Genomic DNA, 54,493 nt, shown 5'->3' with positions numbered 1-54,493 from the left:
ACGGAGCCGGCGCCCTGGTAGACCGACTCGATGATCGCTTCGCGGTTGACGGCCTTGGCGAGTGCCGTGCGCACGCGCACGTCGCCGAGCGGCTGGTGTTCGACATTGAAGCCGACAACGCCGATGTTCTGGCCCTCAAGATTGTGGACGGTGATGTTGGGATCACCTTTGAGCGCTGCTGCGGCGGCTGCCGGCGGAGGGGCCGCAACCTGGCATTCATTGGCCTTGATGCGCTCGACGCGGATCGTCGGTTCGGGCGTGATGGCGAAGACCAGCGTGTCGATCTTCGGCGCGCCGTTCCAGTAGTCCTTGTTGGCGGCGTAGCGGATCTGGGCATCCTGCTGGTAGGCCTGCAACATGAAGGGACCGGTGCCGACGGGCATCTGGTCGATCAGTCCGGGCGTTCCCGCCGCGACCATCTTTTCGGTCTGCTCGGCTGACAGGATTGACAGATAGTCGAGCGCTATGCCGGGCAGGAAAGTGACGTTCGGTGCGTTCAGCGTGAAGCGTACGGTGTAGTCGTCGATCTTTTCGATCTTTTCGATCATCGAGCCGAGGCCGAGCGCGTTGAAGTACTCGTAAGCCGCGTTAGCCAGTTTGTGGTAGGGATTGTCGGCATCGCGCTGGCGATCGAACGTGTAGAGCACGTCGTCGGCGTTGAACTCGCGCGTCGGCGTGAAGGTCTCGTTTGCGTGGAACTTCACGCCGTGCCGGAGGTGGAAGGTATAGACCTTGCCATCTTCGGAAACGTCCCATTTCTCGGCAAGCCCGGGACCGACTTCGGTGCTGCCCGGCTTGAACTCGACCAGACGGTTGAAGATCGTCTTGGCCGCAGCGTCCATGGTCGAGTCGGCGGTGCCGATCATCGGGTTGAAGGTCTCGGGGCTCGCTTCCGAACAGTAGACCAGCGTCTTGGCATAGGCCTGGCCGCTGAGAAGGATTGTCGAGGCGACGAGCGCCGTACGCAGAATACCCAAGGATTTCATCGCAAAGCTTCCTGCTTTCATGTTGACGTAACCGCGCGGCGGGTCTCCTCCCCGCGCCAACCGATTTGCGGAATGGTCGTGTCGAGCCTCAGCGCGTTTCCGCAGCGCGCGAGGTGTCCAAGAATCGTTCCGGCGACAGCGCGGCGTAGCTGACGCCGAGATCGGCCAGGTCGGCGGGAATGGGATCGCCGCGCATCAGCGCCGAGGAAAGCCGCGCCAGCGTCAACGACACCTGGAAGCCGTAGCCGCCCTGGCCGGCGAGCCAGAAGAAGCCGGGCAGGCGCGGGTCGAAGCCGGCGACCGGACTGCGGTCGGGCGAGAAGGTGCGCAGGCCGGCCCATGGCGTCTGCGGGCGGCCGACGGCAAGGCCGGTCGCTTCCTCGATGTTGTAGGCGGCGGTGGCGACGTCGATGTCCTCGGGATAGGCATCGCAGGGCTCGCTGTCGGTCTCGTCGGCGAGTGATCCGATCAGGCGCCCGGCGTCGGGCTTGAAATAGAAGCGCTCGTGCAGGTCGACCACCAGCGGCCAGTTGCGTGGATCAATGCCCTCTGGGGCGTCGAACAGGAAGGCCGTGCGGCGCTTGGGCCTGAAGCCAAGGCCGGAAAGCCCGGCGCGTTCGGCGATGACGTCCACCCAGGCGCCGGCGGCATTGACGACGATGTCGGCGTCGTGGACGCCTGAACTGGTGGTAACCCGGAAGCGCTCGGGCCCGCGCGAGATCTTCAGCACTTCGGCTCCGCTGATGACGGTGCCGCCGGCGGCCTTGAGCAGGGATGCCTGTGTCTGGACCATCTTGCCGGTGTCGATGTCCTTGGCGTCGGGTTCATGGACGCCGCCGCAGGTCCTGTCCGGTGCGATGGCCGGTACGAGCGCACTCACCTCGGCGGCGGACAGGCGGCGGACGCTCGGTACCAGTGCCTTCTGCTCTTCGGCCATGCGGTCGATGGCGTCGGCGTCGTCGGGGCCGCCGAAATGCAAGGCGCCGCGCGTGTGCTCGACAAAGCCGCCGTCGATGATCGCCTGCCGGCTCGCCACCGACAGCGCGCGCACCAGGGCATTGCCATAGGTCTCGGAAAACAGCGCCGCCGAACGCCCGCTGGCGTGGTAGCCAAGCTGGCTTTCGCGCTCGATCACGGTCACCTCCGCCCATTGCTGGACGCTGGCTGCGAGCGAGAGGCCGGCAATGCCTCCGCCGATGACGATCACTTTCTGGGGACGGGAATTTTCGTGCATAGCTATCCGTAAAATCATTTTCGTATGCGGTCAATATTTAGCGCATAGGAAAAATTTTGGCGAATCTTGCGATGCCGGAGGAGTTCGATTAGCTACTGAGGACGGGTGATGGAGATGGCCATGTCGGAACAGCCGAATCTCGGCGACTGCCTGCGAAGCCTCAGGAAGCAGCATGGATGGACGCTGCAGGATGTCAGCCACCTGACCGGCGTGGCGGTGTCGACGCTGTCGAAGGTCGAAAACGACCAGATGTCGCTGACCTACGACAAGCTGCTGCAGGTGTGCGGCGGGCTCGGCATCCACGTCACCGAACTGCTCAGCGGCGACAGCAAGCAGCCTTCGGCACGCACCCGCCGTTCGGTCGCCTCACCAGTGAATACGCTGCGCCAGCTGACGCGCAACTACGACTATTTTTACCTCGCCACCGACCTGGTGAAGAAGCGCATGGTGCCGATCCTCGCCCACGCCAGGGCGCGGACGCTCGAGGAGTTCGGCCCGCTGACCAGGCATGCCGGCGAGGAGTTCTTGATCGTGCTGAAAGGCGAGATCGAACTCCATACCGACCAATATGCGCCGGTGCGGCTGAGGGCGGGCGAAAGCGTCTATATCGACTCGACCATGGGCCACGCCTATCTCTCGATAGGCGAGGGCGATGCCGAGATGCTGTGCGTCTGCTCGGGCGAGGAGCCCGACATGGAAAAGACGCTGTTCAGCCTCAACGACAACGAGGCACGGTAACGGCTTAAGCCACCCGGCGACCTTCGCGCCAGACGGTGCGGACGACGGGCACATGCTCGTCGACACGTACGCGCACGAGGTCGCCGCGGCGGCCGGCTTCGATGACGCCGCGGTCGGTGAGGCCGACGGCGTCCGCCGGATTCTTCGACACCATCGCCATCGCCTGCGGCAGCGAGATGCCGTCGACGACCTCGCCGAGGAAGAACGCCGACTGGATCAGGCTGAAGGGGATGTAGTCCGACGATAGGATGTCGAGCAGGCCGTGTTCAGCAAGGGCGCGGGCCGAGACATTGCCCGAATGCGAGGCGCCGCGCATGACGTTGGGCGCACCCATGAGCACGCCGAGGCCGGCGCCCTTGGAGGCATTGGCGGCTTCGAGCGTGGTCGGGAATTCGGCGACGCGAATGCCTTGTGCGATCGCCTCGTCGACATGGGCCGTGGTCGCATCGTCATGGCTCGCCAACACGATGCCGCGGGCGTGGCACGCGGCCGATATGACGTCGCGGTTCGGCCTGGAATTGCGGGCGGATTCGCCCATGCGCTTGTCGCAGAAGGCCTTGAACTCGACGTCGTTGAGCTTCAGCTTGCGTTGGTAGTAGTAGGCATAGGTCTCGAAGTCGACGAACTGGCGCTGCCCAGGGGCATGGTCCATCAGCGAGGCCAGCTTGACGCGGTCGTCGCCATCGAAGACGGCGAAACCCTCCTGGCAATCGCCGGCCGAAACTTCGCACCGCAAGTGGATGAAGTGGTCGGCGCGGACACGGTCGGTGCGGACGCTGTCCTCGATGGCGTTGGCAAGCAGCCGCATGTCGGCCGCGGTCAAGTCGGCATCCTCGTCCATGCCGACGCGAAGCGCGTCGAAGACGGTGGTGATTCCGGCGGAAGCCACCTGCGCGTCATGGGCCAGCACGGCGGCAATCGGGTTCCAGCGTACCCGCGGGCGCGGGGCGTAGTGGCCTTCGAGATGGTCGGTGTGGAGCTCGACGAGACCAGGGATGACGAAGTCCCCGGCCATGTCCTCGCCGATGGCGCTGGGGCCGGTGGAGATTTCGGCGATCTTGCCGTCGCGCACGACGATGGAGCCGTCGACCACCTCGTCGGCAAGAACGATGCGGGCGTTTTTCAGAACAAGGTCGGTCATCTCAGGCGGTCTTTCTTTCAGCTTGCTTGCCCAGCGCATGGTAGGAGCGGACCTCGAACGGCGCGCCCGACGTGGGCTCGACGAACAGCGCCAGCCCATCGACCGGCACCGGCTTGTCGAGCACGTTGCCCAGGCATTGTTCGATGGCAGTGCGCACGCGCGCCACTTCCTCGGCGGCGACCCGGCCGGTCAGCGTCATGTGGAAACGGAACGTGTCGAAGACGTAAGGATAGCCCCAGAGGCTGAGGTGGCGGTACTCCTGCGGCGACAGCGCTTCGGGGTTGCGGCGGGCGATCTCGGCATCGCTGAGCGGTGCGCGGAACGGCTCGAAGGCCCTGACGACATCGCCGGCGAAGCGGTCGAGTTCAGGCAGCGGTTCAGCCGGAATCAGCGCGAAGAAGCCGTCGATCTGGGCGAGTTTCAGGCGCGGGATGGCGAAGGGCGTCGCCTCGCTGGCGAAGGTGGCAACCGCCTCGATCAGCGAGGCCTCGGAAGCGGCGTCGGCGAGGCGGAACGGCGCCTTGAGCGTGGCGTGAAAGCCGTAGCGGCGCGCCGCGGCGGCATGGAACGCGACCTCGGCCGCCGACAATTCGCCAAAGGCCTTGGCGGGGGTCACGTGACCGCCGAACGCATCGCGCCCGAGCCAGCCGGCCGCGATGCGGCACAGCGGATCATCGTGCTCTGGCGTGAAATAGACGGCGTAGCGCATGGCGCGGTTCCTTAGGCGTTCGCCCGATAGATGATTTGCGTGACAGTTTGACGAAGTAGTGGCCGACTTCATCAGATTTGCAATGGCCAGCAACAGATGTTCAGTGGCTGGCCTTGTTGCCGATCAGCCGTTGGCGCAATGCGGTGGAAATATTGTCGAAGATGAACACCACGATCAGGATCAGCAGCACCATGTAGGCGACGTTCTCCCAGTCGGAATTGGTGCGCATCGCTTCCCATAGCTTGAGGCCGATGCCGCCGGCGCCGACCGCACCGATGATGGTGGCGGAGCGGGTGTTCGATTCCCAGAAGTAGAGCGACTGGCTGATCAGCACCGGCAGCACTTGCGGCACCACGCCGTAGCGCTGGACCGAAGCCGGCGAGGCGCCGACCGAGCGCATGCCTTCGCGCTGCTTGTCGTCGATGTTTTCCAGCGCCTCGGAGTAGAGCTTGCCGAAGGTACCGGTGTCGGTGACGAAGATCGCCGAGATGCCGGCGATGGGGCCTGGGCCGAAGGCGCGGGTGAAGAACAGTGCCCAGATCAGCATGTCGACCGAGCGCAGGAAGTCGAAGAAGCGCTTGGCAACCTGGTTGACGAGGCCGTTGCGCGTGATGTTGCGTGCCGCAAGGAAAGCCAGCGGGAAGGCAAGCAGGCTGGCAAACAGCGTGCCGACGAAGGCCATAACGATGGTCTGCAGCATCTTGGTCCAGACGTCGCCATGCTGCCATTCGGAATTGTTGACGATATTGTCCCAGGCAAGGGCGGCGTTCGAAACGCCCGGATCGAGGCGTTCGCCGGAGACGATCAGCGAGAACACCTCGCTCGTCGACTTGCCCCAGAACGGCGAGTTGGCGTCGAAGACGAAGTTCTCCCAGCCCAGGAAGCGGTGGCGGATCTTGACGTCGTCAGCGTCGATCTGGGCGCTGCCGGCAAAGCCGAAATCGACAGTGATCTTTTCGCCCGGAGCCTTTTGCGTCGCCCAGGACGGCAGGGTCCCGGCAACGGTGATGCTCTTTTCCGGCACGATGGCGATGTCGAGCGTCTCTTCGCCACGCGACACGCGCACGCTGGTCGGCGTGATCTCGATACGGTTGCGGCCGTCGATCTCGACCGTGACGAGGCTGGCAGCTGCCTTGTTGGCCGCAGGCGCGGCTGCGGTCGCCGCCGGCGGGTCGAAGCTCAGCCACGCGGGATGCCGATCGGCGCGATAGGAGGCAAAGCGCGGATAGCTGATGTCGAGACGGTCATCCCTGAAGTCGATCTGCGGGCGCACCTCGTAGGACACCCAATCGGCGAGATAGGTGCCGGCGATGCCCCAGTTGCCGCCGGCGAGCACTGCGCCGACGGCGAAGAACCACCAGGCGAAACCGAGATAGGCGACGAGGCCGGCGGCCACGGCCCAGCCGGACAGGCTCTTGCGCCACGAGCCGGTGAAGACGTCGGGGTGACGGTCGGCGATCGACTGCATATCGGACATGGAAAGGCTGGTCATGATCTTATTCCCCGCGACCGAAGGCCTGCTCGCCGACCAGCCTCTTGCGCAGCCAGGCGGAAAGCTGGTCGACGGCGACGATGGTGCAGAACAGGAGGAGGATGATGGCGATGGTCTTGGCTTCGTGGGTCCGGCTGATCGACAGGCGCAGCGCCTCGCCGATGCCGCCGCCTCCAACCGCGCCGATGATGGTCGAAGCGCGCACGTTGATCTCGAGCCGTAGCAAGGCGTAGCTCAGGAAATTGGGCATGACCTGCGGAACGATGCCGAACCAGACGCGCTCGGGCCAGTTGCCGCCGACGGCGCGAAGGCCTTCGTCGGCCTTCATGTCGGCGTTCTCGACAACCTCGAAGAACAGCTTTCCGAGCGCGCCGATGGTGTGCAGCGAGACGGCGATGATCGCGGGTATCGCGCCCATCGACAGGATGGCGAGGAAAAAGCCGGCAATGACGATTTCGGGAAAGGCGCGCAGGATTTCGAGGAAGCGGCGGACGAAGAAGCGTAGCCAGCGTTGCGTCACCAGGTTGGAAGCGGCGAGGAAACAGAGCAGGAAGCCGAAGGCGAAGCCGATCAGTGTCGAGACCAGCGCGATGTTGATCGTCTCGAGCATCTTGTAGACGTATTCGGGCAGGTAGAACGAGCCGAAGATGTACATCCGGCCATCGGGGTAGTCGAACTTCAGGCTGCCGTCGTCGTAGGGCGAGGGCAGGTCGAACAAGGCGCGCCAAACCTCGAAGCCGTCGCGCGGGATCATCTGGTCGACGAAGTCGAAGAAATGCGGCAGCCGGTCGAAGAACTTGCCGGCATTGCTCTCGTTGGCGAACCAGAGCGAACCGGACAAGGCGATGAACAGGAAGATCAATCCGCCGGCGGTGTACAGGCGGCGGCGGCCGGCGAGTTCGCGCCAGTGGCGCTCGACCGCGAGGCCGGCTTCCGAGAGTGGCATGGTCATGAAAAGTTCCGTCCGATCCCGGATCAAAGAAAGACGCGCCGCGGGCAAGCCGCGACGCGTCGATGTCGGCTGCGGGCTTAGCTGCCGATCTGCGCCTTACGGGCGTCGATGACCGGCTGGTAGAAGTCCGGGGTGACTTCGGTGTAGCCCTTGAAGTCGCCGCCCTGGATGGCCGAGAAGCAGGCCGGGTCGGTTTCCGGCAGCTTGACCATGTAGTCCTTGAACTTGGTCTTGGTGTCGGCGTCGAGCGAGCTGCGCACGACGATCGGGCCGTTCGGGATCAGCGGCGACTTCCAGACCTCGACCAGGTCGTCCATGTCGAGGATGCCCTTGTCGACCATCTTCTTGAGATTGCCCGAGGTGTAGCCGTCCTTGAATTCGCCGACGCCCGAGCCGAAGGTCGTGCCGGCGTCGAAGGTGCCCTTGAGCACTTCGAGGACGAGGTTTTCATGGCCGCCGCCGAAGCCGGTCTCGGCAACGAAGTCCTTGACGGCAACGCCACCGAGGTCCTTCGGCAGGGCGGTGACGGGGATCAGGTAGCCCGAGGTCGAGTCCGGATCGGCGAAGCCGAGCTTCTTGCCCTTGAGGTCCTCGAGCTTGGTGATGCCGGAATCCTTCTTGGCGACCATGATGGTGTAGTAGCCGGTTGCGCCGTCGGTCTGGACGGTGGTCAGGATAGGCTCGACCGCTTCCTTGTTCTCGAGATAGATCTTGGCGTAGCCCGAAGCGCCGAGTTCGGCGTAGTCGAGCGTGCCGCCGAGCAGGCCCTGGATGGTGCCGTCGTAGTCGGCAGCCGGGAACAGCGATACCTTCTCGACGCCGAGGACGGACGGCAACTGGTCGACGAGGCACTGGAAGTTGCGCAGGCGGTCGGCTTCATTTTCGCCGCCGATCACGCCGATGCGGAATTCCTTGAGGTCTGCGGCATGGGCCTGGCCGATCGCCAGGACGGCGAGCGAAACGGCACCCAGAAGTGCTTTCTTGAACATGGCATGTCTCCAGTTTGGCCCGGCACCTTGCCGGGTCATTTCCGTTGCTGATTGCGGGCCCTTGACGCGGGCGAGACGACCGCGAACGGCCTCAAGCCGGGGCGTAGGCCGGTTCCAGAGGTGCGGCGGATGCAGGAACCACGACCTTGACCGGGCGGATGCTGGTCGAGGTGATGGCTTCGGAAATCTCGGCGCCGTCGCTGTCGGCGCCATAGACCTTGCGCACGGCCTCGCGGGTCAACTCTTCTGGCGCGCCGTCGAAGACGACCGCGCCGCCCGACATGCCGATGATGCGGTTGCAATAAGTGCGGGCGGTGTCGAGCGTGTGCAGGTTGGTGATGACGGTGATGCCCTCGCGCAGGTTGATGTCGCGCAGCGCGTCCATCACCACCTTGGCGTTGAGCGGGTCGAGCGAGGCGATTGGCTCGTCGGCGAGGATCAGCTTGGGCTCCTGCATCAGGGCACGCGCAATGGCGACGCGCTGCTGCTGGCCGCCCGACAGCGTGCCGGCGGGCTGGAGCGCGGTGCGGGCAATGTCCAGGCGTTCGAGCGCGGCGATGGCGCGGATGCGGTCTTCACGCGAGAAGATGCCGAGCAGGTTGAGGCTGGTCGAGCGATGGTTGAGGCGGCCGAGCAGGACGTTGGTGAGCACGTCGAGGCGCGGCACCAGGTTGAATTGCTGGAAGATCATTGCGCAATCGCGCTGCCAGCGGCGAAGGGCCGGGCCGCGCAGCGACGACACTTCGGTGTTGTCGAAGACGATCGAGCCCTGGCTCGGATCGATGAGCCGGTTGATGGTTTTCAGCAGCGTCGACTTGCCGGCGCCGGAGCGTCCGATGATGCCGACCATCTGGCCCGGCTGGATCTGGAGATTGACGCCGTTGACGGCGACGTTCTTGCCGAAGCGGCGGCTGACGTTGCGGATTTCGAGCATCGTAGCTTCCCTGTCCCTTTGGGGCTTTGCGCCCCCTTTTTCAGGCTTGGGCCTAGACCCGGGACGTGAAGCTGCAATGTCGGGACCATGTCAGTTTTGTTACGATGCACAGGCAGGCATGCGAAAAATGCGGCCCGAATGCGATGCGCGCGCAGGCAGCGAGCCGACAGGGCCAGTTCTTACCGACCAGAATCGGATTGGCGTTCCATCTATTTGATCGGCAACGGTCTTTTGGGACCGTGTTTGGCCAAGATTCATGTTCAGGCCACTGGCGTCGATTCGAGGCAGTGCGGGTAAAACCAAATCTATTCAATGCCTTGGAGGCGGCCGGAAAGATTCTGCAAAAACTTGGCCCCCAAACCCTGACACTACACTTGTTAGTCATTATATGAGGGCGGACTTCACTTTGAGGAACCGCCGATGCAACTGTCCCGAACGACCCGCCTTGCCACGCTTTTCGCGGGCCTGTTCCTTGCCTTCTCCATGGTCGCCGTCGACCAGGCCGACGCGCGACGCGGCGGCAGCTTCGGCAGCCGGGGAGCGCGCACCTTCCAGTCGGCGCCGCCGACCCGTACCGCGCCGCAGCCGTCGGCACCTGTCGAGCGCTCGATGACGCCGAACACCGGCCAGGCGGCAAGCCCGGCCACCAATGCCGCGCGTCCAGGTGCGGCCGCGCAGCAGCGCCCCGGCTTCATGGGCGGCTTCGGCGGCGCGATGATCGGCGGCCTGCTGATGGGCGGCCTGTTCGGCATGCTGATGGGCCAGGGCTTCGGCGGTCTCGCCGGCATGTTCGGCATGCTGATGCAGGTGCTCTTGATCGGCGGCGCCATCTGGCTCGCCCTGCGCTTCTTCCGCTCGCGGCAGGCGTCCGGCCCGGCGATGGCCGGCGCGGGTGCCGGTGGCGGCAACTTCAACTACCGCGATGCCGCACCGGCTGACACCGGCAAGGCCAATGGCGGCAGCCGTTCGTTCAGCATACCGAGCATCGGCGGCAGCCGCGCCGACGCTGCTCCGCAGCAGCCAGTGAGCAAGGACATCACCGTATCCGGCGAAGACCTCGACACGTTCCAGCGCATGCTGACCGAGGTGCAGGAAGCCTTCGGCCGCGAGGACCACAAGGCGTTGCGCCGACTGGTGACGCCCGAGATGGTGTCCTACCTCTCGGAAGAACTGGCCGACAACGCGCAGAACGGCGTGCGCAACGACGTGACCGATGTCCAACTGCTTCAGGCCGACATCGCCGAAAGCTGGAGCGAAGGCGATCGCGACTATGCGACCGCCGCGGTCAACTACTCGTCCATCGACGTGACCCGCAACCGCACCACGGGTGAGATCGTCGAAGGCGACGCCAATGAGCCGACCGAGACGACGGAGCTCTGGACGTTCGTTCGCCAGAACGGCGGCGACTGGCAGCTGTCGGCGATCCAGGAAGCCTGATCTACCTCCGCAATTTACTTTTCAGCGCCCGCAGTCGCCCTTTCGAGGTGTCGATTGCGGGCGTTGTCGTTTCAACAATCGCCTGTGGCCGCGTCACGATTTGCCGATTGCTCTGGTGCCCATTCTAGGCAAGGTTGCAAGCTGGATAGGCTGGGGTCTGCCGATCCAGGATTTCCAGTTCCCTTGACCAAACAAGGCTCGGATGACGACGGCAGCCAACTCTCTCGTTTCGCCCGATTTCCTCACCCTTACGCTTGGATTGGTTGTCTATTTCGTCGGCGTGATCCTGACCCGCCGCATTGCTTTCCTGCGCAACTACAACATCCCCGAGCCGGTCACCGGCGGTTTTCTGGCGGCTGCCGCCATATGGGCGTTCTACAAGCTGTCGGGCATGGAAATCGTCTTCGAGATGACCACGCGCGACAGGCTGCTGGTCATCTTCTTTGCCACCGTTGGCGTCAATGCGCGGCTGTCCGACCTGCTGGTCGGCGGGCGGGCACTGGCCGTGCTGTGCGTGCTGACCGTGCTTTTCGTCTTCTTGCAAAATGGCGTCGGCACGCTCGGGGCCTGGCTGTTCGGCTTGCCGTCTGCCGCAGGCGTCATCATGGGATCGATCGCCTTTGTCGGCGGCCATGGCACTACGATTGCGTGGGCGCCTGCGATCGCGGCCGAGCACGGCTTTCCTGCGGCTGTAGAAGTCGGTACCGCCGCAGCGACGCTCGGCCTCATCGTGGCAAGTGTCCTGGGTGGGCCGGTGGCGAAGTTCCTCATCGAGCGCGGCAAGCTGACCACCGACGCGACAGTTTCAGAGAACGAAGGGGCTCTCGCCAAGGCGGAGGCGGCACCGATCGACAAGTCGAGCTTCATGCAGGCGCTTTTGCTGGTCAACGTCGCCGTGGTGCTCGGCTACCTGGTTCACGGACCGCTCTTGGCGATGGGCGTGAAGCTGCCGTTGTTCGTGCCTTGCCTGATCATGGGGATCGTCTTGTCCAATACGATCCCCTTCATCTTTCCACGTTTGCCCTGGCCGGCGCGCTCGCCGTCGATGTCGCTGATCTCCGATTATTCGCTGTCAGTGTTTCTTGCCATGTCGCTGATGAGCATGCAGCTTTGGACACTTGCCGGGGTGGCTGGTCCGTTGCTGGTGGTCGTTGCCCTGCAGGCGCTTCTCGCGGTCGCATTCATCGTGATCGTGCTCTTTCCGCTGCTCGGAAGGGACTATCAGGCTGCGGTACTGAGCGCCGGCTTTACCGGCCTTTCGCTGGGTGCCACTCCCACCGCCATTGCGTCGATGACGGCGGTGACCAAGCACTATGGACCGTCACCGAACGCCTTCATCATCCTGCCGCTGGTCTCAGCGTTTTTCGTCGACCTGGTCAACGTGGTCGCGATCCAGTTCTTCCTGGCGCGCTGAGGCAGTCTTAGCCGCCATGCTTCTCCAGAAACTCTTCCGCCGAGAGGTTGCGGAAGTCGTCGAGGGCGACACGCAGCCTGGCGTGGTCCCAGTCCCACCAGGCGAGCGCCTGGAAGCGCTCAGCCGTCTTGCGGTCGAAGCGCTCGCGTAGCGGCTTGGCCGGCACGCCGGCGACGATGGCGTAGGGCGCGACGTCCTTGGTGACGACAGCGCCGGAGCCGACGGCGGCGCCGTCGCCGACGGTGACGCCGGGCAGTACCGTCGAGCCATGGCCGAGCCAGGTGTCATGGCCGATGGTCACCGCGTTCGAACGGCGCCACTCAAAGAACTCGGTCTCGTGGGCGGCGTCGTCCCAATAGTCCGAAGCGCGGTAGGTGAAGTGGTGCAGCGTTGGTCGCCAGGTCGGGTGGTTGGTGGCGTTGCAGCGCACGGCGGCTGCGATGTTTGAAAACTTGCCGACCGTGGTGCACCACAGGCTGCAGTCCTGCATGACGTAGGAATAGTCGCCAAGTTCGCTCTCGCTGATGCGGGTGCGTTCGGAGACCTCGGTCCAGCGGCCGAGGGTCGACTGCGTCACCTCGGCGGTCGGGTGGACCCAGGGCTGTTCGGAAAGCTTGCGGCTCATGCCGCGGCCTTTCCGGCTGCGAATTCCGTCACGTCGACGATGCGGTCGGCGACCGCCTCGCGCACGTCGGCATCATGGAAGATGCCGAGCAGGGCCACGCCCTTCAGCTTCTTCTCCTCGATCAGGCTGATCACCACCTCGCGGTTGGTGGCGTCGAGCGAGGCCGTCGGCTCGTCGAGCAGCAGCACCGGATGGTCGGTGATGAAGCCGCGGGCGATGTTGACGCGCTGCTGCTCGCCGCCCGAGAAGGTGGCGGGCGGCAGGCTCCACAGCCGTTCCGGCAGGTTGAGCCTGTCGAGCAGTTCGGCGGCGCGCTCCTGAGCTTGCTTGCGGTCAGTGCCGCGTGCCACCAACGGTTCGGCGACGACGTCGAGGGCCGAGACGCGCGGCACGGTGCGTAGGAACTGGCTGACATAACCGATGGTGTCGCGGCGCACCGACAGCACCGTGCGCGGGTTGGCGGTGGCGAGGTCGACCAGCTGGCCGTGGTGGTCGACGATGATCTGGCCCTGGTCGACGCCGTAATTGCCGTAGACCATCTTCAAAATCGAACTCTTGCCGGCGCCCGAGGGGCCGCCGAGCACGGCGCATTCGCCAGCCCTGACCGAGAACGAGACATTGGCGACGACCGGCAGGCGGATGCCGTCGCGTAGGTGCATGGTGAAGGCCTTGGCGACCTCGGAGACGATGAGTGGGGTGGCCATGGCTTACACCTGCAAAATGGAGGAGACGAGGAGCTGGGTGTAGGGCGCGCGCGGGTCGTCGAGCACGCGGTCGGTGAGGCCCGCTTCGACGACGTGGCCGTCCTTCATCACCATCATGCGCTGCGACAGGAGCCGGGCGACGGCGAGGTCGTGGGTGACGACTATGGCCGCGAGCCCGAGATCGGTGACCAGCCCGCGCAGGAGATCGAGCAGGCGCGCCTGCACCGACACGTCGAGGCCGCCGGTCGGTTCGTCCATGAACACCAGACGCGGGCCGGTGACGAGGTTACGGGCGATCTGCAGGCGCTGGCGCATGCCGCCGGAAAAGGCGCGGGGCTCGTCATCGATGCGCTCCTCATCGATCTCGACGCGGCCGAGCCAGTCGACTGCGGTGGCGCGGATGTTGCCATAGTGCCGGTCGCCGATGGCCATCAGTCGCTCGCCGACATTGGCGCCGGCCGACACCGTCATGCGTAGCCCGTCGGCCGGGTTCTGGTGAACAAAACCCCAGTCGGTGCGCATCAGGAAGCGGCGTTCGGCTTCGCTCATGCGGTAGAGGTCGCGCCACTGGTTGTCGCGCATGCGGTAGCTGGCGGTGCCCGATGTCGGCAGCAGACGCGTCGACAGGCAGTTGAGCAGGGTGGTCTTGCCCGAGCCGGACTCGCCGACGATGGCCAGCACTTCGCCCGGCCAGAGGTCGAAGGAGATGTCCTCGCAGCCGATGCGCGAGCCGTAATATTTGGACAGAGCCGTGACGCGCAGAAGCGGTTCGTCGGTCATTGGGCAGGCTCCAGAATATCGGGCGAGAGATGGCCACGGTGGCCGCAGGCCTGGCGCGTCTCGCAATGGTCGGTGTCGGAACAGACGAACATGTGCCCGCCCTTGTCATCGAGGATGACCTCGTCGAGATAGACCTGCTCGGCCCCGCACAGCGCGCAGGGCTGGTCGAAGGCCTGGATCTCGAAGGGATGGTCCTCGAAGTCGAGGCTGACGACCTTGGTGAAGGGCGGTACGGCATAGATGCGCTTTTCGCGCCCGGCACCGAACAGCTGGAGCGCGGGCGACATGTGCATCTTGGGATTGTCGAACTTCGGCGTGGGCGAGGGGTCCATGACGTAGCGGCCCTCGACCTTGACCGGATAGGCGTAGGTCGTGGCGATGCGGCCGTGCCTGGCGATGTCCTCGTAGAGCTTGACGTGCATCAGACCGTATTCCTCGAGCGCGTGCATCTTCCGCGTTTCGGTCTCGCGCGGCTCGAGGAAGCGCAGCGGCTCGGGGATCGGCACCTGGTAGACCAGCGTCTGGCCCTCGGTCAGCGGGTGCTCGGGGATGCGGTGACGGGTCTGGATGATCGTCGCCTTCGCAGTCTCGGTGGTCACGGCCACATCGGCGACCTTCTGGAAGAAGGCGCGGATCGACACCGCGTTGGTGGTGTCGTCGGCGCCTTGGTCGATGACCTTGAGCACATCGTCGGGGCCGATGATCGCAGCGGTCACCTGCACGCCGCCGGTGCCCCAGCCATAGGGCATCGGCATTTCGCGGGATGCGAACGGCACCTGGTAGCCGGGGATGGCGATGCCCTTGAGGATCGCCCGGCGGATCATCCGCTTGGTCTGCTCGTCGAGATAGGCGAAGTTGTAGGTTGCGATGTCTGTTGCAGGCGTGCTCATTCCGCCGCCTCCCGCTGTTCGGTGTCGTTAGTCTGGTTGCGTTTTTCGTGCTCTGAGCGCATGCGGCGGACGAGGTCGAGTTCGGCCTGGAAGTCGACATAGTGCGGCAGCTTCAGGTGCTCGACGAAGCCGGTGGCCTGGACGTTGTCGGAGTGCGAAATCACGAACTCCTCGTCCTGGGCGGGTGCGGTTATGTCCTCGCCGAGTTCGCCGGCGCGCAGCGCGCGGTCACACAGCGACATCGCCATGGCCTTGCGCTCGGATTGGCCGAAGACCAGTCCGTAGCCGCGGGTGAACTGCGGCGGCGCCTTGGCCGAACCCTTGAACTGGTTGACCATCTGGCACTCGGTGACGCGGATTCGCCCGAGCGTGACGGGGAAAGGCAGCTCCGGCACGTCGAGTTCGAGCTCGACCTCGCCGATGCGGACCTCGCCGACGAAGGGATGGCTGCGGCCATAGCCGCGCTGGGTCGAATAGCCGAGCGCCAGCAGGAAACCCTCGTCGCCGCGCGACAGCGCCTGCAGGCGGCTGTCGCGCGCCAGCGGAAATTCCAGTGGCTCGCGGGTGATGTCGCCGGTGACATGATCCTCGGGCAGCTCGCCGTCGGCCTCAATCAGGCCTTCATGGGCGAGGATCTCGGACACGCGCGACATGAGCTGGCCGTCGCCGTCGCGCTGCTCCGGCGTGGCGACCTCGGGATCGTTGGCGAGTTCGGGGTCGAGCAGGCGGTGGGTGTAGTCGAAGGTCGGGCCGAGCAGCTGGCCGCCCGGCAGGTCCTTGTAGGTGGCCGAGACGCGGCGTTCGACCTGCATGGCGGCGGTGTCGATCGGCCTCGTGTAGCCGAAGCGTGGCAGGGTCGTTCGATAGGCGCGGACGAGAAAGATCGCCTCGATCAGATCGCCGCGCGACTGCATGATGGCAAGTGCCGCAAGCTCGCGGTCGTAGAGCGAGCCTTCCGACATGACGCGGTCGATGCCGAGCGCCAGCTGCTCGACGATCTGGTCGAGGCGGAGCGCGGGCACCGAGCGGTCGCCGCGGCGACGGTCGGCAAGCAGGCGATGGGCATTGGCGATGGCGGCTTCGCCGCCTTTGACAGCCACATACATGTCAGGCCTCCATCGTCTTGATGCGGGTGGTGCGGGGCAGGCAGGCGACCGCTCCGGGCGCTGCCAGGATGACGTCTGTGCCGCGCGGGAACCGGGCGCCGTTCTGCTTCCACTGCTCGACGAAGTGGCGCGGCAGCGGCGTCGGCGCGATGGTAGCCGAGGTCTCGATGCCGGGACCTTCGAGATGCAGCGGCGCGCCATCAGTCAGGCTTTCGACTTGCAGGATCAGCGTGGTCGAGCGGTCGGGATATTCCTGCGTTCCTTGCGCGAAGTTCTCGAGCGAGATCAGGCTGGCCGGGTTGGCGACGAGCGCGAAATGCGCGTCTGCCGGTGTCGCGGCCAGCGGCGCGCCGGTGTGAAAGCCGAGCCAGGATCTTGCCGCCGAGACCTGAAGCGCGGCATCGAGCCAGAGCGGGCTGTCGTGGTCGCATAAGGTCAGCGCCACCGCACCCGCGGTTGCCGCCAGCGGTGCAGGCGGCTGAGCCAGGACAGCTACATGTTGGACTGTCCCAGGACGCGCCATGGCGTCCATGACAGCGCGGAAAACCGTCTGCGCGTCGAAAACCGGGGCGGCGAAACCGCCGTCGATGACATCCATCTGTTCCATCAATCCTCTCCGCGAACCATGGTGAAGAAGTCGACCTTGGTCGCCGCCGTCTCGGCGCGGCTGGTCGCGTCGGCTTCAGCTTGTGCAGCGCGCAGTGGGGCAAGGATCTTGTCCTCGACCTCGGCGCGGCGGGTGGGGTCCTGCCACAGCGCATCGGCAATGGCCGCAAGGCGGGCCTTTTCCTTGTCGCGGCCAAGCGCATAGGCGTGGCCGATCTCGCCGCCGGGCAGGCGGACCGTCGCGCGGGTCACTGTCGCCTCGCCGAAGTTGAAGGGCGCGCCGCCGCCGCCGATGCGGCCGCGTACCGATACCAGGCCGGTCTCGGGGCCGCGCAGCATCTCGGCTTCGCCTGAAATCCCTGCCGCCGTGCACAGCCGCTTCAACTCTTCCGCCGGCGCCAGGGCAAGCGCTGCCATGGCCGCCTTGCGCTGCGTCTCCGTTTCTCTTTCCTGCCGTCGGTCCATCTCGATTGCCGCTCCACTTCGTATTTGTCTATTGTTCTATACAATCGAACAACATACAACGGGCTTGTAGCGAGGCTGCGTGACGGTCGCATGACAAATCGCGAAACAGGGGGCGGTGGATTTGAGCGGGCAGGGACCGAAACAGGCGGTGACGCGAAAAAGCGGTGTGGCGCTGTGGCGCCAGATCGCCGACCAGATCAGGCAGGCGGTTTCAGCCGGCACGCTTGGAGCCGACGGCCGGTTGCCGCCGGAGATGGTGCTGTCGGAGAGATTCGGCGTTAATCGCCACACGCTGCGCAGCGCCATCGCCGCGCTGGTGCAGGAAGGCGTTCTCAGGGCGGAGCAGGGCAGGGGCACCTTCGTCGAAAGCCGCCAGAAGCTGTCCTACCCGATCTCGGCGCGGACGCGTTTTTCGACCGGCCTGCGCAGCCAGACCCGCGACCGCCGCAGCATCCTTCTCGCCCATGCGGTGGAGCAGGCGTCACAGCGTGTGGCCGAAGGGCTTGGCCTTGCGGAGGGTGCGCCCGTGGTCAGGCTGGAGACGCTGAGCGAGGCCGACGAACGGCCGGTGTCGCGCGCGACCAGCTGGTTCGATGCGGAGCGGTTTCCCGGTTATGCCGAGGCCTATGCCGAGACGGGCTCGATCACGCTCGGCTTCCAGAGCTACGGCATCGAGGACTATTTCCGCAAGTCGACTCTGGTCTCGGCGCGCCATGCCGATGCCGCCGACCTTGCCGACTTGAAGCTTTCAGCCGGTGCCATCGTGCTGGTCGCGGTCGCCGTTAATGTCGATACCCAGGGCTTGCCGATCCAATATGCCGAAACGCGCTTCGTTGCCGACAGGGTCGAACTCAGCGTTTCGACCGAGGCTCAGTGATTGTACTGGCCGGCGATGCCGTCGCTGCGCCCGAACGTCATTTGCCGAGGCGGCGAAGCTGGCACGGTTTGCCGTGTCGCCGGCTCCTTGGCGCGTGCCCAGCAGTAGTAGAGCAGGAACGAGCCGATGACGTAGGGCTGCAGGATGTCGACTTCGAAGAACGAGCGGATGACCAGCAAAGCGAGCAGGCCCGTCTGCAGCAGCGGCTCGGTCCAGTCGCCCTCGCTCAGAAGACGCGAGATGCACAGCCGGAGGATGGCGAGCAGCGGCAGTACGATCATCGACGCGCCGACATAGCCGAGTTCCACCAGCGCCTCGATGTAGGTGTTGTGGAAATGGAAGCCGGTGCGGGAGGTGATGTAGAACTCGTTCCACAGCCGCTCCGCTTCGGAGAAGCCCTGCACCCAATAGGCGGCATAACCGATGCCGAGCAGTGGCGTATTTGCCGATGCGGCGATGCCTTGCTGCCAGAGATATGTGCGGCCGGTCAGTGTCGAGTCCTTGCCGAACGCGCCCAGAACCATGTCGATCGCGCCGACATTGAGAGCCGCCAGAACGGCCGTGCCGGCAAGCACCAGGCCGGCAGCGAAGAAGATACGGCGGTGGGTCGGCGAGAACGCCTCCAACGCGGCGATGGCGACGATCATGGCAATTGCCGCAGGGGTGGCGAGCATTGAGGTTGCCGACTGCGACATGACAAGCGATGCGGCCGAGAGCAGGACGACGCCGAGGGCAAGAAGGCGGGCGATGCGCCCGCGCGTCAGAAACAGTGCGAAGTAGCAGCCGAACAGCACGCCCAGCGACGCGTAGAAGCCGAGCTGGTTCTTGGAGCCGAACGCGCCGACGAAACTGTAGGTGCCGTCGAGCGCGTCATAGACGTAGCCGCCGACAAGCATCGAATAGGCGAGAATGACCGCGATGCCGGCCATGGCGCCGATGGACAGGGTTCGTGCGTCGATCACCCTGGCGGCGATCACGGCGCAGACCACATGCGACAGATATTGAAGTGCCGCCCGGCTGGTCACGTCAGGCGCGTCGGACCAGAAGTAGGACAGGCAGGCGAGCAGCGCGAAGGCCAGGAACTGCGGCGATGCGCCGAGGCGGCCGAGCGTGAAGCGGTAATCGACCAGGACCAACGGCAGCCAGACCGCGTAGTACATCAGGATCGAGATCTGGCCGATGCGGAACGAGTAGGCGAACACAAAAAATGATACGGCGACCGCGAAGGCGCCGTAGAGCGTGTTGCGGCCGGGTTCGACCAGCGCCGATTTTCTGATCCGCATCGCGTCTGACCGCCGGGCTACTGGATGAGCGGGCCGTCTGTCCGCTCCACCTTAAGCACGTCGCCGGGCAGAACGGGCATGTCCTCGGCGGCCGCGATTTCCTTGCTCTTGCCGTCGCTGCCCTTGCGCACGAGGACATAGGAAATCGCCTGTTCGGTGCCAGCAGCCGTTGGTGCCGTGCCTCCGGCCTCGGCGATCAGGCCCTTTTGCATTCCGAGCTTGAGCGTGACAACGTTGAGTTCTCCGACGGTCTTCTGCCGCTCGACCGCCAGTTCGGACTCGCCGTCGTTCTTGAGGTCGATCGCCTCCTGCTCGGCCTTGCTGATGTCCTGCTTGGCCCGCAGCATGGCGGTCTCCAGATCGAGGATCTTGCCCTCCATCTCGGCGATGGAGCGCTCGGTCGACAGCACGCGCGTATTCACCACGAGACCCTTCTGGGCCAGCGTGTCGATGCCGCTGAGCTCTTTCCTGGCGAGTTCGACCTGGCGCTTCTGTGTCTCGGATTTCTGGCCCAGCGATACGATCTCCTGCTCGAGTAAGCCCTTGAGCTCTTCAAGTGCCTGCAGCCTCAGGGTGAGCTTCTTCTGGCGCGAGGCCATGATGGCGGTTTCGTTGGCGATCATGCCTGATACCGCCGGCAGGGACGCGATCTCCTTCGGCGCTTCGACTTCAGTCTTGCCGGCAAGCTCGGCATCGATCCGCGCCAGGGTGACCATCATGCGGAGCTGCTCGTCGGAGAGCACGGCATGGCTGCCTTCTGCGGTGATGAGGTCGCGTTCGGTACGGGCGCCGTCGGCACCGCGGCGCATGCCGCCGGCGATGCTGATTGCCTTGAGCACGGTGAGATCCGGGGCATAAGCATACTGGCCCGGGGTCTGGATGTCGCCGGAGATGTAGAAGGGACGAAACTGCGCCACCTCGACCGACGCTTCCGGACGGTCGGAAAGGCCGAACTTGTCCTGCAGGGTCTTGCCGATCGTCTCGGCGATCTCGGCCGTCGTCTTGCCCGCGGCCTGCGTTTCACCGACGAATGGCAGCGAAAGATTGCCGGATGGTCCGATCGTGTAGTCGCCGCTTACCGATGACCAGTCGCGGAAGGCGCCCTCGACGGTCTGCCATTCGACGACGCGGATGGTCAGCTTGTCCTGGGTTCCGAGCTGGTAGTCTTCAGCAAACACTGCGGATGCCGAAATGGCCAGCGTGAGACAGAGCGCGCCGCCCAGCTTGAGCAGGCGTCGGGTGCGGGGATGGGAGCCGAGAATTGGGTTCAAGTTCATCGTCCGTTCGTGGGCCGCGGGGATCTCTTGGAGCCCGCGGGCGGGAGAAGCTGCGCGCCCCCACATGGGCGCAGCCTCGTTTGCGGCAGGCTCAGTAGCTGCCGCGCGACATGCAAACGGCCGGAACCGTCTTCAGGATGATGCGGATGTCTTCGACCAGCGACCAGTTCTCGACATAGTGACGGTCGAACGCCACGCGGCTGTCGTAGGAGACGTCGTTGCGACCGCTGACCTGCCACAGTCCGGTGAGACCGGGCCGCGACTTGAGATAGAAGACGACCGCCTTGCCGTAATAATCGAGCTCGTCGCGTACCACCGGGCGTGGGCCGACGATGCTCATGTCGCCGAGAAGGATGTTGAGGATCTGCGGCAGCTCGTCGAGGCTGAGCTTGCGCAGCACCGTGCCGACACGCGTGACCCGAGGGTCGTCCTTGAGCTTGCGCGTTGCCTCCCACTCGGCCCTGGCTTCCGGGTCATTGCGAAAATGCGCCGCAAGTACCGCGTCCCCGTCGGGGACCATCGTGCGGAACTTGAGGCACTGGAAGATACGGCCGCCACGGCCTATCCGGCGATGGCCATAGAAGACCGAGCCGCCGTCCGAGGCCTTTACCAGCAAGGCAATGAGCAGGAACAACGGGCTTAATGCGATAATCCCGAGACCCGCACCGATGATGTCGAATCCGCGCTTGGCCACGCCACCCAGAGGGGGGAGGTCGGTGGCGACGTGTGGAAACTCCAAGCTCGTCGACTTGGCAAGATCCCTCATGCTGCAACTCCAATTGGTCGATGAATCGCCCCAGAATCGCCCTGTGTCAGGATACGGCCGACATGCTGCGCTGCAACACACGTTTTTTTGACGCGTGAAATATTTATACCAGTAGATGACCAAAATCCGTGCATGGCGTGCACAAGAAAATCTCAATGCGACAGTTTTATGTCCAATGGCCGCATGCATGAGCAGAATCGAATGTGTCAATACAGGTGAAATGTCAAAAATTGTATCTGCAACATGTTGGTAAACGTTCCAGCAATGCGCGCCAAAATATAAAACATATTATGCATCACGTGGGTATTCGCCAAAATATTCTGAAATAATGGCATCCTGAATGAAAATGTTATCGACTTTCGACCAGCTGTGAAAGTGCAATGCAGCATCTGGCGTCGGCGGCAAGACTCTCGGCGAAAGAGGGCTCCGCTTGCTGACTGCTGGGCGGACCAATATAATGAAACGACGTTCTTCCGGTCGACCGCCAGCCAGCATGTCGGCATCAAAATATAACGAAGGAACGATGCGGGTGGAGCTTTCAGGGCTAGGGGAGTTGCAAGCAACATGGCGACAAAATCAGTGCCGATTCCTCGGGCCTGACGGTCAACGGCTATGACCTTGCCAAAATTCGTGTTCGGCATGGCGATGGTAATCGCCGTCGTGGCGCTGTGGTCCTATCTGGATGCTGCCGGCTGGGGCACGATCTTGCTGCGCGTGCTGGCCTGCGCCGTCATTCTTCAGGTCGGATACTTTCTTGTCATCCTGGCCATGGTGCTGCGTACGAGCCCCAAAGCGGCAGAAATCAAGAACACAAAGACCGTGGCCGAAGGCGCACCGGCAGTTCCGGCCGACGACCTGACGCCAAAGGGCAGCGCGCACTAGGCCGCTGCGGTGGGCTCAAGGCCCCGCACGGACTGGGTTTCCGCAGGAATCGGTTCTGCTTCTCCGACCATTTGCGCGGCCATTTTCATGCCCAGGCTTGCTGCCCTCAGGTGATGCCGCGTTGCCGTCGCCGCGGATTATGGAGGCATCCGGCGTGATCGCGGCAACGCGCCTGCAGGCCTTGGAAAGCCGCATGTCGCGGCGGTCGACACCGGGTCTTCACGACCCCAACGGTGAAGCGCCGTAACAAAAGTTGGGGTTTCCTTGTTCGCAGGTGCAATATAGCTCTGGCGTCGGCGGGCTATGACGGAAAGGCAACCGACGTGAGCGGAACTGACGTCTGTGTCATCATTGCTGCGCGTAACGCGGCGGAAACGATCACGACGGCCATCACCTCGGCGCTGCGGCAGCCTGAAGTGGCCGAGGTCGTGGTCGTGGACGATGCCTCGACCGATGCAACCGAAGCCATGGCGCGCGCCGCCGACGATGGCAGCGGTCGGCTTCTGGTGCTGCGGCTGGACGTCAACCGCGGCCCCTCATTCGCCCGCAACATGGCGATACGCAACTCCAGATCGGCACTGATCAGCATCCTCGATGCCGACGATTTTTTCCTGCCTGCACGGTTTGCGAACCTTGTCGGTGGCGACGACTGGGATCTTGTCGCCGACAACATCGTGTTCGTCGAGCACGCTTCGGTGCGTGATGTACTGTCGGGCAGCGTCGCGCAGTTCGACGCCGATCCGGCGCTGCTCGGATTCGCGCAGTTCATCGCCGGCAACATTTCCAGCCGTGGCGCCAGGCGCGGCGAACTCGGATTCCTCAAGCCGGTGATGCGCCGAGCCATGCTCCAGCGGCACGGGTTGAGCTACGACGAGCAACTGCGGCTCGGCGAAGATTATGCCCTTTATGCGCGGGCCATGCTGATGGGCGCCCGCTTCAAAGTCGTCAGGTCCTGCGGCTATTGCGCCGTGGTGCGGCCCAATTCGCTGAGCGGCCAGCACCGCACGGAGGATCTGCAGCGTCTGGCCGATGCCGATCTCGGGCTGCTGGCACAGCCGGGGCTGGCGGCAGAGGACAAACGCATCCTTCGCCGCCACGAGCGGCATGTGCGCGACAAGTACCGTTTGCGGCGCTTCCTCGACCTCAAGGCGGCCGGCGGCATGGCCGCGGCGGCGAAATTCGCAGTCGCATCTCCTGCCAGTTTTATGGCCGTCGTTCGCGGGGTGGCCATGGACAAGTTCGATGCGCTCGCGAAATCCGGGTCGGTGCCGTCGGTTCCTGAACCGCGCCTGCGCTACCTGATTGCGGCCGAGAACGCAGGTGCCCAGAAGTGAGGCCACAAGACATGCAAGACATTCTGGTCGTCGGCGGCGGCGGCTATATCGGCTCCCACACCTGCCTCTATCTGGCGCGAAAGGGTTTTCGCCCGGTCGTCTACGACAATTTCAGCAACGGCCATCCCGAGTTCGTCAAATGGGGACCGCTCGAGCAAGGCGACATCCGCGACCGCGCCCGACTCGATGAGGTTTTTGCCAAGTACCGTCCGGCGGCAGTCATCCATTTCGCCGCCCTGATCGAGGTCGGGGAATCGGTCAGGAATCCGATGGCGTTCTTCGAGAACAATGTCGCGGGTTCGTTGAACCTGTTCGCCGCAGCCAGTGCTGCGGGCTGCAAGCGGCTGGTGTTTTCCTCGACCTGCGCCACTTATGGCGAGCCGGAAGAGACGCCGATGCGCGAGACGCACCGGCAGCAGCCGATCAATCCCTACGGCCGCAGCAAGCTGATCGTCGAGGACATGCTGCGCGATCTCGACCGTTACGAGGGTTTCCGCTCGGTGCTGCTGCGCTATTTCAATGCCGCCGGCGCCGACCCCGAGGGTCGCATCGGCGAGCGCCATGAGCCCGAGACGCATGCCATCCCGCTGGCGATCGACGCAGCGCTCGGCCGCCGCGCCGGCTTCAGCGTGTTCGGCGACGATTACGACACCCGCGACGGCTCCTGCGTCCGCGACTTCATCCACGTCATGGACCTTGCCGACGCGCATAGCCGCGCCGTGCAGTATCTGATCGACGGAGGCGACAGCGTCGCGCTCAACCTCGGTACGGGGCAGGGCACGACGGTCAACGAATTGCTGTCGATGGTGAAGGAGGTCTCTGGCCGGACATTCCCGGTCGAATTGGCACCGCGGCGCGAAGGCGATGCGCCGTCGCTCGTCGCCGACAATTCGAAGGCGCGCGACGTTCTCGGCTGGGCGCCGCGCCATGACCTCGCCGCGATTGTGTCGAGCGCCTGGAACTGGCACGCTCGGGCAAACGTGGAGTAGCAGAGCATGGCATCGATCTTCGCTTTCCGCACACGCAGCCCGGACCGCGACCGGGAAACCGACGTGACCCGCTTCGAACAGCTGGCGCGTTCGCTCGATCAGCTGACCTCGGAGATCGATGCCGAGAGGACCGGCATCCGGAACCGATACGAGGCCGTCTCGGCCAACGCGGCCTTCCTGGTCGAGGCGATGGACAATTCCGAAGCCTCGTCGCGACGGGCCGATGACATGGACCGATGGACGGAGTCGCTGAAGACCTGTCTGCGCCGCATCGAGGCACTGGGGCGGCAGACCGAATTGATCGCCGGGCTTCGTCATGCGCTGGACACGTTTGTCGACGAGGGTCGCAAGGCCGATGAGAGATCGTCGGCAGCTTCGGCGCCGGAGGAGGTCCGGCACCGGCCCTGACGGGCCAGCATTTTCGGGAGGATGGGAGGTTGTTTTCCGGTCGGGGCGAAACCCCTGGCCGGCGGTTGCAATGCGGTTCTCGGGCGGGAGGCGCGAAGGCACAAGGATGACTTGGCTATGAACGCAAACGTCACACATCACGCAGCCGGCCGGATCGGTCGCCGCTCATGGGGCTTGCGCCTGTCGGTCGCGCTGGCCGGCCTGCTTGCCGCTTCGGGCGGCGCATTGGCACAGGATGCCACCGGCAAGTCCTTCGTGGAAACGTTCGACACGCTGAGCGGTTCGCGCTGGTTCGTCTCCGACGGATGGGACAACGGCAAGCACCAAAACTGCACCTGGTCGAAGGAACAGGTCAAGGTCGCCGATGGCAACCTGACGCTGAGCTTCGAGAAGAAGCCGTTGAAAGACCGCGACTATTCCTGCGGCGAAGTGCAGACCAAGCAGCGCTTCAGCTATGGCACCTACGAGGCGCGCATGAAGAGCGGCACCGGCTCGGGGCTGAATGCAGCCTTCTTCACCTATATCGGCCCGGTGCACAAACAGCCGCATGACGAGATCGATTTCGAGGTGCTGACCAAGGATCCTTCCAAGGTGCAGGTCAATGCCTATGTCGGCGGCAAGTCCAACGACGAGAAGCTCGTCGACGTGTCCGGCGGCGCTGACCAGGCCTTCAACGATTATGCCTTCGTCTGGGAGAAGGAGCGGCTGCGCTGGTACGTCAACGGCCAGCTCGTGCACGAGGTGACCGAGCCATCGCAGCTGCCAAGCCACCCGCAGAAGATCTTCTTCAGCCTGTGGGGAACCGACACGCTGCGTGAATGGATGGGGGCCTTCTCGGATCCCGGCAAGCCGGTGACCATGGCCGTCGACCGCGTCGCCTTCACCGCGCTGGGCGAGCCTTGCCAGTTCAAGGAGTCGGTCGCTTGCACGCTGCAATGACCGGCAGGCATGCAGGTGCGGTCCGCCCGCGCCTCAACATCATCAACAGACAGGAACGGACCGTATGAAGCTCACGGTATTTGGAATTGGCTATGTCGGTCTGGTGCAGGCTGCGGTGCTGGCCGAGGTCGGCCATGACGTCGTCTGCGTCGATGTCGACGCGGCCAAGGTCGAAAGGCTGAACCAGGGGTTCGTGCCGATCTTCGAGCCGGGGCTGGAAGCGCTGGTGCGCGACAACCATGCGGCGGGCCGCATCGTCTTCACCACGGATGCGGTGCTGGCCGTGCGCCACGGCGAGATCCAGATGATCGCGGTCGGCACGCCGCCGGGCGAGGACGGCTCGGCCGATCTCAAATATGTCCTGGCCGTAGCCGAGACGATCGGCCGCGAGATGGTCGAACCCAAGATCGTCGTCGGCAAGTCGACCGTGCCGGTCGGCACCGCCGACAAGGTGCGGGCGGCCATTGCTTCGGCGCTGAAGGCCAGGGGCCGCGAGGAGTTGGCCTTCGACGTCGTCTCCAATCCGGAGTTCCTCAAGGAAGGCTCGGCGGTCGCCGACTGCATGAAGCCCGACCGCATCATCGTCGGCACCGAAAGCGAGGCCGCCGAGGCGGTGATGCGCGAGCTCTATGCGCCGTTCAACCGCAACCACGAGAAGATGATCGTGATGGACGTGCGCTCGGCCGAGTTCACCAAATATGCCGCCAACTGCATGCTGGCGACCAAGATCAGCTTCATGAACGAGATGGCCAACCTCGCCGAACTGCTCGGCGCCGACATCGAGGAGGTGCGCAAGGGCATCGGCTCGGACCCGCGCATCGGCTATCACTTCATCTATCCCGGCCTGGGTTATGGCGGCTCGTGTTTTCCCAAGGACGTGCGTGCGCTGATCCGCACCGCCGACGATGTCGGCTTCGAGCCGGTGCTGCTGAAGTCGGTCGAGGAGCGCAACAACGCCCAGAAGGCGGTGCTGTTCGACAAGCTCAAGGGCCACTTCAACGGCGATCTCGCGGGCAAGACCTTTGCGCTGTGGGGACTGGCGTTCAAGCCCAACACCGACGACATGCGCGAGGCGCCGGCCCGCGTCCTGATGGAGGCGCTGTGGGCCGCGGGCGCCAAGGTCCAGGCCTACGATCCCGAGGCGATGAACGAGGCGCAGCAGATCTATGGCCAGCGCGACGACCTGCTGCTCTGCGGCACCAAGGAGGCGGCCTTGCGCGGCGCCGATGCACTGCTGATCGCCACCGAGTGGAAGAACTTCCGGGCACCGTCCTTCGAGACGATCAGACAGGCGCTTTCGACACCCGTCATCTTCGACGGCCGCAATCTCTACGATCCCGCGGTCGTCGCCCGCCATGGCCTCCACTACGTCTCCATCGGTCGGAAGGTTGGCGAACAGAATTCGAGAGCGACAAAGGAACTGGCAGCATGAGGGTCCTTTTTGCCGGCGGTAACGGTTACACGCCCGAATTCAGCGGCGGGGTTCAGTCGAGCACGCATCATCTGGTCGAGCAACTGCGGGCGCATGGCCACGAGGCTTCTGTCCTCGCCGCCTTGTTCGGCGACGGCATGTTCGGCTTCAAGGCCCGCGCCAAGATGAAGCTGACGCGGCAACGCGCCGTCATCGACAGCTTTCCCGGCTACCCTGTGGTCCGCGCCTGGTTCCCGTGGGAGGCCGCCGGCTTTGCCGTGCAGAAGCTCAAGCCCGACGTCGCTGTGGTCCAGTGCCACAAGTCGGTGCCGATCGGAAAGGCGCTGGAAGCTCAGGGCGTGCCGCTGGTCGTCTATCTCAGGAATGTCGAATTCCATGAACTCGCCGGCGAACTGAGCGAGCTGCGCTCGGCGCAGTATATTGCCAATTCGGAGTTCACCGCCCGCGCCTACGGGCAAAGGTTCGGCATCGAATCGACAGTCATTCCGCCGACGATCAATCCCGCGCTCTATGCCACGCCGACATCAGGCGAATTCGTGACGCTGATCAACCCTTACGAAGAGAAGGGTTTCGAGCTCGCGGTGCGGATCGCCGGGCGCTGCTCCGACATTCCCTTCCTGTTCGTCGAAAGCTGGAAACTAGCCGACGACCACCGCGCCCGCATCGAAGAGACCATCGCCCCGCTCGGCAATGTCAGGCTTGAAGGCCGCACCAACAACATGAAGACGGTCTATGGCCGCACGAAGATCCTGCTCGCACCGAGCAAATGGGAAGAGGCCTGGGGCCGTGTCGCCTCCGAGGCGCATTGCAGCGGTATTCCCGTCGTCGGTTCGCGCCGCGGCGGGCTGCCGGAGGCGATCGGCAAGGGCGGTGTGGTTCTCGACTACGACGCGCCGCTCGACGATTGGGTCGATGCCGTGCGCCGGCTGTGGCAGGATAGGGTCGCGTACAACCGCCTGTCGGCCGCGGCCCGCGAGTTTTCCGAGCGCCCCCAACTCGAACCCGATGCCCAGTTCGCCACCTTCATGGGCGTGCTCGAACGCGCAGCGGCGCAAAGCCTGCACAAGGCTGCCTGACTTGGCGATTGTCCGGCTGGGTTCCAGGAGAGCGGATCGATGAAGGTCTGTTTCGTCGTCGACAAGTTTCCCTCGCTCTCCGAGACCTTTGTGCTCGACCAGATCGAGGGTTGTCTCGAGCGCGGCATCGAGGTCGGCGTCGTATGTAACGAGACGACGTTCGGCAAGGAGCGCAACATCGACGACCCGCGCTGGCGCAATCTTCCCGGCGGGGTCGAGCAATGGTGGGGCGCGCTCGGGCCGCTGCGCCCTTCGCTGCGCAAATGGTCGGGAAAGCTCTGGGACAAGGCATCGACGGCGCTCGACATTGCCTTTGCCGGCAAGCTCGAGAAATACGATGTCATCGTCGCGCATTTCGGCAACAACGGCCTGCGCGTCGCGAGATCGATGAAGCGGCGACGGATTGCTGCCCCCCTGGTGACGATTTTCCACGGCCATGATGTTGGCGCGCCAATGCATGACGGCACGCTGGCGCGCTACGAGGTGGTGTTCCAGCAAGGTGCCCTGCAGCTGCCGGTCAACGGCTACTTCCGCGACGCGCTCATTGGAGCGGGTGCGGCATCCGAAACCGTCGCGGTGCATCACATGGGGGTCGACACCGACGCGATCGGCTTTCAGGCGGTCGCGCGCAGTGACGCTACGCTTTCGCTGGTTTCGGTCTGCCGGCTGACTGAAAAGAAGGGCATCGAGTTCGCGCTGCGTGCGCTCGCCGAAGTGCAGGCTGCGCGGCCTGACATCGACTGGTCCTACACGATCATCGGCGGCGGCGAACTGCTCGACGCCATGGAGCAACTGGCGGCAAGGCTCAACATATCCGATCGCGTCGCCTTCCTCGGGCCCCGCCCGCACAGCGAGGTCAAGCAGCGCCTGAGCAAGGCGCATGTCTTCGTGCTGCCCAGCGTCAGGGCGAGGGACGGCGATCTCGAGGGCATACCCGTGGCTTTGATGGAGGCGATGGCGGCAGGCCTTACCGTTGTCAGCACCTATCATTCAGGCATCCCCGAACTGATCGAGGATGGCAGGACCGGCCTGCTGGCGCCCGAAAGGGATGTCGGCGCGCTGGCGCAAAAGCTGATCTGGATCGCCGACAACCCCAGCACCTGCGAAAGCCTGGCCGTCGCTGCGCGACGCAAGATCGAAGACGACTTCGATTCTGTCCGGCTCAACGACGCTTTCGCCGACACGCTGTTCCGCCTTGCTGCCACCAAGGCCGCGGCATGACGGCCGAATCCCAGCAGCTGGGGCGCATCGCCCTGCGTGGCGGAGCGCTGACCGCAGCAGCCCAGGCGATCAAGATCGGCATCCAGTTCATCTCGGTGGTGATCCTGGCGCGAATGCTGGCGCCGGAGGATTTCGGCCTTGTCGCCTCGGTCGGGCCGATCATCGCCTTTGTCGGGCTGTTCCAGAATCTTGGGCTGCAGCAGGCGGTCATCCAGCGCCCCGAGATCAGCCAGCCGCAGCTCAACCAGGTGTTCTGGATCAGTGCGCTGGCCGGCCTGATCTGCACGATCGTGATCGCAGCGCTCTCGCCGGCGGTGTCGGCGTTCTACGGCGATGCCCGCATGACGGGCATCACTCTTGCCGCCGCAATGCCGCTGCTGCTCGGCAGCCTTGCGGCGCTGCCGCTGGCGCTGATGAACCGCAATTTGCAGTTCGGGCAACTTGCCATCAACGACGTGGCGACCGCACTCGCCGGCCTGGGGGCCGCGATTGCCGCCGCCTATGCCGGGCTTGGCTACTGGTCGCTGGTGATCGGGCCTGCAGCCGGTGCGGTGGTAACGCTGCTCGGCGCCTGGCTGGCGACGCGCTGGAAGCCGGGCAGGCCCAGCGTCAAGGTGGAGCGCGAGATACTGTCTTTCGGTGCCAATCTCACCGGCTTCAACCTCGTCAATTTCTTCTCGCGCAACCTCGACAACATCCTGATCGGCAAGTTCTCCGGCCCGGTCGAGCTCGGCTATTACGACCGCGCCTACAAGCTGCTTTTGTTTCCGCTGCAGAACATCAACCAGCCGCTGTCGCGGCTGATGGTGCCGCTGCTCAGCCGCATCCAGGACGACAAGCCGCGCTTTCGCGAGCTTTACCTGCGTACCAACTGGCTGCTTGCCTTCGTCACCGTGCCTGGCATCGCCGCACTCACAATCGCCGCCGAGCCGGTGGTCGCCATTCTGTTCGGCGAACGCTGGCTGGCGGTGGCGCCGATCTTCGCCTGGCTCGGCATCGCCGGGCTGATGCAGCCGGTGTCGAGCACGACGGGCTGGATATTCATCTGCCAGGGCAAGACGAAGACGATGTTCCGCTGGGGCGTCTATTCGGCGCTGACCACGGTCCTGTCCTTCGCCGTCGGGCTGAAATGGGGGGCAGTCGGGGTCGCCGCCGCCTATGCGATCAGCGGCTATGTGCTCAGGCTGCCGGTGCTGGCGGCGATGCTCGGGCGCACCGGCCCGGTCTCGGCGCTCGACTTCCTGATGGTCCAGGGACTGCTGATCGTTGCGGCTGCCGTGGCCTGGCTCGGCTATGGCTACCTGCCGGCATCGCTGACCGCGCAGTCCAATCTCGTGGCAGCTCTTGCGGCTGCCACCCTAAGCTACTCGGTGGCGCTTGCCTTCATGGTCGCCGTGCCGCAGTCCCGCCGCGCCCTTGTCGAGACCTGGAAGACCGTCGCCCGCAACATCCGTTGAAGCGTCCGCCAGAAGCGGCCTGACCAAATCGGCGGCCGACATGGCCGAGGCATGTTCTTCCAGCACTGCGGCAAGGGTTGTCGCCCGGTAACGGTCGATATCGCCGACAAAGCGCGCGAGCTTCTGGTCGGCTTCGTCGGGCGTCACCGTGTCCATGTCGAGCAGCAGCTCGGCGAGGCCGACACGCTTGGCAAGCTCGCGGGTCTTGAACTCGTAGGCGATGGGCAGCACAGGCACACCGACGCACAGCGACATGATCATCATGTGCATGCGCGTTGCGACGACGAAGTCGAAACCCTTGACCAGTTCCATCAGCTGTTCGGGCGTGTGGAAGCCGGCGTCGACGCTGACCTGGGCGGCGATCTCGGATGCCAGTTCGGCGACGATGGCCCGCGCGGTCTTCGAATCGTCGTGGGCGTATTCGGGCACGCCTTGGCAGGTCGAGACGAAGGTCACCTGCTTGCCATGGTCGCGCACCAGCGAGGTGGCGATGTCGCGGATTGAATCCATGTAGCGGCGCATGCCGTCGGCGCCATCATTGACGTAGTTCCAGTGCCGCACCGAGATGCCGACACGACCGGTCGGCCGGGGCGGCGTGCCGGTCGAGAGCAGCGCCTCGATGCGTGCCTTGTCGGCGAGCGCGAACACCGAATCGGCGACGACATGGCACTTGCCGGGATTGTCGACGAGGCCTGCAAGGTGGGCGCGCGAGCGTTCGTCGCGCAGCAGGATCAGCGGGCTGCGGTCGAACACCGGCTTCAATTCGCGGCGGTTGTAGTCCTTGGCGAACGGCCCAAGCGATTGCGTGAAGAAGACCGGATCCTTGCCGAAGATGGCATCGATGCGGAACTGGTTGAGGCGGCGTTCGAGATTGTAGTTCTCGACCAGATAGGTGCCGCCCGTGGTGACGACCAAATCGGCCTGACGGTACATGTCGAGGCTGCGGCGGTCCTCGGCGCCGAACATGGTCTCATCCAGCGCCCGGCTCTTGCCGTAGTGGCGCAGCGCGCTCAGTGCGAGACGGTTGTAGATCGGCTTGGCCAGGTTCTTCAGCCGGTTGTCGTCATAGGGGTATTTGAAGATCGATTCCGACAACAGCTTGCGAATCTCGATGTCGGGATAGGCCTGCCTGGAGTAGAGCCGCGACGCCACTTCGGGTTGGCTGTCGAACACCTGGAAGCGCAGCTCGCCGGGATAGGCTGCCTTGAGGATGTGCCGGATCGCCAGCAGGATCGCCGCATCGCCGGTGTTCAGGCAGACGGTATTTTCGACGATGACTGTCTTCATGGGCCTTGGCCTCCTCGGATTGGTCGTGTCGGGAAATTAAGTACAGGCTAACCGGGCCATTTTGCGGCGCAACAATATTTGAGGTCCTGCCAGTCAATAATTGTTGCGATGCAGCAATGGGTGCTCTAGCCTCGTCATCGGTGGGCCAAACTGCGAGCGTGAATTCATGCTGCATGTTCTGTACCTGGTGCATGATGTTTCCGACCCGGCAGTTCGCCGACGGATCATCATGCTCAAGGCCGGTGGCGCGCGCGTTACGCTCGCTGGTTTCCGCCGGACGCAAGAACTCGAAGACGTCGAAGGCGTGACGCCGATCGACCTTGGTATCACGCGCGATGGCCGCTTTGCGCAGCGGCTGGGCGCGGTCGCCATGGCGGCGACGCGCATTGCCGCGTCGCTGAAATCAGTCGCGGCGCCAGACGTGATCGTAGCCCGCAATCTTGAAATGCTGGCGCTGGCGCAGCGCGCGCGGAGTGCGTTCTCTTCGTCCGTGCCGACCGTCTATGAGTGCCTCGACATCCATCGGCTGGTGCTGCGCGAGGATCTGCTCGGCAAGGGCCTGCGCGGTGCCGAGCGCCTGCTTGGGCGTAATGTCAGCCTGTTGCTGACCAGTTCGCCGGCCTTCGTCAGGCATTATTTCGAAAGGTTCGGCCAGATCGACGCACCCATCGAACTCATCGAGAACAAGCTGCTGGAACTGGAGCCGCGATTCGATTTGCGGCCGTCACAGGTTCCGCAGCTGCCTTGGAAGATCGGCTGGTTCGGCGCGCTGCGCTGCCGCAAGTCGCTCGAACTGCTGGCCGATTTCACCCGCAGCGCGGAAGGCCGTTTCGAACTGGTCATGCGCGGGCGCCCGGCGCTTTCGGAGTTTCCGGATTTCCATGGTTTCGTCGAATCCGAGCCCCATTTGGCCTTTAAGGGTGCCTACCGAAACCCCGAGGATATGGCCGACATCTATTCGCAAGTGCATTTCTCCTGGGCGATCGATTTCTTCGAGGAAGGCCAGAATTCGACATGGCTGCTGCCCAACAGGCTCTATGAAGGCTGCCGTTTCGGCACGGTGCCGATCGCCATGGCCGGCACCGAAACAGCCAGCTTCCTCGAATGCCAGAATGTCGGACTGGTGCTGTCCGAGCCGTCGGTCGCGGCGCTGACGCAAACGCTCTCGGACGTGACGACGGAGCGGTACGCTGCCTTGCACGGGGCAGTGCTTGCGCGCGATCCCGCGACATGGGTGTGCAGCCGCTCCGATTGCCGCGCGCTGGTGGCGAGGCTCGAACGCGTCGCTGCCGAGAACGGGCAAGTCGACGCGCGCGCTATCGCCGCCTGATTCCCAACCCATCCAAGACAAGCAGCTTCATGATTGAGACGTCCTCCACCATCATCGTTATTCCGTGCCTCAACGAGGAGCGCCATATCGGCGGCCTGCTAGGCAGGCTTCGCCCGGCTGCAAGGCGGCTTGGGGCCCGGATCGTCGTTGCCGATGGCGGCAGCCGTGATGCCACGCGCGCTATCGTTTCCGGCGTTGTGGCACAAGACGACAATGTCGTGCTGATCGACAATCCCGCGCGCATCCAGAGTGCTGCCATCAACCGTGCGGTCGAGCTTTTCGGCGATGGTGTCGACTACCTGATCCGCATCGACGCCCATGGCGGCTACCCCGACGACTATTGCGACAGGCTGCTCGAAGAAGCGCTGGAAACCGGTGCGGATTCCGTCGTGGTTTCGATGCTGACTGAAGGCACCGGCACGGTTCAGCAGGCCGCGGCCGCGGCGCAGAACTCGAAACTGGGCACTGGCGGCTCCAAGCACAGGCATGGCTCGGCGGGAGAATGGGTCGACCACGGCCACCACGCCCTGATCCGCATAGCCGCGTTCCGCGACGTCGGCGGCTATGACGAAAGCTTCAGCCACAACGAGGACGCCGAGTTCGACCATCGCCTGCGTCAGGCCGGCTACCGCATCTGGATGAGCGGCAGCACCCGCATGACCTATTTTCCGCGTGCCTCCCTTGCCGGCCTGTTCCGGCAGTATCTCGGCTACGGCCGGGGCCGGGCGAAGAACGTGCTGAAGCACCGGGTCATCCCCAAGCTCCGGCAGATGGTGCCGTTGATGGTGGCGCCGACGGCACTTCTGGCGAGCCTCGCCGTCGTCCACTGGATATTGGCCGTGCCTTTGCTCGTCTGGGCGGCGATCTGCCTTAGCTATGGCGCGGCCCTTGCCTTGCGCGAAAGCAGGCCCGGGCTGGCGCTTGCCGGCGTGTCGGCAATGGTCATGCATTTCGCATGGTCGCTCGGCTTCTGGCTCCAGCTGCTCGGCATGCCGGCAGGAGGGCGAACCGCATGACCGGGATGCCAGGCATCGACATCTGCGTCTGCACCTTCAGGCGCCGCGAACTTGCCGACACGCTGCGCTCGCTGGCGGCGATGGACCTGCCCGAGGGATATCGCATCGGCATCGTCGTCGCCGACAATGACGAGGTGCCGAGCGCTTCGCCGCTGGTCTCGGAGCTTGCGCAGGAACTGCCGCTGCCGATCCGCTACGTCCATTGCCCGGCACGCAACATCTCGCTCGCCCGCAATGCCTGCCTCGATGCCAGCGCGGCCGATTTCGTCGCCTTCATCGACGATGACGAAAAGGCGACGGGCGCTTGGCTGAGACGGCTGGTCGAGACCGCCCAGGCGACCAGCGCCGACGTGGTGCTCGGACCGGTCAAGGCGCGCTACGGGGCAGGGGCGCCGGGCTGGATGCAGGTCGGTGACTTCCACTCGACCTATCCGGTGTTCGTCCAGGGCGAGATCCGCACCGGCTATACCTGCAATGCCTTGCTCAGGATGGGTTCGCCCAGCATCTCCGGCCGCCGCTTCAGCCTGGCGCGCGGCCAGTCTGGCGGCGAGGACACCGAGTTCTTCGATCAGGTCCACGGCGCCGGCGGGCGCATTGCCTATGCCGCCGAGGCCTGGGTGGAGGAGCCTGTTCCATCGTCGCGTGCCTCGTTCGGCTGGCTCACCAAGCGGCGCTTCCGGGTCGGCCAGACGCATGGCCGGTTGCTCGGCTCGAAGCGCCCGGGCATGGGCCGGGTCGGCGAACTGGCTCGCGCCTCGGCCAAGGCCAGCTATTGCTTCGCCGCTGCAGGGCTGACCGCGTTCCAGCCGGTCAGCCGCAACCGCAGCCTGCTGCGCGGGGTCATGCATGTCGGCGTGCTCAGCGGGCTGGTCGGCGCACGCGAACTGCGCCTCTACGGCAACGAAGGAGGCCAGGATGCAGCCTGACGTCAGCTTCGTCATCGCCGCCTACGACGCCGAGGCGACGCTCGGCCGCGCTATCGACAGCGCATTGGCGCAACGTGGCGTCACCGTCGAGGTGATCGTCGTCGACGACCGCTCGTCCGACGCAACGCTTGCGCTTGCGCGCTCTTATGACGACGCGCGCGTCTGCGTGGTGGCGCTTGAGAAAAATCGCGGTCCGGGCGGGGCGCGCAATGCCGGTCTCGATGCCGCGCGGGGGCGCTGGGTCGCCGTGCTCGATTCCGACGACGCGGTACTGCCGGGCAGGCTTGCCGCAATGATCGCCCGAGCCGAACAGAGCTCTGCCGAGATGGCCGTCGACAACATCGCCGTGATTCGAGAAGACGGCACGCCGCCCGAGGTGATGTTTCCCGAGCGCTATCTCGAAGAACTGGCAGATCTCACGCTGGCCGACTTCATCGGCGGCAATGTCGTCTTCGAATCCACGTTCAATTTTGGTTACATGAAGCCGATATTCTTGCGTGAATATCTCAAGCACCATGGCCTTCGCTACGACGAGGAATTGCGCATCGGCGAGGACTACATCCTGCTCGCCAGCGCACTCGCCAATGGCGGGCGCTGCGCGGTCGAACCCGCCGTAGGCTATGCCTATCATGTCCGCAGCGGCTCGATTTCAAGGGTTCTGGGGCTCCATCACATCGAGGCGATGCAGCGCGCTGATGCCGCCTTCGCGGCGCGCAACAGGCTCGACGGCGAGGCACGAAAAGCGTTCACGCGACGGACACGCAGCCTCTCTCAGGCTGCCTCATTCCTGTCACTGGTTGAGCACATCAAGCAGCGGTCGCCGCTCAAGGCGATCAGAACCGCCCTGGGGGACCCGGCGGCGGTTCGCCATTTGCGAATGCCGATCGCAGTCCGGTTGCGCCGGGTTGCCAGGCAGTTCGCATACCGGCCCAGCAAATGATGCGACAGCCGGGACGGCCAAGACCAAGACGAGGAGACTGAAATGAGCGAGAGGATTGGCACGATGAAGAAAGTCAGGAAAGCGGTGATCCCGGTGGCGGGGCTCGGCACGCGGTTCCTTCCCGCGACCAAGTCCATGCCCAAGGAAATGCTGCCCGTCGTCGACAGGCCCGTCGTCCAGTACGCCGTCGACGAGGCACTGGAAGCCGGCATCGAGCACATCGTCTTCGTCACGGGCCGCAACAAGGCGGTCATCGAGGACTATTTCGACCTTCATCCCGAACTGGTGGGCACGCTCGAACAGGCCGGCAAGGTCGAGCAGATCAAATCGCTGGAGAGCCTATTGCCCGTGCCTGGTGCCACCAGCTTCACCCGCCAGCAGGCGCCGCACGGGCTCGGGCATGCCGTCTGGTGCGCCCGTGACATCATCGGCGACGAGCCGTTCGCGCTTCTGCTGCCGGACATGGTGTCGTTCGGCAAGCGCGGCTGCCTAGCCGAGATCATGGACCTGCACGCCGAAACAGGCGGCAACGTCATTGCCGTCGAGCAGTGCGATCCGAGCGAAACCAACAAATACGGCATCGTCGGCAAGGGGCCCGATGTCGGCTCGGGATTCGAGGTGACGGCGATGGTCGAAAAGCCGGCGCCGGCCAACGCGCCGTCGAACTTCTACATCAACGGCCGCTACATCCTGCAGCCGGAGATCTTCAACCTGCTGGGCACCCAGAAGCGCGGCGCCGGCGGCGAGATCCAGCTGACCGACGCCATGGTTCGCCTTGCCGCGAGCCAGGCCTTCTTCGCCCGGCCGTTCAATGGCCGGATGTTCGACTGCGGCTCCAAGGAAGGCTTCATCCAGGCCAATGTCGCCTTTGCGCTGAAGCGGGCCGACATCCGCGATTCCGTGCTCGATGCCATCCGCGACATGGTCGCCGAGCACGATCACGTCGCTGCGGCCTAAAGCCATGAACCGTTGTCGAAGGCGGGCGAAACGGTTCGCCTTCGACGACATTTGAGATAACGCGTGCCCGATCGGCACCGCAGTTGCGTAGCTGAAGTCGGCTCCGCCAGAACCCATCGAGCGGCAGACGCTGCTCAGCAAGAACTGGAATGCAGATGAACTACGCCAGCTTTCCCTTCAACAACCGCATACCCGCGTCTCGCGAGGACCCGCGGGAAGGCAGCGACTTCATCGATCTCGAACGCCTTCTTTCCATGGCCAAGCGTCAGGCCAAGGTCGTCGGCGTCGGCGCAATCATCGGCCTGCTGCTCGGTCTCGTTTACCTCCAGACCACCCCGCCGACCTTCACCGCTTCCACCCGCGTGCTGATCGACGAGGGCATGAACAAGATGGTCGACGAGGTTTCGGCGACGCCGGTCAACATGCAGACCGACGCGGCGATCCTCTCCCAAATCGAGATCATCAAGTCGGCGCGCCTGGCCGCGGTGGTCGTCGACAAGGAAAAGCTCGACCAGAACCAGAATTTCATGCAGCCGCCGAAGTCATTGCTGTCGACCCTGGTGGGCTACGCACGCGGCTTCCTGCAGATCTTCCGTTCCGCCCCCGATGTCGCGGGCGGCGCGGAACTCACCGAAGCGCAGCGCAAGGCAATGGCGGCAGCGGCGCGCAAGGAGCAGGCGATGGCCATGCTCCAGGCGGATATCATGGCCGAGCGCTCCGGCCGCAGCTATGTCATTTCCATGGGCTACCGCTCGCACGATCCGCAACTGGCGGCAGCCATCACCAAGGCCTATGCTGACGCCTTCGTCGCCGACCAATTGGACGCCAGTTTCGACGCCACCGAAAAGGCCGCCGTCTGGCTCCAGGGCCGGCTCGAGGAGCTGCGCACGAGTTCGCAGAAGGCGGCACTCGAGGTCGAGAAGTTCCGCGCCGAGAACGGTCTTGCGGCGGCGCGCGGCGAAACCATCGCCGAACAGCAGCTGTCCGATCTCAATGCCCAGCTGATCCTTGCCCAGGCCGACACCGCCAAGGCCCGGGCGCGCTACGAACAATACCGCACCATCGTCGAAAGTGGGCCGGAAGCTGCCGTCGGCAATTCGACCCTGTCGGCGGAAGAGGCGGGAAATCCGCTGATCTCCGAACTCAAGAAACGCTATTCCGGCGTGTCCAAGCGCGAGCAGGAGATTTCGGCCGGCTTCGGGCCCAACCATCCCCAGGCCGTGGCCCTGCGCAAGGAGCAGGCGGACCTGTCCAACCAGATTCTTCGCGAACTGAGCCAGCTTTCCGAGACCTACCGCAACGCATATGAAGTGGCACAGTCGCGCGAGACCGCGCTGCGCAACAGCGTGATGGAGGCGACCGGCCAGAACTCCAGCGCCAACCAAGCACAGGTGCGCCTGCGCGAACTGCAGCAGCAGGCGACCGCACTCAGCACGCTCTACCAGACCTTCCTGTCGCGCTACGAGGAGGCGTCGCAGCAGCGCTCCTTCCCGATCGCCAAGGTCAGGGTGATTTCGGAGGCGACGACGCCGCGCGGCCCGTCGAGCCCGCGAACCTCGATGGTGTTCGGGCTGGCGCTCGTGCTCGGCGTCGTCATCGGTGCGGCCTTCGGCGCGCTCAATGAGTTCAACGAGCGCTTCTTCCGCACCGCCGAGGATGTGCGCGAGCGGCTTGGCGTCAAGTTCCTCGGCTATCTGCCGCTGCTCGGGTCGAGCGACGACAAGAAGGACGCGACCAAACCCGAGAAGGGCAAGATGGGCACGCCGCCGCCACAGCCCCCGACGCGCGCCGCCGAGGCGGCGAAACGCAGGGCCAAGATGCGCATCGCCGTCGATGCCCCGGCCTCGATGTTCGCCGAGACGCTGCGCAGCACCAAAATCGCCGGCGACATCGTGCTTCAGGATGTGGGCTGCAAGGTAATCGGGATCATCTCGATGCTTCCGGGCGAGGGCAAGTCGACGGTCGCCGCCAATCTCGCCGGCCTGATCGCCAGCAATGGCGCCAAGACGCTGCTGATCGACGCCGACCTGCGCAATCCCGGTCTTAGCCGCAGCCTCGGCATCGATGCCGAGCAGGGGCTGGTCGAGGCGGTTGTCAACGACCAGGGCTGGCAATCGGTGATCAAGGTCGATCGCCAGACCAAGATGGCGATCGTTCCCGCGGTGGTTCGGGGCCGCTTCTCGCACACCAGCGAATTGCTTTCGTCCGCCGGCATGCGGCGCTTCATCGACGACGCCAAGGCGACCTTCGACTATATCATCGTCGACCTGCCGCCGCTCGGCCCGGTGGTCGACGCCAAGGCGTTCGCGCCACTCGCCGACGGCTTCGTGCTGGTCGCCGAATGGGGTGCGACGCCGCGGCCGCTCGTCCGCTCGGCGCTCAACGCCGAACCCCAGATCGCCAGCAAGATCCTTGGCCTGGTGCTCAACAAGGTCGATCTCAAGAAGCTGCCGCGCTACGGCGCCTATGGCGGCTCGGAGCAGTTCCTGGAGAGATATTCCAGCTACTATGTCGACAAGAGCGAGCCCAAGGTGAAGGTCGCCAGCTGAGGCACGGAGCCCGCATGGGCCTCCCGAGAACCGGGACCGCCTTTCGGGGCGTGGCCTAGGAAAACAGCAGTCGGCCGCCCTTGTTGGCGATCCGCACCGCCGTCAGCCGGCCGGTCTTGAAGGCGCCGGTGTCGATGCCGAGCCGGCGGCCCTCGATGCGCGGGAAGTCAGTCGGCGTGTGGCCGTGCACCACCCAGCGGTCGAGCCGCCGGGACGCCTCGAAGAACTCCTCGCGGATGTAGAGAAGGTCGTCGTCCTTCTGCTCGAGGAGGGGCACGCCTGGCCGGATGCCGGCATGCACGAACAGGAAACGTTCCGAATAGGCCATGATCGGCAGCGAGCGCATGAACCGGATGTGGTCGCGCGGGATGTTGGCGCGGATGTACTCGTCGAGCTTGCCACTGCTGCCATAGAGTTCGGCCAGGTGCTCGGCATCGATGTCGTAGGAAAACAAGGCGCTGCGTGCACCCGTGGCGAGCCAGCGTTCGAGCGAGAGTTTCCCATCGAGATAGTCGAGGGCCTGGGCTTCGTGGTTGCCGATCAGACAGATGCGCTCGAAACCGGCCGGCGGTGGGGCGATCAGGTGGTCGAGCACGCGCGCCGAATCCGGGCCGCGGTCGATGTAGTCGCCCAACATGACGATCAGCTTCCGCCCGGGCAGCATTGCCGCGTCGGCAACGATCTTCGCCTCGAGCGCGCGCAGTTCCCTGAAGCAGCCATGCACGTCGCCGACGGCATAGACGACCGTGTCGGACAGCTCGAGTTCGACCCGTTCGCGCCCCTGAGGCCGGTTCTGCTGTCGGAAATTCAGGAAACCCACCAGTATCTTGCCTCACATGCGTGCCAGCGCCGATGCCGAACCATCCCGGCCCATTCGAAACGAGCGACATTATAGCGGCAAGTATCATGGACAGGCATGCCACCCTGCCGGGGGGTGTAAAAATCGTTGCCAGAATATGTCGGGTCCGACGAATGTCCGTGGCGTGAGATCCGTGATCGTGCGCTTGGCCGGAATCATCGCGGTCAGTTCGCCTCGCAGATGCCGAGAGGCTTCACACTTTAGAGGCATGATTCCGGAGGGGAAATGGTAGCGGGAAGGCGTTTCATGCCGACCCCCCCGAATGTTTTTGTTCCGTTCACCTGGCGCGAGTTGCTCCGAAAGCGCGCATAATCGCCATTCCTGACCTCCCCCCCCAAGGTCAACGCTCACTTCTAGGATTTCATTCCTTTTCGCTTGACTCCATCACGCGATGAGAACATTTCTAGAACATCAGCCGCGCCAACCGGCTGGTCAAACCCTTTCAGCATTCGATTTTGCGCGTTGTTCCGCGCCACGGGAGAACTATGCCTTGCGGAAACCGGAGACCATCGAGCGCATGTATCTCGATTTCGATGGCTTCTTTGCCAGTGTCGAGCAGCAGGCCGACCGTCGTCTGCGAGGTCGACCAGTGGGTGTTGTGCCGTTCGATGGGACCGACAGGACATGTGTCATCGCGTGTTCGCGTGAGGCCAAGGCCTTCGGGGTCAAGAACGTGATGCCTGTGGCCGAGGCACGCCAGCTGTGCCCCGATATCGTCTTGGTCCCGCAGAAGCCCGATCTCTATCGCCGTGCCCATAACGCCTTGCTGTCGGAGATCCAGTCCGTCATCCCGATCGATGCCGTGAAGTCGATCGATGAGCTGACCTGCCGGCTCGACGGGGAGGGCCGTCGTGATCCCCAGCATCTGGCCGCCAGGCTCAAGACCACGTTGGCGAACAACGTCGGTACCGTCATCACCTCATCGGTAGGCTTCGCCGCGAATCGGCAGCTCGCCAAGATGGCATGCAAGGAGGGAAAGCGTTCCGGAGCAACCTACGGCAACGGCGTCATGATCTGGCGGCCCGAAGACCTACCGGCGCCCCTGCTTGGGCTCAAGCTTTCCGATATCCCTGGCGTCGGCGAGAACATGGAGCGGCGCCTGATCCGCTCCGGCATCTACACCACCGCGGATCTGTATCGCCTCGAGCCCAAGCACATGCGCAAGCTCTGGAACAACGTCACCGGGGAACGGCTTTGGTACGCGCTGCACGGCTACGACGTCCAGGCGCCGTTGTCGTCACGCGGCATGTTCGGGCACGGCCGCGTGCTGCCTCCGGAAAGCCGCTCGCTCGCCGGGGCCTTCGAGATCTGCCGTCTCTTGCTGACCAAGGCGGCGCGGCGGCTCCGTCGCGAAGATTATTACTGCAGCGGGTTGTGGCTTTGGCTGGCAGTCAGGGATCGAAACTGGTCGGCCAAGATGAAGCTGCCGATCGTCCACGATGACCAGGCGGTGCTCGCCGCCCTGGATGAGCTATGGAAGCGCGTTCGCGCCACATACCCGCGCGGTGTCACCGTCTTCCGGGTCGGCGTCACCCTCTATGATCTGAGCCGCGCCGGCGAGCGCCAGCTCGACTTCCTCCTCAATGACGACCGCGTCCGCCAGAAATGGGAACGGGTTTCCAATGCGGTCGACGGCTTGAATGCCCGATACGGGAAAACCGTGACATCGCTCGGGATGTGGAAGCCGCCCGCCGGCGGCCACGTCGGCGGCAAGATCTCTTACACGCGTATTCCGACAGCGGAGGATTTCTGGTGAGCAGCTGGAAACAGAACATACAGGTCCGCGATCTCGACGATGCCCAGCGCCTGGAGATCACCTGCAAGGCCTGCGCGCATGTCCACTATCTCACCAAGGCGATGATCTGCAGGTCTGAGGAGCGTGAGTTCGAGTACCTCGACGAGGTCGAGCGCAACGAGATCTGCAAGGCGCGCGGTTGCCGAGGGGCAGTCCGCCTCGCGATGCCGCGCAAGGGTGACACCAGCGGATTCGTCGGAGGGCTTGCCTGAAAAACAATTCGGGCGGATAGCTTACGGTCGCAGGAGCTAATGCTTCCCGCAGGCCGGCGCGACTGATGGATGACTCAGCCGGAGGCGCGCCGGTCATTACAGGGAAGGTGGCCGTGGCAAGCATCTTCATTCCGCCCTGCATCCCGACGCTCGTGGAAGAGCCGCCCGAAGGCGACCGATGGACACACGAGATCAAATACGACGGCTACCGGACGCAGATCCATATCGCTGGCGGCCACGCGCGGGCCTTCACCCGCAACGGCCATGACTGGTCGAAGAAGTATGCATCGGTCTTGTCTGCGGCGCGCGACCTGATCACCCGCGACGCGATCCTCGATGGCGAGATGGTGGTGCAGGACGAATCCGGCCGATCCGACTTCAAGAAGCTTGCGACCGCGATCCGCTGGGAAAACGCCAGCCTGATCTTCTACGCCTTCGATCTGCTCGGGCTCGACGGCAACGATCTCCGCAAGCAGCGCTGCGACGATCGCCGGTTGCGTCTTCACGAACTGATAGGCGATCCGCGCAGCACCTCGCCGATCCAGTTCAGCCAATCATTCGAGGGATCTGGTGCCAAGTTCTTTGCCGAGGTCGAAAAGATGCACCTCGAAGGCATCGTATCGAAGCGCAAGGCTAGCTCGTACAGGAGCGGCGACAGCAAGGACTGGCTGAAGACGAAGGCCTACATCACAGGCGAGTTCGTGGTGATTGGGTATGAGCGTAAGCGAGGCGCCGCACCATCCCTTCTGCTTGCCGAGGAGACCGATGCAAGCATGCGGTACGTCGGCCGTGCCATACCGGCCATAGCCCGAGAGGAACGCGACAATCTCTGGCAGGCGCTGGAGTTCCTGCACACCAGCCACTTCGCGACACCCATCGGCGCCGGTAACAAGGGCGCGGTGCCGGTGCATCCCGTCCTGAAGGTCATGGCCAAGCACTTGCGCGGCGAGGAGAAACTGCGCCACGCGACGGTGACCGAAATCCTCACCCCTTGAAATCTGACTTCGCATGAATACGCTGCGGCCCATGAGCACCCGCATCGACTTCGCCGACGAGATGGAAAGTGCATCGAACCGGATCGCGGACATCAGCCGCGCCGATCTGCAGATCATGCTGCGCCGGGCTGCGATCCGCCTGCGCAACGTCGAAGGCATTGTGCTTGAGCCCGATGTCAACGAGGCAATCGACGCGCTCGCATACGATCTCAAGATGAACAGGAAAGACCTGATCCGCGTCATCATCCGTGAATGGCTGGAGAAAGGCGCATATCTGCCGGTGCGAATTGAGGACGACACCCCATGAGCCCCGTGCTTTTCTCGATTGCCGCGATTGCCATCTCGGCTTTCGCGATCTGGCATCGGTCAGTCATTGGCTGGATCGTCGCGGCCTGCGCCAACATCGCGGCGATGTGGCTGATGTGGCCGACACTCTGAAACGCAGAGAAAGCCCCACCACCTCTCGGCAGCGTGGCTCATGCCGGCAAGGCATCACGCCCCGGCCGCCTCTTGGCGCTGTCCGCCTTCTTGACCCGGTTCGCGGAACATTCTTGAAATTTGCGTTGGTCGCGATACGCTCAATCGTTCCCGTTTTCTTGGCGGAGGTATCGCTATGGCTGAGGCACGATATCTGAACCACAAGCTGGAATGCCCCTACTGCAAGACGATCCGGCTGAGGATTCCAGAGGACGCCAAGTCAGACACGCCGATAGTATGCGATGACTGCGGCGAATATCTCGGTACGTGGGACGAATTGCAGAGTGATCTTGCGCGGCAAGGCGGGACAAACGGCGCCTTTTTCATAGAGAAAGGCCGCATCAGGAAGATCAGATAGCGGCGCGGCCCCTTGGTTATCGCTTCTTCGCAAGAAACCGGGCTTCCCGTAGAAGTGACGACCAGTCGTATCCGAGATCAGCTACAAGCTTCCGAGCTTGTTCTTCAGTGATATCGCCTTCCTTCATCAATCGTTGGATCGTAATGTTTGCAGGTTTCGGCTGCTCGCTGGGTTGGTCGGGGTTCATGTTGATGCCCTTCGGGACCACACATGAAGGCGGCCCGGGTCGGCTGACGAAAAATAGCCTCGCCATAAGCGGGCCTATTCAACGGACGGGTGCAGACAGTCCGCTCACCAGCACAAGCATCTAGATGGGGAGATCGTTCCATGAAAAGGCCCGCCGCTTCCGGTTGGAGGAGAAGAGGCAGGCCCACTGCCGGGGAGCGCGGGCACTTGAGGGGCGAGTGGGGCGCTCCGCCCGCAGAAACGCCTTTGGTGCTACTCCGTTCCAGACGGCGAAAAATTTCCGTTCAAACGACAAAAGACCCCCGCCACCTTTCGGTGACGGGGGCGGTTGCCGATGGATACCGGTGCTATGCCGGCGTGAAGTCGAGATAGAAGGTCGTCCCTGGCTCGATCTTGCCGACGAGCGCAGGATTCGCGATGGTCAGCGTCAGTTCGCCTTGCGGTGAGAACTTCGCGTAGGTGTTGTCTTCGTCGCTGCCGTCCGTCGGGTAGCCGCTCGGCTTGCAGACCGCGTTCATCGTCACCTTGTCGGCGCCCTCCCAACGTTCAACGCGCGAAACCTTCATTTTCGCTCTCATAGTCGCGGACATTTTAGTCTTCTCCTTGGTTGATGCCCGGAACCGCCGGGCGCGGATCTCGCTACGAACGCAGCAATTTCATGAAGGCATCCCACCAGTAGACCGCGAACCCAACGATCATGCCGGATAGGGATGCACTGGCGATGCCGGTGACGAACAGGGCGCCGATGCCGCGCTGCTTCCATTGCTTGACCTCGTCGGTGACCTTCTTGGCGTCGCCGAGGTCTTCGCGCACCACAGCGACATCGTGTTTGACCCCGACCAGGCTGGAACTGAGGTCGCCGACGTCGCGTACCAGGTCGTCGACCCGCCGGTGAATTGCGGATCGATGATTGTCGGCGCGCTTGTTGCTGTGCGCCATTTGTTGGCTGAGGTTCTGGACTTCGGCTCGCAATCTGCCGATCGCCTCTGAGATGTCATCGAGATTCGTTGTCATCGTGGCCGCCCTGCCTCGTATCCGGACTTCAGGTCGAGATACCAGCCGTTGCAGCGGGCGCCACGGGCGTTGGCGCGGTCTAGGGCGTCGTCTGACCTCCGGATCACAATACGGGCCTCGACGCCGATACCGCGCGCCGCATATGGCTCCCTGACGCCGCAATCGACAGGAGGGTCCGGGAGAACGACGCCGGCGCTGACCCGACCCTTCGTTTCAGCGGCCTGTCTCAGCGCCGCATCAGCGCATGAGAAAGCGGAGATCATCGGCGTCGAGACGACAAGCGCGACCTGAAGCAGCAAGCTGTGCCTCATACTCGGCCTCCTTCAGCTGGTTGGTGACATCGAGCTCGGCCTCGCGGGCTTGCGCCGCCGCGAGCAGCTCGGCAAATCCCGCAGTGGCCTTGCGGCCGGCGGCGTGCTGCCGGCGTGTCTCCGCGAGCTCAGCCTCGGCGGCGACAAGCTTGGCCTCTTGGACGAAGCCGGCGAGCGCGGCCTTGCGTTCCCGGTCGACGCGGCCGTCAGTCAGCATCTCGAGTCCTGGCCCGAGAACGGGGACTGCCCGGAGAGGACCAAGCGGCAGGCCCTCGTAGAAGACGACGATGGCGGCGACCGCCAAGCCCGTGAAGCCGACGTAACGGACGATCATTGCGAGAAACGGCATCAGCTTTCAGCCATCCCCGGCGGCGGCGCCGGATCCACAGGGGAAGCCGGCGCGGGCGCCGGCTGCACAACGGTTTGCTTGATCTCGGTTGTCGAGCTCGGGATCTTCGTCTTGTTGTCCCAGATCACACCGAACACGTAGCTGCCGACGATCGAGCCGATCAGGATGATGAGGGATGTCGCGATCGCCTCGCGAAGCTGATCCGGCGGCCCGTAGATCGCGATGTAGGTGACGAGCCCGACGCACCAGAGCAGCAGTAGGATGATGATGCGCCGGCGGATCCGCCAGTCGTCGCTACCCCACCTATCGAAGAACATCACAGCCTCGCGAACTGGAAGTGCATCCAATCGTAGTTACGGGCTCGGCCGAGCGACAGCGCGCCTTCGGCCTCGACGATCTGCCAGAACGGTTCATATTCCGGCTTCGCGAAAACAGCGCGGTCGCGGCCCCATTTCAGCTGGTTCCGTGCGGGATCGAGGTCGACCGCGATGCCCCAGGAATGCATCGACCAAGCCTTGCTGCCGCGCATCTGGCGCAGATTGTAGCAGCCGCCGAAGAGATCGAGGCCGAGCGCCTTGATCTTGGCCTCGCCGTAGTGGGCAAGGGTATTTCTGAAGATGCGCTCCAGTGGAGCCTCGACCTTGCCGTGGCAGCGGAACCGGGTGATGCGCTGGTTGAGATCCCAGGCGATGCGCATTGGATAGGCAAGGTCGACCATGCCGGCCGTGCACTGCGGGTTTCCGGGCTCGCCATAGAATTTCCTCACGTCGGCCTGAGTGGGCCACGCGTTTGCGGTGGTCATGACAACTTCCTCGGTCGCAGATTGGGGGGGAGCGGACTAACCGCAGGTGAGCATGCTGCAGATCACGGCGCGCTCCGCGGCAGGATCGATGTCGTGGCCGGTCTGGCAGGCCTGGAGCAGCAGAACGGCGATGACGAGAGCCCTCATGACGAGAGCTTGCGGAACGGGTTGAACATGACCTTGATCATGTGCCGGCGGCCGTCCTTGGTATCCCAGTGCCAGCCCAGCCATATCTTGATGAACCGGTTGCCAGGCAGCATCAGGTCGCACCGATACGAGAAGTAGCGCCGACCATCTGCAGCACGCATCACGACGAACCGGGATGCAGTTCGGGCCTTGTCAAATGGCGTCGTCGGTCCGGTGTCCTCGACGATGACCATGCCTTCGTGGTCGAACCCGAGCACATAGGCGTCGAAGCCATAGCCCGGGTTGCGCCAGAGCCACCAAACCGCGGTCTTGAAACGGACGAGGACACCGGTCGGTTTCGGGATCGGCCCGTAGATGCTGGCGTCGTGGGTGTGGATCCAGGCGAAAACGCCGGGGAGCACATAGAGGTTGCCGAGGGCGGCCCATGCCGCCCAGATCGGCGCCGTCAGCATCACGAACAAATTGAAGGCGAGCGAAAGCGGCGCCAGGAGCGCGAACCGGAGATACATGGGATGATCCTTTTGAGGTGCGCCGACGCGACCCGGTAGGTAGGGGTGCGGGAGATGGCCGCTATTGCCTCCGCATCAGCGTAATGGCAGAAGGCGAGAAGTCACCGGTTAGGGGATTTCTATGCTTACTTCAGTCGGCGAGTGGAGTGCTGTTGCCAACGGCATGCAGCCTACTTGGGAACCGAGATCGAGAACCATTGCGAAACTGATCCGCGCCACGGACTCTGTTTTGGACATCGGCGCGGGCAATCAAAAGCTGGCCCGCTTTATTCCGCCGATGTGCCGATACATCCCAGTCGACTGTGTCGCCGATCTGCCTGGCACGTTCGTTGTCGATTTCAACAAGGAATTCCGGCTGCCTGACACCGATTTCAACGTGGTTGTTTGCGCCGGATTCCTGGAATACGTCGACGACGTTCCCGCCTTTTTCCGAGAGCTCGCGAGGCATGCGCCGGGGCGCCAGATCATCTTCACGTACATGTTTGGTGACGACAAGAAGTCCCGAACGGAGATGAAGGTGCACAACGACTATCAAAGCTCAGATGAACTCCTGGCAGCAGTCGGTGCCTCGCTCTCCTACGCCGACGAGTTCGCGTACGACCGCAGGACAGGGATTTACAACGCAACGCTGAGTTCGGGCCAAGGCAATGGGCCCGTGAACCGGCATCGGATCACCGATATTCTCGAAAAGCGCGAGCCGCGAATCGTCAGACTGTTTCGCAGAATGGGCCGCTCGATCAGGAAGCGCTTCCCGAAGGCCAAGTCAGAGTAGGGAGTTCCTCCAAGAACCCCTCGACGGTCGGTTGCGTGCGCTGGCCCAATTCGACCTTCTTGAGCTCCGCGTAAGCGCACTTCCACACCTGATCTCGCCAAGCGATGTACGCTACAGCTTCCGCCGCCCACGCCTCTTCGGTGCTTTTTTCGTACGTCGAAATCGACACCGCGTTGTCGTAGCGACGTTCTTGCGCTTTGGCGTCGAGCATGGCGACGATCGCCGCTTTATAGTCATCAATAGAAGGCGGCGGCGCGGGGCGGATGGTAATGACGTTCATTCCTGCGGCTCCTCTGCTTCGGCGGCAATAGCGGCCTGCTCGGCGAGCCACGCTTCGGCGCCTATTCCGTGGCCCTCCGGTTCGCTAAAATCCGCCGTCCACAGATCGCGCTGGCTGCGATCGATCGGAATTTCGGATTCGTCCACAAAACGATAAGGGACACCAACAGGGACGTCCTTGCGAGCCACATCCGAAAGCGGCAAATTCGTCAAAGGAGTGCCATCTGCCCTGTGACAGATAAGTACAACGATGCCGCCGCTGTCGTTAGGGTAGATGATGCGCTGAACCATCGGGTCAGTCTCCAAACACGGCTACAGTGTTGTTGTTGGAATCAAGTCTTTGTGTCGTGGTGCCACAGGAAATGACGTTGATGGCGGTGGTGGTTTGAGACAACACAGACAGCCACCGCATGTTGCCGGACCCATCTGTACCTCCCATACCAACTGCGGCGAAATTGGCGTTCGCCATAGCGGAAGCTAGGTTGACAGTGTAGTCGCCCACGTTGTTGTCGGAGATAGAAGTTACACCATAGCTGTCGTTGATAGCGACAACACCAGACCCGTTGAACTTAACCCAGGCCTTAGCCATGCCCTGATGATCCCCCATCGTGGACACAGAGGGGACACGAGCAGTATCCGTCCCGGTAGCAACCTCAGCAGCAGTTGCGAGCTCAACAAGACCTGCAAAGGTCGCTGACGCTCCAAGGGAAGCAAGGTTGGACGGGGTTAGCGCACGACCCGCATCAGACTTTCCTTGCGCTTCGGCGTTGGTTGCAAGTTCGACAAGGCCCGGCGCCGTGGCCGAAGCAGGCGGTGGTACAGCCAGGATCCAGGCGCCTGCTGCTGCGTTCGCGGCGGTGTCGTAGTTGGCTGTGTAACGGCTACCGTCAAGGATGTCGCCAGCGGCCAGGGCAACGTCGGCGCCAGCGACAATCTTGCGGATTGCCTTGGCGCCGACACCGGAGACATTCAGCGTGGTGGCGCCAGAGTTGTCGGCCGAGGCCTCGAAGGTGATGACGTCGAGATCCGTATAGGCGGTCAAGGCAACCGCCGGGGTCAGCGTCAGCGCATTCGCGGAGCCACCGGCCAAAGGAAACCGCTGGCGTTCGCCGACTGTTGGCGTCCAGGCGAGGTTGTTGGTGATGTCGATGGCCTCAATAACGATCCAGCTCGTGCCATCGTACCTCTTCACCAGCCACAGCGGGTCGAGGGTGTCGTCGAGCCACGTCAAACCTGCGACGGCATATCCCGGTGCCGCGGCACCCTTGTGGCCGGTATGAAGCGCGTTGCGCCACGAGTTCAGGTCAGTCGCAAGCGCTGTGCCGGACTTTATGTTCGGGTCAAGCGTCCCGAAGTCGAATTGGCTCATAGAATGATGCTCCCGTAGCCCTTGGCGACGTAATCCATGGTTCGTGCCACCGGGGTTCCCCCCGAATCAAAGTACTGGATGTGGAAACCGGCCGGTCCCTTGGCCGTGATCGACTTGCGGTCACCAGTCGCCATGTCCTGGTCGTTGGTGCCAATGCCATGCAGTGCACGGAACGGCGGGGTGAACGATATATCGAGGCCAATCGCCGGCACCGCGATATCGTCGCCGGCGATGACGCGATCCGGCATATCGATCTGGACGTGAAGGGTTCTGACCGCCGGGGTCACGAAACTGTAATCGGCGGTGCCGTCCTCTGCGGCCCTTCCTTCGAGATGCAGCCGAAACCTGAAAGCCCGAGTGGTGATGTCACCAACCATAAAGGGGCGCCATGAGCTCCACAGGCCGAGGATGGGATCGGAGCTGGTGTCGGATATCTCAAGGGAGACCTCCCAATCCTCGGGGTCGGAATCATCGAGGACAGCGACATCTGCGAGCGTAGCCCAGCCTGCCATCACGTTCTGCTGGTTCTCTCCGACTGCATCGATCAATGCGGTGACACGCGAGGTGTAGACATCGCCGAGGTCGAAAATATCAGCGAAGTCGTAGGTGCCCGTCACCACGACGCCGCGAGAGTCCTCGGCGCCGTCGCCCTCGGCAAGCGAGATCACGGTGCTGAGGGTCTCCCATCTCGACATCACGTTTCTGGGCAGCAACCGCAGGATCCCGCCGGAGACATCGACGTCGGTTCTAACCCCGGCAAAGGTTGGCTCTTCTGCGATGACCTCGACAACGTTGAGCCCTGCGATGGCCGAGACGCCGGTTTCTATCGTTGCCGGATTGGTGCTCTTGAGCCCGGTTGGAAACACCGCCTTGATCAGGTAGGTGCCGACCATGGTCGGCACCTGCACGCTGGTGCCCGATACCGACGGGATCAGCGTCGTCGCCGAGTTCCAGTCCACCACGAGGCCATCGACGGAAACGAAGCGGATCTCGTAGGTGATCCCAGGTCCCACGACTGCGGACCAGCTCAACGTTGAGAGATCACCGAGAACCGAGATCCTGAAGTTGGTGACATCGGGGGGCGCATTGAGCAGCGTGTCGATGGCGATCGTCGGCGACGTGTTCCACCGCGAAGTGTCGCCCGATACGAACCGACATCTGATCCTGAAGGTGTAGACCCCAGGCTCGAGACCACTGATCTTTGATGTCGTCAGAGGGGCAAGAATAACGGAGGCCGGCAGCCAGAGCGGATCCGCATCGCTCTCATTGCGGTATTCGATTTCATAGGCCTGGACCTGCCCAAGAGTGGGTGCAATCCAGAATAGGTGCGCCGAGGCAAGGTCGCCCTCTGCTTCGCCCTCGAACTGGAGGAAGTTTGCCGGGGGTTGGGCATAGGGATCGAATGGTGTCGTGATGTTGCTTTCGAAGGCAGGGATCACGCCGGTGTCGGCTGCAGCAATCCCAGGCGCATCATCGACGAGGGTGACCCGCGCCGTCATATCCTCCTGTGCCTCGATCGCGACAACCCTGTAGACCCCGCTCTCCCTGTCGGCTTCGCCCAACGTGAAGAGGTCTCCGGCCGCTGGAAGATCGTCGTTTCCCTCTAGCAGGAGCGTCGATGTCTCGCCGGCGGCACCTGGGATAAGCGAACGAACCAGGAAGGCGCCGTCAGCCAGCCTGATCCGGATCTGATAGAGCTTGTCGCTCTCGAGCATGACGAGCTCATCGATCTCGATGGACTGAGCCCCGACATCGACCGATTTCACACGGCCGCTGGCGATGCCGACCAGCATGACGTCATGAGCGACACGGACGCGATCCGCCCGGGTGCAAAGCAGGTTTTCGAAGTCGACGTTCAGCGTGTAGGTTTCGGGACGAAGCCGGAGCTGCGCGATGTGGAAGCGCCCATGGCGCCATATCGAGTCCGGCTTCGTTACCCCCGGAAACTCGATTCCCTCGAAACGGGTTGCGTTCGCGGCCGAATAGCCATCGTCGTAGACGATACGCTCGTCCTCGCGCCAATCCCGCATCTCATTGATGAACCTGACGCGCCAGGCATGGGGCAGTTCGCGGAACTCGTGCTGTGCCTCGAAGCCCCAGCTGTTGCGCGGCGTAAACATCTGGACGATCGGCGTATCGAGCTCGTCCCAGACCACCGACCACAGACCATCCTTGAAGATCGGTACGGCGCGACCGGCGGCGCAGATGTCGGCCAGGGTGTCGAACACCGATGCCGCGGCGACGCGGGGATGATCGAAAGTCCAGCCGTTGGCGACGCAGTAGCCATGCCAGCCCTGAAGAGCGACAAGATCGATAGCCGCATCTCCGACCGGTCGCGCGTTAGCGGCACCCTGAAGGACATGACGGTACAGGTCGGCGGGGTTTCGGGAGGGTTGGTTGTCGACCCAGGCCGCACCATTCCACGATTTCACCAACGACGTCGCGATGCCGTTGAGGGTGTCCAGCGTCCCGTTGAGCTGCGACGTCGCCTTGATCTTGATCGCCGAGACGCAAAGCGGTTTCGAAAACGTCAGCGGGGAACCGGTGCGGAAGCCGCGGAGTGCCGACCATACCGCTGTTTCGCGGACCTGAGTGCTGTTGTTGGTGTCGGGGCTCGTCTTCGAGACCTCGACGTCATACTCGCCCTGCGGGACCACCGCGGATACGGTCCGCCGGATCGTATTGACGGTCCGGGCCGAGATCACGAGCTCGGGCAGCGTCGTCCAATCGATGGTGCCGAACAGGCGATAGCGCACCGAAATATTGACCTGCCGGGTGCGCTTCTTGCCCTTGTCGTCGATGTAGATGAGGCCATTCGGCATCACGATATCGACGGAAATCTCATTGATATCGGCGGCAGTGGTCCGCCGATGCCAGCCGTCGACCTGCTTGAGATCTATCGAAAGCGGTTCTTCTACGACCTGACGCGGATAGAGCGTGACAGGCAGATCAGAAGGATAACCGGTGCGGGTTTCGATCTCGACTTCATCGAACGACGACAGCAGCGTCTCGCCGATTTTGATGTCATCGACCTGCAGGGGGCCGTAGCCCCAAACGAACAACAGGCGGAGGTACTGATTCTCGCCGCTGGATTCGGTGTAGGGCAGGGCACCGTAGAACGGGCTGATACGATGCTTGCCGAGGACAACAGGCACGGGCTCAAATGGCGCGGCCTGGTTGCGTGAGTTTACGAGCGAGTAGCTCGGCTTCGGCTGGGAAAGTTGCGGCGGACGCGGAGCAAACAGGGCATTGAGCAACAGCTTCACGCCGAAGCTCAGGCCCGCCATGATGATCTTGCCGAAGAAGCCGAGGCCGCCGATGAAGGCGCTGAAGCCTGTAAACGCGGCCGAAAGCGCGGCGAAAAGCGGTGCGATGAAACCCTGAACAGTGGGGCGTAGCGCTACCGTGGTGCCTGGCTTCGGCCTCACCAGATGCCAAGCCGCGGCTTCGATAGGATGGCCGGCGAGATGAACGATGAAATCCGAGGCAATCGACCTGCAGCCGTCCGTTGCGACGACGAGATCGACGATCTCGGCGATCGTGGAGCCTGGGGGCGCCGACAACTCGGTGCGTTCGACCCGCAACGGGTGCAGGGCGGCGACAACCCGAATGCTGTCCTTGGTACCGAGGATCTCGCCGGTCAGAGCGGTGGGCACTGGCATCATGTTCATGATGCCGCGACTCCATCGTGCCTGAAGAAGCCGAGGACGCGACGGCGCAGGCGGAATGACCGGTAGCTCTCGATGACGGAGCCGGCACCGCGCTCGATGTGCAGGACACGGGCGCCGCCGATGACGATACCGACATGACGCGGACGGCCGCCTAAGGACATCAGCACGGCGTCGCCGGGGCGTTCTGTACCATCGGGGATCTCGGTCCAGCAGTCACGGCGGCCGTCGATGAGGGCGGAC

Annotated in this window: 57 protein-coding genes (2 of these 57 only partly in view); 25 read left to right on the top strand and 32 right to left on the bottom strand. The window is 63.8% G+C overall.

Annotated features, from left to right (window positions below; all coding sequences use genetic code 11):
- Window positions 1-986, bottom strand: partial view of an ABC transporter substrate-binding protein gene (locus GGQ99_RS23930; protein ID WP_183264463.1) — the 5' portion only. 610 nt of this gene lie to the left of the window's left edge; only the first 986 of its 1,596 coding nucleotides appear in the window; it begins with the start codon at window positions 984-986; its stop codon lies off the left edge, out of view.
- 88 nt (window positions 987-1,074) lie between these two features.
- A complete protein-coding gene (locus GGQ99_RS23925; RefSeq protein WP_183264462.1) occupies window positions 1,075-2,220 on the bottom strand; it encodes an NAD(P)/FAD-dependent oxidoreductase in 1,146 nt (381 codons plus the stop codon).
- Window positions 2,221-2,340: 120 nt separating this feature from the next.
- On the opposite strand from GGQ99_RS23925, the gene GGQ99_RS23920 reads away from it, so the two are divergent.
- Window positions 2,341-2,958 carry a helix-turn-helix domain-containing protein gene (locus tag GGQ99_RS23920; RefSeq protein WP_183264461.1) on the top strand — a complete coding sequence of 206 codons (618 nt, stop codon included), beginning with the start codon at window positions 2,341-2,343 and terminating at the stop codon, window positions 2,956-2,958.
- Between the two features lie 4 nt (window positions 2,959-2,962).
- Here GGQ99_RS23920 and GGQ99_RS23915 read toward each other — a convergent pair whose 3' ends face one another.
- The 6 genes from GGQ99_RS23915 to phnC form a co-directional block, all read right to left on the bottom strand.
- Window positions 2,963-4,099, bottom strand: coding sequence for an alpha-D-ribose 1-methylphosphonate 5-triphosphate diphosphatase (locus GGQ99_RS23915; protein WP_183264460.1), 1,137 nt, complete (start codon window positions 4,097-4,099; stop codon window positions 2,963-2,965).
- A 1-nt stretch (window position 4,100) separates the two neighbouring features.
- Complete coding sequence (locus GGQ99_RS23910; protein WP_183264459.1) at window positions 4,101-4,808, bottom strand: DUF1045 domain-containing protein; 708 nt, start codon at window positions 4,806-4,808, stop codon at window positions 4,101-4,103.
- Between the two features lie 100 nt (window positions 4,809-4,908).
- Complete coding sequence (phnE, locus tag GGQ99_RS23905; RefSeq protein WP_183264458.1) at window positions 4,909-6,300, bottom strand: phosphonate ABC transporter, permease protein PhnE; 1,392 nt, start codon at window positions 6,298-6,300, stop codon at window positions 4,909-4,911.
- A 4-nt stretch (window positions 6,301-6,304) separates the two neighbouring features.
- Window positions 6,305-7,252, bottom strand: a complete 948-nt coding sequence (gene phnE / locus GGQ99_RS23900; RefSeq protein ID WP_108607198.1) for a phosphonate ABC transporter, permease protein PhnE — start codon at window positions 7,250-7,252, stop codon at window positions 6,305-6,307.
- Window positions 7,253-7,329: 77 nt separating this feature from the next.
- Window positions 7,330-8,241, bottom strand: a complete 912-nt coding sequence (gene phnD, locus GGQ99_RS23895; protein ID WP_183264457.1) for a phosphonate ABC transporter substrate-binding protein — start codon at window positions 8,239-8,241, stop codon at window positions 7,330-7,332.
- A gap of 91 nt (window positions 8,242-8,332) precedes the next feature.
- On the bottom strand, window positions 8,333-9,175 hold the full coding sequence (gene phnC, locus GGQ99_RS23890; protein ID WP_108607200.1) for a phosphonate ABC transporter ATP-binding protein: 843 nt from the start codon (window positions 9,173-9,175) through the stop codon (window positions 8,333-8,335).
- Between the two features lie 420 nt (window positions 9,176-9,595).
- On the opposite strand from phnC, the gene GGQ99_RS23885 reads away from it, so the two are divergent.
- Together GGQ99_RS23885 and gltS are read left to right on the top strand one after the other, a co-directional pair.
- Window positions 9,596-10,612 carry a Tim44 domain-containing protein gene (locus GGQ99_RS23885; RefSeq protein WP_183264456.1) on the top strand — a complete coding sequence of 339 codons (1,017 nt, stop codon included), beginning with the start codon at window positions 9,596-9,598 and terminating at the stop codon, window positions 10,610-10,612.
- 202 nt (window positions 10,613-10,814) lie between these two features.
- The gene (gene gltS / locus GGQ99_RS23880) at window positions 10,815-12,026 is read left to right on the top strand and encodes a sodium/glutamate symporter (RefSeq protein WP_183264455.1); all 1,212 of its coding nucleotides are present in this window, start codon (window positions 10,815-10,817) and stop codon (window positions 12,024-12,026) included.
- Between the two features lie 7 nt (window positions 12,027-12,033).
- On the opposite strand, the gene GGQ99_RS23875 is transcribed toward gltS, so the two are convergent.
- The 7 genes from GGQ99_RS23875 to phnG are packed head-to-tail and all read right to left on the bottom strand — an operon-like array spanning window position 12,034 to window position 17,202.
- Complete coding sequence (locus GGQ99_RS23875; protein ID WP_183264454.1) at window positions 12,034-12,651, bottom strand: DapH/DapD/GlmU-related protein; 618 nt, start codon at window positions 12,649-12,651, stop codon at window positions 12,034-12,036.
- Window positions 12,648-13,355 (bottom strand): phosphonate C-P lyase system protein PhnL, encoded by a 708-nt coding sequence (gene phnL, locus GGQ99_RS23870; RefSeq protein ID WP_108607204.1) that lies wholly within the window; start codon window positions 13,353-13,355, stop codon window positions 12,648-12,650. Before phnL ends, GGQ99_RS23875 begins: the two co-directional genes overlap by 4 nt.
- 3 nt (window positions 13,356-13,358) lie before the next feature.
- The gene (phnK, locus tag GGQ99_RS23865; protein ID WP_108607205.1) at window positions 13,359-14,135 is read right to left on the bottom strand and encodes a phosphonate C-P lyase system protein PhnK; all 777 of its coding nucleotides are present in this window, start codon (window positions 14,133-14,135) and stop codon (window positions 13,359-13,361) included.
- Window positions 14,132-15,025 carry an alpha-D-ribose 1-methylphosphonate 5-phosphate C-P-lyase PhnJ gene (locus GGQ99_RS23860; protein ID WP_183264453.1) on the bottom strand — a complete coding sequence of 298 codons (894 nt, stop codon included), beginning with the start codon at window positions 15,023-15,025 and terminating at the stop codon, window positions 14,132-14,134. Before GGQ99_RS23860 ends, phnK begins: the two co-directional genes overlap by 4 nt.
- The gene (locus GGQ99_RS23855; protein ID WP_183264452.1) at window positions 15,022-16,131 is read right to left on the bottom strand and encodes a carbon-phosphorus lyase complex subunit; all 1,110 of its coding nucleotides are present in this window, start codon (window positions 16,129-16,131) and stop codon (window positions 15,022-15,024) included. Before GGQ99_RS23855 ends, GGQ99_RS23860 begins: the two co-directional genes overlap by 4 nt.
- Before the next feature lies 1 nt (window position 16,132).
- Complete coding sequence (gene phnH / locus GGQ99_RS23850) at window positions 16,133-16,738, bottom strand: phosphonate C-P lyase system protein PhnH (protein WP_425486854.1); 606 nt, start codon at window positions 16,736-16,738, stop codon at window positions 16,133-16,135.
- A complete protein-coding gene (gene phnG / locus GGQ99_RS23845; RefSeq protein WP_183264451.1) occupies window positions 16,738-17,202 on the bottom strand; it encodes a phosphonate C-P lyase system protein PhnG in 465 nt (154 codons plus the stop codon). The genes phnH and phnG overlap by 1 nt, the downstream gene beginning before the upstream one ends.
- Before the next feature lie 148 nt (window positions 17,203-17,350).
- Here phnG and phnF point away from each other — a divergent pair, with 148 nt between their 5' ends.
- Window positions 17,351-18,079 carry a phosphonate metabolism transcriptional regulator PhnF gene (gene phnF / locus GGQ99_RS23840; RefSeq protein ID WP_318763911.1) on the top strand — a complete coding sequence of 243 codons (729 nt, stop codon included), beginning with the start codon at window positions 17,351-17,353 and terminating at the stop codon, window positions 18,077-18,079.
- Here the strand turns inward: phnF and GGQ99_RS23835 are convergent.
- The 4 genes from GGQ99_RS23835 to GGQ99_RS23820 form a co-directional block, all read right to left on the bottom strand.
- Window positions 18,073-19,362, bottom strand: a complete 1,290-nt coding sequence (locus GGQ99_RS23835) for an O-antigen ligase family protein (RefSeq protein ID WP_183264449.1) — start codon at window positions 19,360-19,362, stop codon at window positions 18,073-18,075. The two genes, phnF and GGQ99_RS23835, sit on opposite strands and share 7 nt — an antisense overlap.
- Window positions 19,363-19,379: 17 nt before the next feature.
- On the bottom strand, window positions 19,380-20,639 hold the full coding sequence (locus tag GGQ99_RS23830; protein ID WP_183264448.1) for a polysaccharide biosynthesis/export family protein: 1,260 nt from the start codon (window positions 20,637-20,639) through the stop codon (window positions 19,380-19,382).
- Window positions 20,640-20,730: 91 nt separating this feature from the next.
- Window positions 20,731-21,405 carry a sugar transferase gene (locus GGQ99_RS23825; protein ID WP_108607211.1) on the bottom strand — a complete coding sequence of 225 codons (675 nt, stop codon included), beginning with the start codon at window positions 21,403-21,405 and terminating at the stop codon, window positions 20,731-20,733.
- A gap of 206 nt (window positions 21,406-21,611) precedes the next feature.
- The gene (locus GGQ99_RS23820) at window positions 21,612-22,046 is read right to left on the bottom strand and encodes a hypothetical protein (RefSeq protein WP_183264447.1); all 435 of its coding nucleotides are present in this window, start codon (window positions 22,044-22,046) and stop codon (window positions 21,612-21,614) included.
- Between GGQ99_RS23820 and GGQ99_RS23815 the strand changes: the two genes are divergently transcribed.
- The 9 genes from GGQ99_RS23815 to GGQ99_RS23775 all read left to right on the top strand — a co-directional run bounded on the left by GGQ99_RS23815 (window position 22,045) and on the right by GGQ99_RS23775 (window position 31,143).
- Window positions 22,045-22,287: an exopolysaccharide production repressor protein gene (locus tag GGQ99_RS23815; RefSeq protein ID WP_183264446.1), complete on the top strand. Its 243-nt coding sequence runs from the start codon at window positions 22,045-22,047 to the stop codon at window positions 22,285-22,287. The two genes, GGQ99_RS23820 and GGQ99_RS23815, sit on opposite strands and share 2 nt — an antisense overlap.
- A 323-nt stretch (window positions 22,288-22,610) precedes the next feature.
- Complete coding sequence (locus GGQ99_RS23810) at window positions 22,611-23,621, top strand: glycosyltransferase (protein ID WP_183264445.1); 1,011 nt, start codon at window positions 22,611-22,613, stop codon at window positions 23,619-23,621.
- Between the two features lie 11 nt (window positions 23,622-23,632).
- Window positions 23,633-24,610 carry a UDP-glucose 4-epimerase GalE gene (gene galE, locus GGQ99_RS23805; RefSeq protein ID WP_183264444.1) on the top strand — a complete coding sequence of 326 codons (978 nt, stop codon included), beginning with the start codon at window positions 23,633-23,635 and terminating at the stop codon, window positions 24,608-24,610.
- A 6-nt stretch (window positions 24,611-24,616) separates the two neighbouring features.
- Window positions 24,617-25,018, top strand: coding sequence for a hypothetical protein (locus GGQ99_RS23800; protein ID WP_183264443.1), 402 nt, complete (start codon window positions 24,617-24,619; stop codon window positions 25,016-25,018).
- Between the two features lie 117 nt (window positions 25,019-25,135).
- A complete protein-coding gene (exoK, locus tag GGQ99_RS23795) occupies window positions 25,136-25,957 on the top strand; it encodes an endo-1,3-1,4-beta-glycanase ExoK (RefSeq protein WP_183264442.1) in 822 nt (273 codons plus the stop codon).
- A 64-nt stretch (window positions 25,958-26,021) separates the two neighbouring features.
- Complete coding sequence (locus tag GGQ99_RS23790; RefSeq protein WP_183264441.1) at window positions 26,022-27,389, top strand: UDP-glucose dehydrogenase family protein; 1,368 nt, start codon at window positions 26,022-26,024, stop codon at window positions 27,387-27,389.
- The gene (locus GGQ99_RS23785) at window positions 27,386-28,465 is read left to right on the top strand and encodes a glycosyltransferase (protein ID WP_108607218.1); all 1,080 of its coding nucleotides are present in this window, start codon (window positions 27,386-27,388) and stop codon (window positions 28,463-28,465) included. Before GGQ99_RS23790 ends, GGQ99_RS23785 begins: the two co-directional genes overlap by 4 nt.
- Window positions 28,466-28,504: 39 nt before the next feature.
- Window positions 28,505-29,686 (top strand): glycosyltransferase, encoded by a 1,182-nt coding sequence (locus GGQ99_RS23780; RefSeq protein WP_183264440.1) that lies wholly within the window; start codon window positions 28,505-28,507, stop codon window positions 29,684-29,686.
- Window positions 29,683-31,143 carry a lipopolysaccharide biosynthesis protein gene (locus GGQ99_RS23775; protein ID WP_183264439.1) on the top strand — a complete coding sequence of 487 codons (1,461 nt, stop codon included), beginning with the start codon at window positions 29,683-29,685 and terminating at the stop codon, window positions 31,141-31,143. Before GGQ99_RS23780 ends, GGQ99_RS23775 begins: the two co-directional genes overlap by 4 nt.
- Here the strand turns inward: GGQ99_RS23775 and GGQ99_RS23770 are convergent.
- On the bottom strand, window positions 31,045-32,430 hold the full coding sequence (locus GGQ99_RS23770) for a polysaccharide pyruvyl transferase family protein (RefSeq protein ID WP_183264438.1): 1,386 nt from the start codon (window positions 32,428-32,430) through the stop codon (window positions 31,045-31,047). The genes GGQ99_RS23775 and GGQ99_RS23770 overlap by 99 nt on opposite strands.
- 166 nt (window positions 32,431-32,596) lie before the next feature.
- On the opposite strand from GGQ99_RS23770, the gene GGQ99_RS23765 reads away from it, so the two are divergent.
- The 6 genes from GGQ99_RS23765 to GGQ99_RS23740 all read left to right on the top strand — a co-directional run bounded on the left by GGQ99_RS23765 (window position 32,597) and on the right by GGQ99_RS23740 (window position 40,148).
- A complete protein-coding gene (locus GGQ99_RS23765) occupies window positions 32,597-33,760 on the top strand; it encodes a glycosyltransferase family protein (protein ID WP_183264437.1) in 1,164 nt (387 codons plus the stop codon).
- A 29-nt stretch (window positions 33,761-33,789) separates the two neighbouring features.
- Entirely contained in the window at window positions 33,790-34,776 is a 987-nt protein-coding gene (locus GGQ99_RS23760; protein ID WP_183264436.1) for a glycosyltransferase family 2 protein, read from the top strand.
- Window positions 34,773-35,702 carry a glycosyltransferase family 2 protein gene (locus GGQ99_RS23755; RefSeq protein WP_183264435.1) on the top strand — a complete coding sequence of 310 codons (930 nt, stop codon included), beginning with the start codon at window positions 34,773-34,775 and terminating at the stop codon, window positions 35,700-35,702. The genes GGQ99_RS23760 and GGQ99_RS23755 overlap by 4 nt, the downstream gene beginning before the upstream one ends.
- A complete protein-coding gene (locus tag GGQ99_RS23750) occupies window positions 35,692-36,642 on the top strand; it encodes a glycosyltransferase family 2 protein (protein WP_183264434.1) in 951 nt (316 codons plus the stop codon). Before GGQ99_RS23755 ends, GGQ99_RS23750 begins: the two co-directional genes overlap by 11 nt.
- Window positions 36,643-36,705: 63 nt before the next feature.
- Complete coding sequence (locus GGQ99_RS23745) at window positions 36,706-37,599, top strand: UTP--glucose-1-phosphate uridylyltransferase (protein WP_108607226.1); 894 nt, start codon at window positions 36,706-36,708, stop codon at window positions 37,597-37,599.
- Between the two features lie 155 nt (window positions 37,600-37,754).
- Window positions 37,755-40,148: a polysaccharide biosynthesis tyrosine autokinase gene (locus GGQ99_RS23740; RefSeq protein WP_183264433.1), complete on the top strand. Its 2,394-nt coding sequence runs from the start codon at window positions 37,755-37,757 to the stop codon at window positions 40,146-40,148.
- A 55-nt stretch (window positions 40,149-40,203) separates the two neighbouring features.
- On the opposite strand, the gene GGQ99_RS23735 is transcribed toward GGQ99_RS23740, so the two are convergent.
- Window positions 40,204-40,959: a metallophosphoesterase family protein gene (locus GGQ99_RS23735; protein ID WP_183264478.1), complete on the bottom strand. Its 756-nt coding sequence runs from the start codon at window positions 40,957-40,959 to the stop codon at window positions 40,204-40,206.
- Window positions 40,960-41,497: 538 nt separating this feature from the next.
- On the opposite strand from GGQ99_RS23735, the gene GGQ99_RS23730 reads away from it, so the two are divergent.
- The 5 genes from GGQ99_RS23730 to GGQ99_RS26340 all read left to right on the top strand — a co-directional run bounded on the left by GGQ99_RS23730 (window position 41,498) and on the right by GGQ99_RS26340 (window position 44,447).
- Window positions 41,498-42,763, top strand: a complete 1,266-nt coding sequence (locus GGQ99_RS23730; RefSeq protein WP_183264432.1) for a Y-family DNA polymerase — start codon at window positions 41,498-41,500, stop codon at window positions 42,761-42,763.
- Window positions 42,760-43,014, top strand: coding sequence for a hypothetical protein (locus GGQ99_RS23725; protein WP_183264431.1), 255 nt, complete (start codon window positions 42,760-42,762; stop codon window positions 43,012-43,014). The genes GGQ99_RS23730 and GGQ99_RS23725 overlap by 4 nt, the downstream gene beginning before the upstream one ends.
- 65 nt (window positions 43,015-43,079) lie before the next feature.
- Window positions 43,080-44,009, top strand: a complete 930-nt coding sequence (gene ligD, locus GGQ99_RS23720; RefSeq protein ID WP_183264430.1) for a non-homologous end-joining DNA ligase — start codon at window positions 43,080-43,082, stop codon at window positions 44,007-44,009.
- A gap of 13 nt (window positions 44,010-44,022) precedes the next feature.
- Window positions 44,023-44,316, top strand: a complete 294-nt coding sequence (locus GGQ99_RS23715) for a ribbon-helix-helix protein, CopG family (protein ID WP_246389719.1) — start codon at window positions 44,023-44,025, stop codon at window positions 44,314-44,316.
- Complete coding sequence (locus tag GGQ99_RS26340; protein WP_281380087.1) at window positions 44,313-44,447, top strand: hypothetical protein; 135 nt, start codon at window positions 44,313-44,315, stop codon at window positions 44,445-44,447. Before GGQ99_RS23715 ends, GGQ99_RS26340 begins: the two co-directional genes overlap by 4 nt.
- A gap of 930 nt (window positions 44,448-45,377) precedes the next feature.
- On the opposite strand, the gene GGQ99_RS23710 is transcribed toward GGQ99_RS26340, so the two are convergent.
- The 6 genes from GGQ99_RS23710 to GGQ99_RS23685 all read right to left on the bottom strand — a co-directional run bounded on the left by GGQ99_RS23710 (window position 45,378) and on the right by GGQ99_RS23685 (window position 48,162).
- Entirely contained in the window at window positions 45,378-45,596 is a 219-nt protein-coding gene (locus GGQ99_RS23710) for a hypothetical protein (RefSeq protein WP_246389718.1), read from the bottom strand.
- Between the two features lie 73 nt (window positions 45,597-45,669).
- Window positions 45,670-46,044 (bottom strand): DUF1515 family protein, encoded by a 375-nt coding sequence (locus tag GGQ99_RS23705; protein ID WP_183264429.1) that lies wholly within the window; start codon window positions 46,042-46,044, stop codon window positions 45,670-45,672.
- Window positions 46,045-46,281: 237 nt separating this feature from the next.
- Entirely contained in the window at window positions 46,282-46,704 is a 423-nt protein-coding gene (locus tag GGQ99_RS23700; RefSeq protein WP_183264428.1) for a hypothetical protein, read from the bottom strand.
- Entirely contained in the window at window positions 46,704-47,021 is a 318-nt protein-coding gene (locus GGQ99_RS23695; RefSeq protein WP_183264427.1) for a hypothetical protein, read from the bottom strand. The genes GGQ99_RS23700 and GGQ99_RS23695 overlap by 1 nt, the downstream gene beginning before the upstream one ends.
- On the bottom strand, window positions 47,021-47,506 hold the full coding sequence (locus tag GGQ99_RS23690) for a M15 family metallopeptidase (protein ID WP_183264426.1): 486 nt from the start codon (window positions 47,504-47,506) through the stop codon (window positions 47,021-47,023). The genes GGQ99_RS23695 and GGQ99_RS23690 overlap by 1 nt, the downstream gene beginning before the upstream one ends.
- Window positions 47,507-47,649: 143 nt before the next feature.
- Window positions 47,650-48,162, bottom strand: a complete 513-nt coding sequence (locus GGQ99_RS23685; RefSeq protein ID WP_183264425.1) for a DUF7338 family protein — start codon at window positions 48,160-48,162, stop codon at window positions 47,650-47,652.
- Between the two features lie 121 nt (window positions 48,163-48,283).
- Here GGQ99_RS23685 and GGQ99_RS23680 point away from each other — a divergent pair, with 121 nt between their 5' ends.
- The gene (locus GGQ99_RS23680) at window positions 48,284-48,934 is read left to right on the top strand and encodes a class I SAM-dependent methyltransferase (RefSeq protein ID WP_183264424.1); all 651 of its coding nucleotides are present in this window, start codon (window positions 48,284-48,286) and stop codon (window positions 48,932-48,934) included.
- Here the strand turns inward: GGQ99_RS23680 and GGQ99_RS23675 are convergent.
- From GGQ99_RS23675 to GGQ99_RS23655, 5 genes are all read right to left on the bottom strand, one after another.
- Window positions 48,900-49,214 (bottom strand): hypothetical protein, encoded by a 315-nt coding sequence (locus GGQ99_RS23675; RefSeq protein ID WP_183264423.1) that lies wholly within the window; start codon window positions 49,212-49,214, stop codon window positions 48,900-48,902. The genes GGQ99_RS23680 and GGQ99_RS23675 overlap by 35 nt on opposite strands.
- Complete coding sequence (locus GGQ99_RS23670) at window positions 49,211-49,504, bottom strand: hypothetical protein (protein ID WP_183264422.1); 294 nt, start codon at window positions 49,502-49,504, stop codon at window positions 49,211-49,213. Before GGQ99_RS23670 ends, GGQ99_RS23675 begins: the two co-directional genes overlap by 4 nt.
- 4 nt (window positions 49,505-49,508) lie before the next feature.
- Complete coding sequence (locus GGQ99_RS23665) at window positions 49,509-50,582, bottom strand: hypothetical protein (protein WP_183264421.1); 1,074 nt, start codon at window positions 50,580-50,582, stop codon at window positions 49,509-49,511.
- Complete coding sequence (locus GGQ99_RS23660) at window positions 50,579-53,869, bottom strand: host specificity factor TipJ family phage tail protein (protein WP_183264420.1); 3,291 nt, start codon at window positions 53,867-53,869, stop codon at window positions 50,579-50,581. The genes GGQ99_RS23665 and GGQ99_RS23660 overlap by 4 nt, the downstream gene beginning before the upstream one ends.
- A 380-nt stretch (window positions 53,870-54,249) precedes the next feature.
- Window positions 54,250-54,493, bottom strand: partial view of a C40 family peptidase gene (locus GGQ99_RS23655; protein ID WP_183264419.1) — the 3' portion only. The gene runs 164 nt beyond the window's last position; 244 of the gene's 408 nt are visible here — the last part of the coding sequence; its start codon lies beyond the right edge, outside the window; the stop codon is at window positions 54,250-54,252.

Source organism: Aminobacter niigataensis, from assembly GCF_014200015.1.
GTDB classification, from domain to species: Bacteria; Pseudomonadota; Alphaproteobacteria; order Rhizobiales; family Rhizobiaceae; genus Aminobacter; species Aminobacter niigataensis.
This window is presented reverse-complemented; position numbering and strand designations above follow the sequence as displayed.

What these genes read in the sequence shown, in the direction of transcription:
- GGQ99_RS23925 (WP_183264462.1), bottom strand. Translation starts at nt 2,220, where the DNA reads ATGCACGAAAATTCCCGTCCCCAGAAAGTGATCGTCATCGGCGGAGGC.
- GGQ99_RS23920 (WP_183264461.1), top strand. Translation starts at nt 2,341, where the DNA reads ATGTCGGAACAGCCGAATCTCGGCGACTGCCTGCGAAGCCTCAGGAAG.
- GGQ99_RS23915 (WP_183264460.1), bottom strand. Translation starts at nt 4,099, where the DNA reads ATGACCGACCTTGTTCTGAAAAACGCCCGCATCGTTCTTGCCGACGAG.
- GGQ99_RS23910 (WP_183264459.1), bottom strand. Translation starts at nt 4,808, where the DNA reads ATGCGCTACGCCGTCTATTTCACGCCAGAGCACGATGATCCGCTGTGC.
- phnE (WP_183264458.1), bottom strand. Translation starts at nt 6,300, where the DNA reads ATGACCAGCCTTTCCATGTCCGATATGCAGTCGATCGCCGACCGTCAC.
- phnE (WP_108607198.1), bottom strand. Translation starts at nt 7,252, where the DNA reads ATGACCATGCCACTCTCGGAAGCCGGCCTCGCGGTCGAGCGCCACTGG.
- phnD (WP_183264457.1), bottom strand. Translation starts at nt 8,241, where the DNA reads ATGTTCAAGAAAGCACTTCTGGGTGCCGTTTCGCTCGCCGTCCTGGCG.
- phnC (WP_108607200.1), bottom strand. Translation starts at nt 9,175, where the DNA reads ATGCTCGAAATCCGCAACGTCAGCCGCCGCTTCGGCAAGAACGTCGCC.
- GGQ99_RS23885 (WP_183264456.1), top strand. Translation starts at nt 9,596, where the DNA reads ATGCAACTGTCCCGAACGACCCGCCTTGCCACGCTTTTCGCGGGCCTG.
- gltS (WP_183264455.1), top strand. Translation starts at nt 10,815, where the DNA reads ATGACGACGGCAGCCAACTCTCTCGTTTCGCCCGATTTCCTCACCCTT.
- GGQ99_RS23875 (WP_183264454.1), bottom strand. Translation starts at nt 12,651, where the DNA reads ATGAGCCGCAAGCTTTCCGAACAGCCCTGGGTCCACCCGACCGCCGAG.
- phnL (WP_108607204.1), bottom strand. Translation starts at nt 13,355, where the DNA reads ATGGCCACCCCACTCATCGTCTCCGAGGTCGCCAAGGCCTTCACCATG.
- phnK (WP_108607205.1), bottom strand. Translation starts at nt 14,135, where the DNA reads ATGACCGACGAACCGCTTCTGCGCGTCACGGCTCTGTCCAAATATTAC.
- GGQ99_RS23860 (WP_183264453.1), bottom strand. Translation starts at nt 15,025, where the DNA reads ATGAGCACGCCTGCAACAGACATCGCAACCTACAACTTCGCCTATCTC.
- GGQ99_RS23855 (WP_183264452.1), bottom strand. Translation starts at nt 16,131, where the DNA reads ATGTATGTGGCTGTCAAAGGCGGCGAAGCCGCCATCGCCAATGCCCAT.
- phnH (WP_425486854.1), bottom strand. Translation starts at nt 16,738, where the DNA reads ATGGAACAGATGGATGTCATCGACGGCGGTTTCGCCGCCCCGGTTTTC.
- phnG (WP_183264451.1), bottom strand. Translation starts at nt 17,202, where the DNA reads ATGGACCGACGGCAGGAAAGAGAAACGGAGACGCAGCGCAAGGCGGCC.
- GGQ99_RS23835 (WP_183264449.1), bottom strand. Translation starts at nt 19,362, where the DNA reads ATGCGGATCAGAAAATCGGCGCTGGTCGAACCCGGCCGCAACACGCTC.
- GGQ99_RS23830 (WP_183264448.1), bottom strand. Translation starts at nt 20,639, where the DNA reads ATGAACTTGAACCCAATTCTCGGCTCCCATCCCCGCACCCGACGCCTG.
- GGQ99_RS23825 (WP_108607211.1), bottom strand. Translation starts at nt 21,405, where the DNA reads ATGAGGGATCTTGCCAAGTCGACGAGCTTGGAGTTTCCACACGTCGCC.
- GGQ99_RS23815 (WP_183264446.1), top strand. Translation starts at nt 22,045, where the DNA reads ATGGCGATGGTAATCGCCGTCGTGGCGCTGTGGTCCTATCTGGATGCT.
- GGQ99_RS23820 (WP_183264447.1), bottom strand. Translation starts at nt 22,046, where the DNA reads ATGCCGAACACGAATTTTGGCAAGGTCATAGCCGTTGACCGTCAGGCC.
- galE (WP_183264444.1), top strand. Translation starts at nt 23,633, where the DNA reads ATGCAAGACATTCTGGTCGTCGGCGGCGGCGGCTATATCGGCTCCCAC.
- GGQ99_RS23800 (WP_183264443.1), top strand. Translation starts at nt 24,617, where the DNA reads ATGGCATCGATCTTCGCTTTCCGCACACGCAGCCCGGACCGCGACCGG.
- exoK (WP_183264442.1), top strand. Translation starts at nt 25,136, where the DNA reads ATGAACGCAAACGTCACACATCACGCAGCCGGCCGGATCGGTCGCCGC.
- GGQ99_RS23790 (WP_183264441.1), top strand. Translation starts at nt 26,022, where the DNA reads ATGAAGCTCACGGTATTTGGAATTGGCTATGTCGGTCTGGTGCAGGCT.
- GGQ99_RS23785 (WP_108607218.1), top strand. Translation starts at nt 27,386, where the DNA reads ATGAGGGTCCTTTTTGCCGGCGGTAACGGTTACACGCCCGAATTCAGC.
- GGQ99_RS23780 (WP_183264440.1), top strand. Translation starts at nt 28,505, where the DNA reads ATGAAGGTCTGTTTCGTCGTCGACAAGTTTCCCTCGCTCTCCGAGACC.
- GGQ99_RS23775 (WP_183264439.1), top strand. Translation starts at nt 29,683, where the DNA reads ATGACGGCCGAATCCCAGCAGCTGGGGCGCATCGCCCTGCGTGGCGGA.
- GGQ99_RS23770 (WP_183264438.1), bottom strand. Translation starts at nt 32,430, where the DNA reads ATGAAGACAGTCATCGTCGAAAATACCGTCTGCCTGAACACCGGCGAT.
- GGQ99_RS23765 (WP_183264437.1), top strand. Translation starts at nt 32,597, where the DNA reads ATGCTGCATGTTCTGTACCTGGTGCATGATGTTTCCGACCCGGCAGTT.
- GGQ99_RS23760 (WP_183264436.1), top strand. Translation starts at nt 33,790, where the DNA reads ATGATTGAGACGTCCTCCACCATCATCGTTATTCCGTGCCTCAACGAG.
- GGQ99_RS23755 (WP_183264435.1), top strand. Translation starts at nt 34,773, where the DNA reads ATGACCGGGATGCCAGGCATCGACATCTGCGTCTGCACCTTCAGGCGC.
- GGQ99_RS23750 (WP_183264434.1), top strand. Translation starts at nt 35,692, where the DNA reads ATGCAGCCTGACGTCAGCTTCGTCATCGCCGCCTACGACGCCGAGGCG.
- GGQ99_RS23745 (WP_108607226.1), top strand. Translation starts at nt 36,706, where the DNA reads ATGAAGAAAGTCAGGAAAGCGGTGATCCCGGTGGCGGGGCTCGGCACG.
- GGQ99_RS23740 (WP_183264433.1), top strand. Translation starts at nt 37,755, where the DNA reads ATGAACTACGCCAGCTTTCCCTTCAACAACCGCATACCCGCGTCTCGC.
- ligD (WP_183264430.1), top strand. Translation starts at nt 43,080, where the DNA reads ATGGATGACTCAGCCGGAGGCGCGCCGGTCATTACAGGGAAGGTGGCC.
- GGQ99_RS23715 (WP_246389719.1), top strand. Translation starts at nt 44,023, where the DNA reads ATGAATACGCTGCGGCCCATGAGCACCCGCATCGACTTCGCCGACGAG.
- GGQ99_RS26340 (WP_281380087.1), top strand. Translation starts at nt 44,313, where the DNA reads ATGAGCCCCGTGCTTTTCTCGATTGCCGCGATTGCCATCTCGGCTTTC.
- GGQ99_RS23710 (WP_246389718.1), bottom strand. Translation starts at nt 45,596, where the DNA reads ATGAAGGTTTCGCGCGTTGAACGTTGGGAGGGCGCCGACAAGGTGACG.
- GGQ99_RS23705 (WP_183264429.1), bottom strand. Translation starts at nt 46,044, where the DNA reads ATGACAACGAATCTCGATGACATCTCAGAGGCGATCGGCAGATTGCGA.
- GGQ99_RS23700 (WP_183264428.1), bottom strand. Translation starts at nt 46,704, where the DNA reads ATGCCGTTTCTCGCAATGATCGTCCGTTACGTCGGCTTCACGGGCTTG.
- GGQ99_RS23695 (WP_183264427.1), bottom strand. Translation starts at nt 47,021, where the DNA reads ATGTTCTTCGATAGGTGGGGTAGCGACGACTGGCGGATCCGCCGGCGC.
- GGQ99_RS23690 (WP_183264426.1), bottom strand. Translation starts at nt 47,506, where the DNA reads ATGACCACCGCAAACGCGTGGCCCACTCAGGCCGACGTGAGGAAATTC.
- GGQ99_RS23685 (WP_183264425.1), bottom strand. Translation starts at nt 48,162, where the DNA reads ATGTATCTCCGGTTCGCGCTCCTGGCGCCGCTTTCGCTCGCCTTCAAT.
- GGQ99_RS23680 (WP_183264424.1), top strand. Translation starts at nt 48,284, where the DNA reads ATGCTTACTTCAGTCGGCGAGTGGAGTGCTGTTGCCAACGGCATGCAG.
- GGQ99_RS23675 (WP_183264423.1), bottom strand. Translation starts at nt 49,214, where the DNA reads ATGAACGTCATTACCATCCGCCCCGCGCCGCCGCCTTCTATTGATGAC.
- GGQ99_RS23670 (WP_183264422.1), bottom strand. Translation starts at nt 49,504, where the DNA reads ATGGTTCAGCGCATCATCTACCCTAACGACAGCGGCGGCATCGTTGTA.
- GGQ99_RS23665 (WP_183264421.1), bottom strand. Translation starts at nt 50,582, where the DNA reads ATGAGCCAATTCGACTTCGGGACGCTTGACCCGAACATAAAGTCCGGC.
- GGQ99_RS23660 (WP_183264420.1), bottom strand. Translation starts at nt 53,869, where the DNA reads ATGGCGGGCCTGAGCTTCGGCGTGAAGCTGTTGCTCAATGCCCTGTTT.